The following is a 57,290-nucleotide window of genomic DNA, read 5'->3' as shown; positions in this document are numbered from 1 at the left end:
GGGAATACGGATTGGTCGAATACGAGATGGACCCCTTTTGTATGCTGGAGATGTTTTCCGCTTTTGCTGTGGTCTTTTTCTCTCAGCTCGTCGACCCACGGACCTGTCGCATTGACGATTTTTTTGGCGTACACTTTGTATTCCTTGCCTGACAGCAGATCTTCAATTAAAACGCCGACAACTTTTCCTTTTTCATAAAGCAGTTCTTTCACTTTAGAATAGTTGACAGGCTCCGCACCGAATTTAACGGCTTCTTTCATGACTTCAATCGTCAGTCTCGCGTCGTCCGTCCGGTACTCTACATAGTAGCCTCCGCCTTTTAAGCCGTCTTTTTTGACGAGCGGTTCTTTTTGCAGCGTTTCTTTTGCAGACAGCATGCTTCTGCGCTCTGATTTTTTTACCCCTGCTAAATAGTCATATACACGCAGACCGATGGACGTAGAGAATGAACCGAATGTGCCTCCTTTATGGAACGGAAGCAGCATCCATTCCGGCGTCGTGACGTGCGGGCCGTTTTCGTATACAATGGCACGTTCTTTACCGACTTCAGCCACCATTTTGACTTCGAATTGTTTCAGATAACGCAAACCGCCGTGGACAAGCTTTGTGGATCGGCTTGATGTGCCGGCCGCGAAATCCTGCATTTCGCTCAAAGCGACTTTCATTCCCCTTGAAGCAGCGTCAAGCGCCGTACCGGCACCCGTAATGCCTCCGCCTATAATAAACAGATCGTATGTTTTTTTAGTCATGTCTTCCAGCATATGATCCCGTTCCAAACTCGAAAATTGGTGATTCATCATTACGTTTCCTCCTTGTTGTCACGGTATAGAAAAAGAGACCACAACAGCCAAAGCGCATGTTATCACTTTGGTGCTGTGGTCTCTCCTCATCTCAGGACCGTTCCTATTAACTTGTGTTCAGTATATCATAATTTTATCTTATTTAAAAGCCATAGCTGCATTTACTGCTTTTTTCCATCCGCCGTACAATTCATCGCGTTTTTCATCTTCCATTTCCGGTTTGAATTGCTTATCCAGATTCCACTGATCGGCGATTTCAGTGCTGTCTTTCCAGTAGCCGACAGCGATTCCGGCCAAATACGCGGCACCGAGCGCCGTCGTTTCATTAATTTCCGGACGTTCGACCGGCACATCAAGCAAGTCGCTTTGGAACTGCATAAGGAAATTATTTTTAACCGCTCCGCCGTCTACACGCAAAGTTTTTAAAGAGATGCCTGAATCAGCTTCCATGGCATCAAGCACATCTTTCGCCTGATAAGCGAGAGATTCAAGCGTAGCCCGGATAAAATGCTCCTTCGTCGTTCCGCGTGTCAGGCCGAAAACTGAGCCGCGCACGTCACTGTCCCAGTACGGTGTGCCCAGTCCGACGAAAGCGGGCACGACATAAACACCATCTGCGGAATCCACACGCTCTGCGTATGTCTCGCTTTCTTTCGAATCATGGAACATCCGCATGCCGTCTCTCAGCCATTGGATGGCAGAACCTGCGACAAAGATGCTTCCTTCCAGCGCATACTCGACTTTTCCGTCTAATCCCCAGGCGATCGTCGTCAGAAGGCCGTGCTCTGAAGTAATGGCTTTTTCTCCGGTATTCATGAGCATAAAACAGCCTGTGCCGTATGTGTTTTTCCCCATGCCTTCTTCAAAGCACGCCTGACCGAACAGCGCTGACTGCTGGTCTCCGGCCGCACCCGCAATCGGAATATTTTTGCCGAAGAAATGATAATCAACCGTTTTCGCGTACACATGAGAAGACGGTTTCACTTCCGGCAGCATTGATTTCGGCACGCCTAAAATGTCAAGCAGCTCGTCATCCCATTTTAATTCATGGATATTAAACATCAGCGTTCTTGAAGCGTTGGAATAATCCGTTACGTGAGCCGCGCCTCCGGACATTTTCCAGATGAGCCATGAATCAATCGTTCCGAAAAGCAGATTTCCGTTTTCCGCTTTTTCCCGCGCGCCTTCTACATTGTCAAGAATCCATTTGACTTTCGTTCCTGAGAAATAAGGGTCGATCAGAAGTCCCGTTTTTTCTCTGAATGTATCATTATATCCTTTTTCAAGAAGCTCTTCGCAAATGCCGGATGTTTGTCTCGATTGCCACACAATCGCATTGTATACCGGCTTTCCGGTATCTTTATCCCATACGACCGTCGTTTCCCTTTGGTTCGTGATGCCGATGCCGGAAATTTGGTCCGCGCTGATTCCGGACTCAGAGATCACAGTCGCGATAACGGCGAGCACCGATCCCCAGATTTCGTTCGCATTATGCTCCACCCAGCCCGGCTGAGGGAAGTGCTGTGTGAATTCCTTTTGAGCGGAATGCACGATTTTTCCTTCTTTATTAAAAAGAATCGCTCTTGAACTTGTTGTGCCTTGGTCAATTGATAAAATATAGGTCTCCATGATGCCGCTCTCCTTTTTAAATATATTCAGAATTTGATAATGTTTTTCGTGATTGAGATTTCTTGGTATAAACATAGAGTATAAAAAGCAATACAACCATTATAACGCTTACAAACCAAAAGCTAGATGTCACATTTCCTTTAAACGCGGCATTGTAAAATACGCCGCCGAACGCACCGCCCATGATCGGACCGATAACGGGAATCCAGGCATATTTCCAATTTGACGGCCCTTTTTTCGGAATCGGCAGAAAGGCGTGTGCGATTCTCGGCCCCAAATCCCGCGCAGGGTTGATCGCATACCCGGTTGTTCCTCCGAGAGAAATTCCGATGGCCACGATGAGGAATCCGACAATCAGCGGGTTCAGCCCTTTTGTAAATTCATTCGCTCCGATCGCCAAAATGCCGAGCACAAGCACAAACGTCCCAATGACTTCACTTATCATATTCCCAAATGTATGAGGAATACTCGGGCCGGTCGAGAAAACGCCCAGCTTAGCCGCCGGATCATCCGTCGCCTTCCAATGCGGCAGATAATGAAGATACACAATAACCGCACCGATCATTGCTCCGATCATCTGTCCAGCAATATAGACAGGGACTTCTTTCCAAGGAAAACTGCCTTCAAGCGCAAGGCCTATCGTTAAAGCCGGATTCAAGTGAGCGCCGCTGATTCCGCCGACAGCATATGCCGCCATGGCTACTCCAAGCCCCCAGCCGAATACAACAACAATCCATCCGGATTGGTATGAAAGCGATTTCTTTAAATTGACTCCCGCACAAACGCCGCCCCCGAAAATAATAAGCAGCATTGTACCGATTACTTCTCCCCAAAATGCTGTCATCATCATTCCTCCTAAATGACATAATAGCAGGTTTGACAGAGTTATAGAGAATAAAAAACCCACAACAGACCGCTTTACGCTTTATTGCTGCCGTAAAGAGCTGTTGTGGGTCTCCGGGTCTCCATCACATAGTATTAACCTAGGTCTATTGTAACAATGGGTGTAAGCGGTGTCAATCTTTTTTTGTCATAGAATGTTCATATTTAGCCCACAGCTCGGTGTCTGAAGTCGTCACCGCCGTGGCCCCCGCCTGCAAAGCGTTTTCAACATCCTGCTCCGTGCGGATAAAGCCGCCGGCAAAAATCGGAATGCCCGTCATCTCTTTAATTTCCCGGATTAAAGTCGGAACGATGCCCGGGAGGACCTCGATAAAGTCAGGCTTATGCTTCCCGACGAATTCCATGCTCTTTTCCATCGCGCTCGTATCCAAGAGAAACAGACGCTGGATCGCATATATTTTCTTTTGTTTCGCTTTGACGATGACGGCCGATCTCGTTGAAATGATGCCGGCGGGCCGGATGTCCTGACAAATGAATTCCGCACCGTATTCATCATGCTTAATGCCGTGAATTAAATCGACGTGAACCATCAGGTGTTTTCCGTTTTTTTTCGCTTCATTCACGACACCTTTTAATTGACCAAGGTGAATATCTAAAATAACGCCGTATAAGAACGGACTTTCTAAAAATGCATCGAATTGCTTCATATTCCGGATAGCCGGTAAAATCTGCTGGTTGTGAAAACTCATGTTTTACTCCTTTACATTAAAAATCAATGCTCAGCACGCTTTCTTTGACCGTCGAAATGATGAAAGAAAGCTCCTCGTCAGAAAGACAGAAAGGCGGTGATAGCTGAATGACATTATTATATCCCGCTGCGGTATCGCCATTTTTCCCGACGAGCAGGCCTTTTTTCTTACAGGCGGTGATGACGTGCTGGACAGCGGCGGCATCAGCGGGTTCTTTCGTGATTTTGTCCTTTACGAGCTCGATGCCGGCAAGAAGGCCCTTTCCCCGTACATCTCCGACCGCGGGATGTTCTCTGAGCGGCTGAAGCTCCCGGAGCAGCCTTTCGCCAAGCTCACGGGAACGGGCGATCAGATTTTCGTCCTCCATCAATTGCAAGTTCTTCAAAGCAAGGGCGCAGGCTGCCGGATTGCCTCCGAATGTATTCACGTGCCGGAAACGGCCGTACGGCTCACCGTCCGAATACGCTTCAAAAATCTCCCGTTTCACCGCCGTCGCCGACAGCGGCAGGTAAGCGCTCGTGATGCCTTTTGCCATTGTGACGATGTCCGGTGAAACGCCGTAATGCTGAAATCCGAACGGCTCTCCCGTGCGGCCGAAACCGCAGATGACTTCATCACTGATAAGCAGCGCGCCGTGGCGGCGGCAAATGTCCTCTACCTTTGCCATATACCCGTCTGGGGGCATCAGTATACCTCCGCCTGTAATAATCGGTTCCATAATAACGCCGGCAATCGTTTCGCTTAATTCCCACGTCATGATCCGGTCGATTTCATGTGCGCTTTCCAATGTGTCAGCATCGGCGGGATTCCGATAGAGATCAGGCGGCGCCGCATGCAAAAATCCTTGGGAGAGCGGCTCGTATTTGTATTTTCTCTGCGCCTGGCCGGTAGCGGCGAGCGCCCCCATCGTATTGCCGTGATAGCCCCTGTACCGGGAGATGAATTTGAAGCGGCTGTGATCGCCGTTTTCAATGTGGTATTGGCGGGCAATTTTGAACGCGGTTTCATTTGCTTCCGATCCGCTGTTGGAAAAGAAGATTACATAATCGCCGCCGAGCCATTCATTCAGTTTTTCCGCAAGCTCAATCGCAGGTTGATGGCTTTGGGTCAGCGGATAATAAGGAAGCTCCTTCAATTGGCTGTAAGCCGCATCGGCAAGCTCCTTTCTCCCGTATCCGATATTGACGCACCATAGTCCTGACATGCCGTCCAAATACCGCCTGCCATCAATGTCCGTAACCCAGGCGCCTTCCCCTTTTTGGACGATTATGCTGTCATCCGGCTCCGCCCCTTTCATCGCGTGCCAAATCAGCTCTTTATCCTTTTGTTTGAGTGACTGATTTTTTTGTACATGTTCCACACCGCTCATCTCCCTTTCAATATCATTGCACTGTATCGAAAGCTGCCCGGCTTCTGACGCCGATTCTCTTGGTGAAGTTTTCCTCTTAATAAGAATATAAAGGCGCGGCATGGGCGAGTCAATAAAGCGGCGGCAATTAAAAAAACGCTTTCTCCCAGAAAGCGAAAGGGCTACAAGAGCATATCCCGAAACCGGGGACGGTGCAAGTATTTTTATAAAAAAAACCCGCTCCTTAAACCGAAGCGGGCTTTCTTCATTTAAGATGCGTAATCCGGTAGATGTCTTTGCGCCGGTCTTTCAGCTGGCGCACGGTTCCGTTTTCACGCTGCCTTCTTAAGATTTCAAGATCAACGTCCCCGATCACAACCATTTCGATATTCGGGTTCGTTTCACCGACGATTCCGTCTCTGGCAAATTCAAAATCAGACGGAGCAAAAATGGCTGACTGTGCGTATTGAATGTCCATATTTTCTGTTTGCGGCAGATTCCCGACCGTACCTGAGATGACAGTGTAAATTTGGTTTTCAACCGCTCTTGCCTGAGAGCAGTATCTTACGCGCAAGTAGCCTTGGCGGTCTTCAGTGCAGAACGGCGTAAAGATAATTTTCGCCCCTTGATCCGCGGCAATTCTCGCAAGCTCCGGAAATTCGATATCGTAGCAGATCTGAATGGCGATCTTTCCGCAGTCCGTATCAAATACGCGCACTCTGTCTCCGGCGCTGATGCCCCACCATTTCCGCTCATTCGGCGTAATGTGAAGCTTATACTGTTTTTCAATCGTGCCGTCACGTCTGAATAAGTAAGCGATGTTATAAATTTTCCCCTCTTCTTCAACGAAGTGGGAGCCGCCGATGATGTTGACATTATATTTCACCGCGAGATCTGTAAAGAGGCTGATATAGTCCTCTGTATATTCGGTAATCCTCTGAATGGCAAGACTCGGAGAACGCTCCTCGAGGAATGACATGAGCTGCGTCGTGAAAATCTCCGGAAATACCGCGAAATCAGATCTTGCATCGGAAGCCACATCCACATAATATTCAACCTGATTGGCAAATTCCTCGAAGGAATAAATCTTTTTCATTTCATACTGGATGACGCAAATACGCACCGGAAATGCCGATTTGTAATAGCGCTTCGACTGCGGCAGGTAATCGACATTGTTCCACTCCATTAATGTCGCATATTTAATGGACGCGGTGTCATCCGGGAGATAATTCGGATTGATCCGCATGAGCGTAAATCCGTTCATCAGCTGGAAGGAAAGCACCGGATCATAAATCTGATGGCGCGTCACCTGTTCGACATAGGCTCTCGCCGTCATTTCTTCCGCATATTTATGGTAATTCGGAATCCGTCCGCCGATAATGATGCTTTTCAGGTTTAATCGTCTCGCCAGGTCTTTTCTCGCTTCATACAGCCGATGTCCGATCTTCATCCGTCTGTATGCCGGATGCACCATCACTTCAATTCCGTACAGGTTCATTCCGTCCGGATTGTGGTTCGTGATGTAACCGTCGTCTGTAATGTCCTGCCATGTGTGGCGGTCATCGTATTCATCGAAATTGATGATCAGGCTGGAGCATGATCCGATAATTTCCCCTTCATACTCGGCGCAAAACTGACCTTCCGGAAAATGCGCGAGATGGCTGATTAAATGCTCAGGCTCCCAAGGCTCCATCCCCGGGAAACAATCCTTTTGCAGCTCAATAATTTTATTGATATCTTTCTCTTCCATGTTCCGTATGACCATTTTCTTTTCAAAACGGGTCAGATCAAGTTTCTCAGACAATGCCGCTTCCCCCTGCCGATTCGTTTTGATTGTTCAAGCGCTGTAAAAGTAATTCAAGTTCCATTTCCGCCATCGATTCGAGTCTGTGATCGTATTCTTCAAACAACAGGGTGCTTGTTACCTTATTCGGTACGATCACACATTTCATGCCGGCGCGTTTGGCTGCGATTGAGCCATTGACGGAATCCTCAAAGGCAAGACATTCGGAAGGTTCGACGCCTAAATGTTCCGCCGCTTTCAAATAGAGTTCCGGATTCGGCTTCACTTCTTCTACGTCATCCGCCGTCTGAATCACTTCAAATTCATCAAACAGGCCTAACTCCTTCAGGTGGCCCGATACCCATTTGAAATCTGAGCTTGAAGCAAGCCCCACCTTCAATCCTAATTCTTTCGCCGCGGCTAAATAAGCCTCCACTCCGGGACGCGCCGTTTCCGTTTTCATCCGCTGTTGGAAGCGAGCGCGCCTGATCGCCGTCAGTTCGTCATGATCGAGCTTTCTTCCCAGCTGCTCCTCTAAATACGCGAACGGCTTAAATCCCGCGGCCGTTCCGATCACCTTTCCCCAGACAGATAAAGGCAATGTCGATCCGTGTTCTTCAAACATTTCTTGCAGCACTTCATATTCATGGGTTTCTGTATCTAAAATTAACCCGTCAAAATCAAAGATTAATGCTTTTATCACTGCTTACAGCTCCTTTAGTTAACGTACTGTGACCTATGTATACACTATACCGTGAATTTCTTCCGCGTTCAAAATGTAACATTCGGACGGAAAGAAGAGCCTGCATGAATGCAAGCTCTCTTGATCCGTTACTGTGAGTTTTGGCTGGAAATATTAGAAAGAGCTGCTCCCGCAGACTCGTTTGAACGCTGATCGACCGCTAAGTCTCCAAGCGCAACGATCCCGACCAAATGATTTTGATCAACAATGGGAAGGCGGCGGATTTGGTGTTGGGCCATCAGGTGTGACGCCTCTTCAAGACTCATCTCCGGGTTTCCGGATACTACTTTAGAAGACATCACGTGCGAAACAGGTGTTTGGCCGTCGCGGCCTTGAGCCGTTGTTCTCAATGCGATATCACGGTCTGTCAGCATTCCTTTTAATTCCCCTCCGTCAACGACGGGAATCGCTCCGACATTATGCTGATGCATCAGCGCGGCCGCTTCCTGAATCGTTTGATTGGGAGAAACGGTAGCCACGTGGGTAGTCATTGATTGTTTGATTGAACTCATTGTAAAGCACCCCTTTCGCCATTTATTATGCTCGGGGATTTGTCTCATTATAAAGGGAGTTAGAGGAAAGAAATTGTGGTATCATGTCAAAGAAGCAAAAAAGAGCCTGTAAAAAGGCTCTTTACATCCATCAGATCAGCCTTCTGTAACCGCAGGCTTCTGATTCGGCTCCCGTCTCGAAATCATCATAGGTAAACGGAAAATTCATTCCGCAATCATTCAGCAAAGCGCAATTTTTATCAAACAGCGCACGCTCTTTGGCATCATATACCGCGTGCGGCTTTGACAGCATGATATGTACCGTTTGCAGACAAGCCATAATTTGAAATGCTTCTTTTAACGTTCCTTGGTAAAGTTGGTTTTGTAAAGACAATACGCCCCTTTTTTTAAAGCGCTGAATTTCCAGTTCGGAGAAATAAAGAGGAAAGACATTTTGGAACAATTCAGAGGAAAGCTCTTGTATCGCGCTTTCTTGTCCGTCAGTCGCTGCGTTGACAATTCTCACATCAATCACCTTTCTTGCCATGTGAATATCCTTAATCTTTATCAAGAATAGCACAGAAAAAAACGCGAAAGCTAAGGTAAGTGTTTCCTATTGAAACAGCCGCTTTCCGTTTGAAAAAGGAGCTTTATGATATGAAACAAAATGACCGCGGGCTGGAACTTCTGATAACGGAAAAGCACGCCGGACAATGGCTGTTTTCAGTCCTGAAATCAGAATTTCAGGCATCTAAACCCGTGATAACCGAATGGATGAACCAAGAAAGCATTCAGGTCAATCGCACATCTCCCAAAAACAACATCATCCTGAAAACCGGAGACCGCCTGTTCATTGATCTTCAGGAAAAAACGGAGTCATCGGTGATCCCGGAATACGGGGAAGCGGAAATCTTATTTGAGGACAATCATATGCTGATTGCAAATAAGCCGGCGGGAATGCCGACTCATCCGAATGAAGAGGGTCAGACCGGAACCCTCAGCAATCTGATCGCTTACCATTTTCAAATCAACGGCGAACAAGCGAAAGTCCGCCACGTTCACCGGCTTGACCGGGACACGTCAGGTGCAGTCGTTTTCGCCAAACACCGCCTGGCTCATGCCATCCTCGACCGGCAGCTTGAAACCAAAACATTAAAACGCACCTATATCGCTGCAGCGGAAGGAAAGGTGACGCCGAAAAAAGGCACGGTTGATTCGCCGATCGGCCGTGACAGGTCACATTCCGTCAGACGGCGCGTCTCACCCGGCGGCCAAGCCGCCGTTACCCATTACAAGGTACAAGGCTATCATTCCGGCGCGCGGCTTTCTCTGATCGAGCTTGAATTGGAAACCGGAAGAACACATCAAATCAGAGTGCATATGGCAAGCATCGGCCATCCGTTAGCGGGAGATGATCTGTACGGCGGAAGCCGGGCGCTGTTTCACAGACAGGCGCTTCACGCCAAAAAGGTAAGTGTCATTCATCCGATCTCCGGAGAAGAAATCATTGCCGAAGCGCCGATGCCCGTTGATCTGGCACACTTTGCCGACACGTATTTTTCTTAAACCGGGTAAGCATATATAATATATCGTTTCGGTGCATTTCCGATGTAAGAAAACGGATAGCAAGTGGTCAGGATCAGTTCCTCCCGCTCATGCTGAAGGGTGATGACGGACGTATCACCCCGGCTGACGATTTTTGTATGGCTGATTTTATAAGAAAACGCGCCGTAAGACAGCATCACGTTCAGCCTGTCTCCTTTTTTCAGTTCGCCGGTCCGTCGGAACACCGTGTCCCTGTGGCCGGATAATACGATTTGGCCGTGTTCATCCGGATAAAAGCTGTCTTTGTAATGGCCGACGCCTTTTGCTAAATCGTCTGCGTCAGTCCCTTCCACGATCGGGAGCTCAGCATCGATTTTAGGGATTTCTAAAATACCGCTTGCTTCACCTGTTTTAGGATGAAATTCTTTTTTGCGCTGCGCCAAAGCCGCTCTATTCGTTTCTTTCTTTGCCAGAACGGGTTCAGCCGCTTTTTTTGCTTCTTCAAGCGATTGGTTTGTCTTCATATGTGAATCGACGATCTTCCAGCTTCCATAGCATGTGACGATGACACCGATAATGATGACAAGAAGCGGAATGTGTTTCAGTTTATTCATGGTGTACGGGTTCTCCTTTTCCTTCTGAAAAGCCAGTATACGCCGGCGCCTGTGATCACCAGTCCGGCCAGTGCCGTCTGATAGCTGCCCGCTGAAGTATCAGGCAACGGGCGGCCTTTTTGTGAGCCGCTTTCAGTCTGTTTTGTGCTTTTTTCCGGATTTGCAGCCGATGACGGACAGGTTTCGGAAGCTGTTTCTTTTATAACGGGACGCTCTGGCTTTTTGGCTTTATCAGGCTGTTTTGCAGCATCCGGGTTTTTAGCGGGTTTTTCCGCTTGGGGTTTTTCTGTTTTATCGGGTCTGGTGCCGCCCGGTGTTTCCCCGTTTCCCGGCTGACTGCCGGTGTCATCAGGTGTTTCGGTTGCTGATGCCGTGCGGATGCGGCCGTCGGTTTGATAAGAAATCGGAGCGGAAAAGCTTTTGACATAGTCTACTGTCGCTTCCAAATCCTCAGGCCCCGTCACCGGATTCTTGCCGAGTTTCCCGATCGGGCCGTATTTTGCCCCCGCTGCCGTTGCCATAAATTGATTGACTGTTAATGTATATCCTTTCTCGGGCTGTATGTCTGTCCCGTCCGCCATTTTCATATCAATCGCTTTTCCGGTTTCCGGGTTCCATGTATAGGAAAATCCGCTGATGCTGTAATCCGGTCCGTAAACCGGAGAAATTTGTGCATTGATGATCTCCCGCAAATCTTTTCCTTTGATTTCAAGCTTTGTCAGCACATTGCCGAACGGCTGAACATTATAAAGGTCTCCCCATGTAATCGGCCCTTTTTTTATGCCGTCCCGGATGCCGCCGCCATTCATTAGCGCAAAATCGGATTTCATCTTCGTTTTCATACCGTCGGCAATCAGATTTCCAAGCGCCGTGTCGCCGTCATTTGAATAGCCGCCCGTTATATCATGGGCCGCTTCCCCGACCGTTTCGCTGATAATCGGTTTCACTTTCTCTTCATATTTGCTTAATATGCCTGCCGCATCCGGGTCCGGCTTGATTTTACTTTGGTCGATATATTGGATTTCCGCTGATTTTTTCACGATATCCTTCGACTCTTTATCAAGTTCAAGATCGGCGATTCCGATTGCTTTTCCGTATTCAAATGCCTGCACGATCAGCTTGCCGTTGACTTCTCCGTTTACGACTTTATGATTGTGCGCGGCGAAAATCACGTCAATCTCTGAGTCTGTCCCGCCGGCAAACTTTGCGGCTTCTCCCGTGATCGCACTGCCGTTTTGTTCAGCAGACATATGGGCGAGCACGGCGATGGCTTTAATTCCTTTTTTCTTCAGGTCAGCGGCGGCGTCATTGACGGCTTTTACCTCATCCGTAAACGTGATGTTTTTAATTCCGTCCGGAATGACCATTCCTGCTGCCGATCTGGTTACAACTCCTATAAATGCAACCGGAATTCCGGAAACGTATTTGATTTCATACGGCGGAAGAAAGGACTCACCTGATTTCAGTTTACAGTTGGCGCAGACGAGCGGGAAATTTTGGCCGTCATAACCGCTTGTCCCCTTCCCGTCCGGATGATCTCCTCCATTGATGATCCGTTTAAGCTCATTTGTTCCTTCATCGAATTCATGATTGCCGACAGTCCCCACGTCAAACCCGATGTCTTCCATCAGTTCTACTGTCGGTTCATCTTGAAAAAGGGCTGACACGGGAGAACTGCCCCCGATCATATCGCCCGCATGCACCACGAAGGCGTGTTCTTTTTCGGCTTTTGCTTTTTTAATGTACGCCGCAGCGTAATCCATTCGGCCGAACGTGCCATCCGGTTTACCATCTCCGTTAAGATCAAGCTCATATTGCTGATCAATTTTTCCGTGCAGATCATTCATGCTGATGATTCTGAGCGGGACACGGCCGGTGTCTTCAGTCTGCTGCTCTTCATACGCCTTATCCGTTCTACTCTCATTCAGCGGTCCGGCTTCTCCGATTGCTGCCGCATCTTTCAGGCCGGAGACCATAAAACAAACCATCAGCACACAGCACGAAAGACGCATCCCCCTTTTTTTCTTCATTCATTTCCCCCCTTGTCTTCTAAGAAATACGTTAGCTTATTTTCTTAAAAATCACACCACTTTTTTGTAAAGATTGTCTTCATTGGCGCAAAATAGTAAATAGTCCCCATGTAACGAAATCGGTCTCATGTATAACGGATCAGCTTTTTTCACATCTTAATGATGATTTGACATGAAGGAGGAAAACAATCAGTGGAACAGCAGCAGAATCAGCAGCAGCCGCCAGTAAATCAGGGGATGCCGGGTTCACCGCAAGTGAATCATGGAGGACATGAGCTTTTCGATATGCATGAAGTCCTGGCCGGAACAGTCGGCGTCCTGGATCAATTTATGATGCTCAGACAATTTATACAGGATCAGCAGCTGGCGGATATTCTTGACCGCCAATACCAATTCATTCTCGGACTTTATAATCTGACGGCAGAATGCTTTAAGACCGGCCAAAAGCCTTCTCAGGAAACTTCGACATATATGATGAAGGAACAGAACCAAGCCGTGTACGGCATAAAACCGACACAGCCGAAAAAACCGAATCAATCATTAAATGATGTCAAAGATCTCGGGATAAGCGGTCATATGCTCGGCCTGATTAAAGCTCAAGCTTCTCTTTTGACGATGAGCTCGCTTGAAATGACCAATCCCGTGACAAGAAGAGTGCTCTCCGCCCAAATTCAGCAATATGTTGAAATGGCATTTGAAATCTTCTTGTACCAAAACAAACACGGTTATTATCAGGTTCCTCAGCTTAATGCACAAGATATGCAGACGATGCTGAATTCATTCGGGCCGGCTCAGGGACAGCCGCAAATGCCTCCGATTAAAGGACAAACGGGACAGCAGCAAAACCTGCATTGATTAAGAAACGGCGTTGGATACCCGACTCTCCAATGCCGTTTTCTTTTTTTCATATGTTTTTGTGAAATCACGTTCAAACTGTTTCAGGGTTTCTTTGGTGGCTGCTTCAAAGCCTTTTTCAAAATCCTGTGTTTCGGCGGTTTTGTTGATAATGGTTAAGATAATGCCTTCTCCGAATGTATCGGTTAAATCCTTTATCATATAGAAGCTTTGCAAATATACATCCGTCTCATATTCCATCCGCGATTTCTGCCATTTTCGGTCGGTCGTTAATTGATCAAACGGCACGACGGAAAATGCAATCGGATCAATGACTACATCATAATGCGCAACCCATTCGCTCAGCCCCTCATGAAACCAAAGCGGAAATTCAGACGTAGACGTTCCCATTTGCCGCGTTTTTTGATGAAACGCATAGTGCGTATATTCATGTATAATCAATTGTTTATACATAAAAACGGCCAGCTCATCTTTTTTCAAAAGCTGTTTTTTCTCTTCAGGCAAAAGCCCCATCATCTGCTCCTGCTCTGAATAAAAACCGACTACGTTTTTCAAGCCGGAATATTGCTCAATTTCAGCTTCATCCGCAAAGAAAATAAGTTCAAGAGGCGCTGTTCCTTTATAGCCGACAATGATTTGATTGATACGCTTTGCGTAGTCTAACGTAAGCTTGGTCAGATCCAAGAGCGGTTTTTCATCCGCCGTATAGTAAATCGCTGTATGTTTGTAAATTTCTTTATTCATGTGTTCAGTCACTTGTTCCTTCGTCGGAACAGAGCGGCTGTTTTGGCCTGACAGGACGTACATCAAACTTACTGAAACGGCTGAACTGACAGCCAATATGACAAGGACTCCGCACAGGATCAGAGTGAATGCCGCCCGTTTCCCCATGCCGTCACGCAAACAAGCTCCCTCCCCGATCCTTCAATTTTTCATCTCATTCTTTACTTTATGCGCCGGAAGGTTTGGCCGTGACGGCAGATAAAATAAAAAAGCCGCAGCAAATGCGGCTTTTCTATTCATTCATTTATTTATTGGGGTTTGGGAATACACGCTGCACCATTTGGCCGAATTCATCAAACAGACCGGATACCGGGTGACCGTTTTTGATTCGTTTTCCGTAGCCTTGCATACGTTCCACGAAATCCGGATTCGCTGATACATATACTGTCCGGACATGTTTATCGGCTGATTTCACCTTATCGGTTATCTTATTTTTCAAATGGTTGGCAATGGCGCCTTTTTGCCCGTTTGTCAAAACAACGGCAACATAAGCGCTGTTTCCGGCAACGATTACAGTTGCATTTTTAACTTCTTTCAGATCAGTCACCTTGTCTGCGGCTTTATCAGCAACCCTCAGGTTACGGTTGTTATTGTGATCTGCGGTGTTTTGGTTATGACGGTTCCCTGTATTCATATTTGTCGCACCGTCGTTAGGCGTGTTGCGGTAATTTACATTTTGGGTGCGGTTGTCATTTCGTTTTCCTTCTCCCTGGTTTCCCATGCTGCACCCTGCGGTAATCAGCATCGGCAGAAGAAGGGCAGAGATAACTGCTTGTTTTTTTATCATGTGAATTCCTCCTTTCTCACTTTACGTATAGGTTTTTCTATTCGGCTGGATTTATGCATGCCGTTTGCATTCTGAGCGGTTTGGATAAATATCAGAAGGAAAGGAAAAGATAAATGTAATCAATAGAATGAGGAGGGATTTAACTTGTTCAGACAAAAAAGAGGCATCAGCCCGACAGCGCTGCTGATCGGCTCATCACTTTTGATTGCAGCTTTATCACCGGAAATCCGCCGCAAAATCACCGGAATGGTTTCAGGCCGAACGCAGCATAAAGATGACGCACACTCCATGCAGCCCGCCGAAATGATTAAGCAGGCTTTCGGCGGAGAATCCGGCGGACAGCAGCACACGGACAAAGCACGGCATTCACAAAGCGGGTCCATGCAGCCCGCCGAGATGATCAAACAGGCTTTCGGCGGGGAATCCGGCGGACAGCGGCACACTGACAAAGCCCGGCACTCACAAGACGGCTCCATGCAGCCTGCCGAGATGATTAAGCAGGCTTTCGGCGGAGAATCCGGCGGACAGCGGCATGAGCAGACTTCCCGCCAACACTCCGGCTCATCTTCATCGTCTCATGAACACAGCCGGAGCCATACGGACGGACAGGCAGACCGCAGAAAAGAGACTCCGGCAAAGCCTCACTATACGGAGCCGATTCACTTTGAAGAAAGCGCGGTAAATGTTTTAAATGACAGCACCGTAATGAATATGCTGGAAGATCTGGAACCCGGAAATCATTAAAAATACGCGAATTCGTTTTTTAACGATTTGAAGAAGTTCCCTTAATCACAATGCCGGGGAGCGGATAATGTTGCTTCCCGCTAAAAAAGCCTTAACTTCAGGTGAAGTTAAGGCTTTTCAGATTGAGGAAAGATCTTGCTAACCATGCAGTGCGGCTCACAGCAAAGTGATCGCCATGGCTGGTTTTTGCTGATGATCCTCTTTTTATTAAGCTTCTTCAGCTTCAATGACGATTGAGGAATCATTGTAAACCGAGGTATCGGTTTCCTTCGTCATTTTACTTGTTAACAGTCCCGCGGTCATGCTGCCGCTGACATTTAAGGCAGTGCGCCCCATGTCAATTAACGGCTCAATTGAGATGAGCAGCCCGGCAAGCGCGACAGGCATGTTTAAAGCGGATAAGACGAGAAGAGCCGCAAATGTCGCGCCGCCTCCTACGCCTGCTACACCGAACGAACTGATTGCCACTATCGCGATGACCGAAATAATAAATCCGGGTTCAAACGGATTTTGCCCCACTGTCGGCGCAATCATCATCGCGAGCATTGCCGGATAAATGCCGGCACAGCCGTTTTGACCGATCGATAAGCCGAATGAACCGGCGAAGTTCGCAATTCCTTCCGGTACGCCCATGCTTTTTTGTGTTTTAATATTGAGCGGCAAAGCCCCTGCGCTTGAACGGGACGTAAACGCAAACACCATGACCGGAAATGCTTTTTTCACGTATGTGATCGGATTTAAACCGCTGAACGTAATCAGCAGCAAGTGAATGATAAACATGACGATGAGCGCGGCGTATGATGCGATCACAAACATCCCCAGTTTCACAATGCTGTCGATGTCGCTTGTCGCGATCGTTTTCGTCATAATCGCCAACACCCCGTAAGGCGTCAGTCTTAAAATTAATGTCACGACGCGCATAATAATCGCGTAAACCGCATCGACAATTCCGCTGAATGTCGCGGCGTGCTCCGGCTGCTTCCGTTTCACGCCAAGGAAAGCGATGCCGAGAACAGCGGCGAAAATAACGACTCCGATGGTGGAAGTCGGTCTGGCCCCGGTGAAATCAAGAAACGGATTTCCCGGCAGAAGCTCAACGATTTGCTGAGGAAGCGTTTTAGCCGTCATATCCTCCGATTTTTGCTGAAGCTCCTGGCCTCTTGATAGCTCAGTGCTTCCCTGGTCGATATGAACGGCCTTCAGATCAAAAGAAAGCGCCGAAACAATTCCGACTGCCGCGGCAATTGCTGTCGTGGCGATCAAAATTCCGATGATCAGGCCGCTGATTTTTCCGATGTTATGGGTCAGTTTCAGCTTCGTAAATGCGCCCAGAATGGAAATAAAGACAAGCGGCATGACGATCATCTGAAGCAACTTGACATAACCGCCGCCGGCGATATTAAACCAATCAGCTGTTTGTGTCACGATATGTGAAGCCGGCCCGTAAATCAATTGCAGTGCAAAACCGAATACAATGCCTAATCCGAGCGCGGTAAAGACACGTTTAGAAAAGGAAACGTGTTTTTTTTGCATCACAAACAGACCTGCTATAAGCAAAAGCATAATGAAAACATGTAAGACTACAAATAAATTCTCCAAAACAGGTAAACACTCCCTTGCTCATTATCCTTAAACACTATATTATATGAATTCCGATCGGTCAAGTATGATTTTACAATATATGTATTTTTATAGACTTTTCTCTTTTCTTTCCACCCTTTCTTTAGTAACTTATATAAGGGTGATTGTTATGCTGAAGGAACTGTTTCTTAATTTGACGATTTTAATCACATTTAATTATCTCTTCACCCTTCTTTTTAAAGAGTCGCTGTCGTATAAAGAAGACCGTCCGATGTTTCAATTACTGAAGGGGGCGGCTTGCGGGCTTTTAGGGGTTTTTCTGATTGCTTTCGGCTTTTCTTACTCTGATTCTATCATTGACCTCAGAAATATCCCGATTATCATCGCCGCTCTTTACGGAGGCTGGGTGTCTACGGCAGTTGCCTTTGCGATTATCGTGGCAGGCCGTATCCTGATCAATTTCAATGCCAGCGCCATTTTTTCCATTGCAGCAGTCGGGATTATTGCCATACTTTCTGTGGCCGTCCTCAGAGGAAAAAAGCCGGATCGCAAAAAGGCGTTCGTTATGCTGCTTTTCTCAAACGTTATTTTCACCCTGACGCTGCTGTTGCTTGTGCCTGAACAGCCTGCCGGGACCCTCGTTTATTATTGGCTCATTTCCACTTTGGGCGGAATGCTGTCACTGTATATCATCAAACACGAAGCCGATGCCCGCCTTTTATTCAAGAAATACAAGTTTCAAGCGAATTATGATTTTCTGACTGGGATTTTTAATAAGAGAAAGTTCGAGGAGATCTCGCGCCTCCTGTACGACCGGGCATCTCAATCAGCCTCATCTCAGCTTGCGCTTATTTATTTAGATATTGATCACTTTAAACAGATCAATGATCAATACGGCCATTATGAAGGTGATCAAGTGCTGAAAGAACTAGGGACGCGGCTGAGATTCTTAATCAGCAGTTCTGATCCGTCAGCCCGTATCGGCGGCGAAGAATTTGCGGTGCTTATACCGAATTGCACGTATACAAAAGGGCTTCACCTCGCAGAAGAAATCAGGCAGACGATGGACGGGAACCCGATTCTGCTGACGAGCGGAGATACAATTTTCGTGACCGTTTCTATCGGCATCGCGCACTATCCGACAAATACGGCGGATCCGCAGACCCTGCCTCTGATCGCAGACCGGATGCTGTACAAAGCGAAAACCTCAGGACGCAATCAAGTGTGCAGCACTGAAAAAAAAGAATGATCGCCGCAGAGGGGGAATCATTCTTTCTTTTCAGTGACAACGGCGCCCGCCTGGAAAACGGGAATCAGGCTGCCCTGATATTCGATACAAAGACAGGAGTTTTTGCATCCGCTTATCAACTTTATCTTCTGCGCCGACCAGATCAGCGCGTCCTTTTCCGCATGAAATCCTGCTTTTTTTGGTGAAAACTGCTGCTTCACGCCTTTTCTACGTAATCAGCCCGCCGTTTCATCAGACACGATCATCACCGCTCCGTCCGGTATATCCTTCAGCCGTTTATACTGCTTGGAATAAATGCCGAATACACGCCGCATACGTCGTTCCTAAAGGGGCAGCTTCTTTTTTCCAATAGTCGGCAAACTTTTAAAATAAGCAACGGTTTGAAATGTATCTGCATCAAAATCCCCGCCGACAATGTGCCAAATCAGCCTGGGCATAATCCGAAATGTTACCAATGAAAGTTTCAATCCTTCCTCTCCGACTTTTTTGCAACAAATCCCCAGATAAATGGATGACATACATTGATTCTGATAGTAATGGCTCGATTTCAAGCGGGAGCATGGCATGAAGTAAGCGGCATGGTCAAAATGAAGAGAAGCAGACTATTTTATAATCCGCAGCTTCAAGATGACCTACTCCCTCCCTATTTTTATTTGCAGTGCAGCACTGCACCATGCATTCGGGCTCATGATTAAGTTAAGGTTGTAGAGAGCGGCTTTTATGAGCTGCAAAATGTGCTGTTCAATCTCAGATCAGCCTTCCGTATCCGCGCGATTTCGACTTAAAAAATGTTATTTCAAAAAAAGTTACATTTAGCAGTTGTTTTTTCTCCGGATTACTGGTAGAGTAAAGGTAATTATTTTTGTTCGAACTATCTTTAAGAAGAAAGTTTTGCAAGAGTTTTCGTCTTGGAAGTTTGTTTTAGAGCAAGAATAGTGAATTTAAGCGTTATGTCGCTTTAGGAGGAAATTTCATGTTAGAAGGTAAAGTAAAATGGTTCAACTCTGAAAAAGGATTCGGATTCATCGAAGTAGAAGGTCAAGACGATGTATTCGTTCACTTCTCTGCTATTCAAGGCGAAGGCTTCAAAACTTTAGAAGAAGGCCAATCTGTTTCTTTCGAAATCGTTGAAGGAAACCGCGGACCACAAGCTGCTAACGTAACAAAAGCATAAATGTCTTAAAAAAACCTGCCGGTGCAAGCCGGCGGTTTTTTTATACCTAAAAGCTGTTTTGCCTAGGCAAAACAGCTTTTTTACATCAGGTAGCAATATCCCGTTTTAAGAAGACGCCGAATGCGAGCGCCATAAAAATAATGAAGTAAATCACAAGCATCACAACCGAAAATGTCATCGTCATCCCCTCTACTAAAGGAGTACCGTTCATATATTGCGACAAATCCGTGTTCGCAAATAAAATATATTTCGTCCATTCAAATTTCGTGGCAAGAAATACAGTCGCCGTGTTGCCCATAACCAATAGAAAAATAGAAAATCCGACCGCTAATGAGCTGTTTCGGAATACTGCAGACAGCATAAACGCCATCGTCGCAAGCATAAAAGCGGAGACTGATTCATAGATATATGTTTTAGCGAGAAAGGCGATGATATTTTGTTCAAAAACACGGCCGTCTTTGTATACGAGATGAACATTGGCCGCAGTATCTCCGCCTGTACCGAAAAAGAGCAATCCCAACAGAGCGGAACCGGCAAATAAAATCACAAGCATCAGCAGTCCGAACAGCAGCACCGTCATATATTTAGAAAGCAAAATTTGAAAACGGCTGAGCGGACGGATGGCCAGCAGTTTGATGGTTCCCCAGTTGAATTCATTCGCCACGATGCCTGCTGCGATGATAATCGTGAACAGGCCGGTCAAAACTGTCATCATCGAAGAATCGGCTACGTATGACCACACTGTGTACCCTGTATCCTCGGGGAGGTTATGATCCATACGGTATTCATTTATCGCGACATTCTGTTTCAGGTTATCAATGAGCGTCTGATTTCCGGTTTCCTTCATCTGCTGTTTCATTTCTTTGTTTTCAGCCTGGAGCTCCTGTTTCCAATTTGGATTGGCGTCGCTAGAGGTGAAATGGTTTGACAGAAGTGCAAATCCGGTCATCGCAAGGCCTAAAATCACAATCATAGCCCATGTCCCGACACGGCTGAAGATTTTAATCCATTCATTATAGATCAGTTTAAGCATATTGAGCCTCCTCTTTCGTCCCGCCGGTAATTTCCAGGAAACGGTCTTCTAAAGATCTTGTTATGATTTTCACTTCATATAAGCGGATATTTTCACGGACGAGAAGTGAAATCACATCAGGCACTTCCTGTTTTGACAGCTTGATCTCAAAGCCGCTTGTCTTCTTCACACAGTCAAACTGACTCAGGACGGCAAGCGCCTCTTCCCTTTGTTCAATATGGAAAAAGTATGTATCTTTTTCTTCTGTTCCTTCATCTCTTACCTTTTGAATATCAACAAGCTCTCCTTTTTGCAAAATGCCGATTCGATCGCACATCAATTCCATTTCGGACAGCAGATGGCTCGAGACGATAACCGCCATTCCTTTTTCCCGTGTCAGCTTTTTCAGATGGTCTCTGATTTCCCTGATACCGGCGGGGTCAAGGCCGTTTGTCGGTTCATCCAGAATCAGCACCTTCGGGTTATGCAGCAGACTCTGAGCAAGGCCGAGGCGCTGTCTCATCCCGAGAGAATAGGTCTTTACTTTGTCATGAATTCTGTCCTGTAATCCGACGAGCTCGATGACCTCATCTATTTTTTCTTTCGTAACGCCTTTTACCATTCTTGCGTACTGCTGTAAATTTTTATAGCCGCTCAGGAATTTGTACAGCTCCGGGTTTTCCACGATGGCTCCGACGTGCCTGACCGCTTTTGCATAGTTTTTCGTAATGGATTCCCCGCAGATTACGATGTCTCCCTGAGACAGTTTCATTAATCCGACCATCATTCTGATCGTAGTCGTTTTCCCCGCTCCGTTCGGTCCCAGAAACCCAAACACTTCGCCTGCCCGGACGGAGAAACTCAGATCATGAATAATCGTTCGTCCTTTAATCGTTTTCTTTACCTGTTGCAATTCCAATACTGTTTCCAATTAGAATCCCCCTTCTTTTTCGTACGCCTGCATAATGCTTTTATACCATTGCAGTACGGACATTCCTTCCTGCTCCCTGAGCTCTTCGACTTCACGCCGTTCAGCGATTTTCCCTTTTCTGAACACCATCACTTCGTCCAAAAGCGTCTCAATCTCATCGATCTCATGTGTGGCGATGACGACGATCTGACTGTCAAAATCAATATACGATACGAGACTGTTGACGATTGACTCCCGGACCGCCGGATCCAGACCGGAAAACGGCTCGTCCAGCAAAATGACGGATGCTTTTCTCGACAGGGCCAGGACGATTTTCAGCCTGCCCCGGCTGCCTTTAGACAGCTCTTTTATTTTCTGCTCCGCTGAGAGATTCATTTCCAATAATAGATTCCGTGCTTTTTCCAGCTGAAAATCCGGGAATTGTGAATGATAAAATGTGAGCATATCACCGACAGTCGTCCGGGCGAAAAACGTATCATGTTCGGTTAAATAAGCCGTACGAAAAAGCATGTTTCGGCTTACGGCACGTCCGCCGATCCGAACAGCACCCGAGGTGGGAAATGCAAGCCCGGCAAGCATTTTCAGCGTTGTTGATTTACCGCTTCCGTTCGGTCCTAATATTCCGTAGATCTTACCCGAAGACAATGAAAATGATACATCGCTGACCGCGAGCCTGCGGCCGTATTTTTTTGTAACGTGTTCAAAATCAAGATTCATCGTCTGCTTCCTCCGCATATTGTTTGATCCCGTCGAGCATTTCTTCAGGAGATAACCCAAGCTCCGCCATTTCCTGAATAAAGCGTTTGAATACGTCTTTTGTCAGCCTGTCTTTCAGCTCTTCTTTCAGATCGGGTCTTTCAGCTATAAAGGTTCCCTGTCCTCTTCTCGTTTCCACGATCCCCAGCCTTTCCATTTCACTGTACGTTCTTTGTATCGTATTCGGATTCACTTTCATCTGCACGGCCATCTCTCTTACGGACGGCAGTTTGTCACCCGGCGAAAGCTCGTTTCGTATCAGCCGGTAATATACACGGTCGGCAATTTGCAGATAAATCGGCTTTGATGATTGAAATTCACGCTTCATCATTACACCTCAACCTTGCGATTCAGCAGCATTGAGGCCAGCGCGAGACAGAGCGCCGCAAGCACAATCACAGCCAGGAAGCTGAAAAGCGAGATGTGGACGGCCTTCAGCTCCATCGTCCAGCCGGCCAATTTTGTATAATGGATTTCAAAATTCGCATACACTTTTACCGGCCATAAATCATGTTGAGATGAAGTGAAAGGCGTAATGAGTTTATCGTCAATATAGGCCCAGACAAACGCAAGCACGATGCAGATCACCCAGCGGAGAACGGGGAAATGTTTTAACGAGTGAAAAACAGTCCAAAATACGGCCACGATCACAGATAAGTACGCTGAGCTGATCAGCAGGTAAGCATTCAGTCCTGTTAATGTGCCGGCCAGGGGAATGGTGTGTTCCAGCGCTCCTTTTGCAGCAAGCATCCGGTACATCCAAATACCGTAGCCGGTCAGCGCCAGCTGCCCGATAAACTGATACAGCAGTGAGGCCGTCAGCTTGGAAGCCAGCAGATAAAACCCGCCATTCGGATTGTAAAGCCACAGCTGATTTTTCCCTTCTTTGTGGAGGTGATAGTACATAAAAAGCGGCGCCGCAAGAAATTGAAAAAACCCCATTGCCGCAAAAAAGCCGAAAATGACGAGCGGTTCTTTCTGACGGACAGCAATAACGTGGGCTGCCGCCGCCCAGAAGAGCATGCCGCAAACCCAAACCGCCAGCCAGACCCATGAAACCTTCGCATCTTTTTTCAGCAGACCTAAAAACGATGTCATTCTTTCTCTCTCCATTCGGGACCAGTGTATGAGTCACATAGTACACTAGATCATCACAAATTACAATATCTTCAATAAAAAAAAGACAAATCCGCTCTTACGCAGATTTGCCTTTTCCGTTACTTCTTTTTGTTTTTTAAGGAGAGCAGCGCATCACGATAGCTGCTATCCTGCATTTTGCCGCCGCTTTCGGGATCTGTTGTTTCCTGATCCGTCTCAGAAGTCTTGAACTTCTGAAGCGCCTGACGGTACACATCATCGCCCATTGTATTCTTTTTCTCGCGGGGAGATTCAGATTTTACAACGACGGGAACATGCTCGGCTGAGCGTTCCTCGGCCGGATCATGCTTTTCCGGCTGTTCGGCTGTAGTGCCGATCGCTTCTCTCTTTTCTTCTTTGACATCCTGTCCTGCAGAAGTGCTGCGGACATTGAATGTGATAAGAAGTGCAATCACAATGACAGCAGCAATAACCGCTATAATAATGGCCATATAACCCTCTCCTTACTGTCGTCCGGCAGTTAGATTACCTGTGACCTGGCTGACACGTCTGCCAAGCGCTCGGCCTAATTGAAGGCCTTCTTCCGTCATCAGCACATCGCTGTCAACCGGGCATGTGACGCCCGCGCCGTAGTAAGAACCGTACAGCGCATTTTCAGGAACGTTGCCGGGAAGACCGACAACAATCATGCCTTGGTGAAACATAGGAGTGATCAGATTGTGCATTGTCATTTCTAATCCGCCATGGGTTGTCGCAGTCGTACAGAATACGGCGCCGACTTTATCAATCAGTTCGCCCTCAGCCCACAAATAGCCGAGTCTGTCGATCCACGCTTTTAAGCCTGAACTGATGGTGCCGAAGTGTCCAGGGCATCCCCAGATAATCGCATCCATGTCTTTCAGCTTGCGGATGTCGGCTTGATCAACATGGTCAATCAAGACTTCAGCATCAGCGTTTTCTCTTGCTCCTTCCGCAATGGCTTCGGCAAGGTATTTTGTGTGTTCGCCTTCACTATCGTACACTACGTAAATTTTCATTCAGGAAACCTCCCATTCAGATGATTAAGATTCCTTCACTTCTTTAGGGGCCGGAAGCAATGACAGCTCCTCTTTTTTCTTCGCCCGCTGTTTGTCTTTCCGTACGTCACGCAAGAACAGGCTCAAGACTACACCGATAACCGCAAAGATCGTCGCCCACATAAACGCGTCATTAATTCCCATAACGTTGGAATTAAGTGAAGCCGTTTTGTAGAGATAGGCATAAACGGTTTGTTTCGCGGCATCAAGCGACATGTTCATGTTGACCATTAAATTCGAAACCGCGCTTTGGAACGACTGCATGAAGCTTGGATCTGCCGTGCTTGTTTTATCCGCAATCTGCGAATAATGCATCGTCGTGCGGTTCGTATAGATCGTTGTGATCAAACTTGTTCCGATCGAACCGCTGATCTGGCGGAGCGTGTTGCTCATCGCCGTGCCGTGGCTGTTCAACCGTGCCGGAAGCTGGTTCATTCCGGCTGTCATTACAGGCATCATTAACAGTGACATACCGAATGCGCGGATGGCATAGACAAGCATGATATGCGTATAAGGTGTGTCAATTGTCAATTTTGTATACTGGAATGTCGTTGCGACCGTAATGACCAGCCCGACGATCGCAAGCGGTCTCGGACCGATTTTGTCAAACAGAATACCGGAAATCGGCGACATGATCAGCATGACAATCGCGCCCGGCAATAGCAAGAGGCCTGATTGCAGCGCCGTAAAGCCGACTAAGTTCTGCAGATAAATCGGAAGCAGGAACATTCCTGTGTAAAGCGCAACGGTAATAATGATGTTAATCACACTGGAAAGTGAGAAAATATCATATTTAAATACCCGGAAGTCAAGCATCGGTTTTTCAGAGCGCAATTGCTGAATGACAAACGCGGCAATCGCGATGATACCGACAATAACGGTAGACAGAACGATCGGGTCTCCCCAGCCGTCGCTTCCCGCTTCACTGACTCCGTAAAGCAATGAGGCGAATCCGACAATGGACAGAATCGCACCCAAGCTGTCGAGTTTGATTTTTTGCGGTTCCACCAAGTTCTTAAAGAGGAAAAACGCTATGACAATAACGATCGCCCCGATCGGAACAAGGCCGTAGAACATAATGCGCCATGTGTAATGCTCGATGATCCAGCCGGAAAGAGTCGGTCCGACCGCCGGAGCAAACATCATCGCAAGACCGAAAATCCCCATTCCTTTCCCCCTGCTTTCAGGCGGGAAGATAAGCAGAATGGTTGTCATGACCAGCGGCTGCAAGATACCGCCGCCGACCGCCTGAATTAACCGGCCGATCAGCATGGTTGAGAAGTTAGGCGCGATTCCGCAGACTAACGTTCCCGCTGTAAAACAGAACATGGCTACGAGAAAGAGGCTTCTTTGCCCGAACCGGGTAATTAAGAAGGCCGATAACGGAATCAAAACACCGTTGACCAGCATGTATCCGGTCGTCAGCCACTGAATCGTCGTCGCACTCACACCGAACTCGGTCATTAAGTGCGGCATCGCCACGTTAAGAAGCGTTTGGTTCAAGATCGCCAGGAATAACCCGGCCATAAGCACAATAAGCAATGTTTTAGGACTTTTTACTTGATTATCTGATTTAGCCACCTAAGACAACCTCCCTTCATGGTTTGATGACTGATCTGTATTATTCAGAGATTTTTACAGATGCGTTCATACCAGGAAGCACCTTGTCAGATGGGTTGCTGAGTGAAATTTTAACAGGAACTTTTTGCGTTACTTTTGTGTAGTTGCCGCTTGAGTTTGAAGAAGGCAGCATATCAAAAGTTGAATTTGTCGCATAGCCGATTTCTTCTACAGTTCCGTCAAATGTTGTATTAGGGTCACCGTCAACAATGACGTCTACTTTGTTTCCTACTTCAATGTCTCTGATGTCAGTTTCTTTAATGTTTGCAGTGATGTAAAGGTGTTTCATGTCAATTTCTTGGGCAATTGTCGTACCGGCTTGCACCATTTGGCCGTTTTTCACTTCGTTTTTCACGATTGTTCCATCCATGATGGCTTTAACGTCAGCATTTTGCTGTCCTTTGATTTTTGCAACAACGTCGTTTTTACTTACTTCTTTCCCCTCATCAAGGTTCCAGTCAGTTACTTTACCCGCAGCAGGAGCTGTGATAGCAGCCATGTCGCCGGCAACTTTTGCTTCATCGGTTTTTACATAGTGCGTGCTTTGATAATAGTAGTAAGCACCTCCGCCTATAATTGCAAGAACAACAATCAAACCGATAATGTTGGTCAGAATTAAACGTCCTCTGTTCATTTTGTTTTCTCCTTTCGTTTCTTCCTCTATCATTTTGTGGAATGATGATAAAAATATGTGGGGATTTTTTTATTTTCCGTTTTTCACTGCACAGCCGTTTGCAAGCTTCGTTAAACTTTCCGCCAGCTTGCGCAGGTACTGCAGTTCAGCGGTATTGAGCTGCCGGTATAAGACCGCCGCTTTTTCGGCGTATTGAACAGCAGCTGTCTTTAGAAGTTCTTCCCCCTCTTCGGTTAACTGAATCATAACAACACGCCGGTCGTCGTGATAGTCGCTCCGAACCATTAAGCGGCGCTTATACAGAATATCGGTCATTCTCGTGACAGACGCCGGTTTCAGATCAAGCGACAAAGCCAGCCTTGAAAGCTGCGTGCTTTTGCTCTTATGTATTTTGAACATCAGCAGATACTGCAGGACTGTAATATCAAAAGGTTCAAGTACTGTCTCCAAGATCATTTTCTGCTTTTTGTAAATTGATCTGGAAGTATCAAACAGTTGTTCAAAACTGAGCAAAGCGAGCTCTGATTCAATCACCGTATTTTCACCTCATTCCCTTAATAATAGTTCACAAGATAAAATATTAATAAATGAAAGAAGATTTGTAAAGAGAAAAGTTCTATTTTTTAAGGATTTTTTTTATGCCTTTTTTTCTCTTTATTTTTAATTTAAAAAAGCCGGATGAAGAACCGCGGCCGCACGATTCTTCACTCGGCTTTATGTTTAATACTTATGCTTTGCTTACCCCCGCTTCCTCTTTTTTGAAGAAGTTTTTCAGCGCTTGAAAAACGTCTGATTTCTGCTTTAAGATGTAATATTTAAATTTATCATCTTTGACGTTTTTATAGGCGGACATGAGTGTTGAATGCCTGTTATATTGATTAACCTCACCGTAGCAGAACAGATTCGATTTTTTCATGATGTCATTGACGAGCTTTACGCATCGGGCGTTATCCGATGTTAAATTATCCCCGTCTGAGAAATGGAACGGATAGATGTTGTAGCGGGCGGGGTCATATTTTTCATCAATTAATTCAAGAGACTTCCGGTAGACGGAGGAGCAGATGGTTCCCCCGCTCTCGCCTTTCGAGAAGAAATCTTCTTCCGACACCACCTTCGCTTCCGTGTGGTGGGCGATAAATTCGATATCTACCGTTTCATACTTTGTCCGTAAAAATCGTGTCATCCAAAAAAAGAAGCTCCTCGCCATATACTTTTCCCATACGCCCATCGAACCGCTTGTATCCATCATGGCTAAAACGACAGCTTTCGATTCCGGCTTCGTCACATCATTCCATGTTTTGTATTTCAGATCTTCCGGATAAATCGGATAAAACGACGGCTTGCCTGACATGGCGTTTCGTTTATAGGCAGACAGCATCGTTCTTTTCTTATCAATATTCCCTGTCAGCCCGGTTTTCCGGATATCATTGAATTCAATATCGGTATGAACGATATTGTCCCTTTCCTTTTGCTGCAGATTCGGCAGTTCTAATTCCTGAAACAGCGCTTCTTCCAGGTCCATCAATGAGACCTCGGCTTCATAATAATCCTCGCCTGCCTGATCGCCGGCTCCCTGGCCTTTTCCGGCCCCCTGCTTTTTATCTGCGCCGTCTCTGGCGACGACATCGCCGATTTCGCTGTCGCCGTCACCTTGGCCGACATGTTTGTTTTTATCATAGTTATAACGGATTTTATATTCATCAAGCGAACGAATCGGGATTTTCACGACATCTTTTCCGTTGGACATAATAATGCTTTCCTCAGTGACAAGGTCCGGAAGGTTGTTTTTTATCGCTTCCTGTACTTTCTTTTGGTGGCGCTGCTGGTCGTCAAAGCCTTTGCGATGGAGGGACCAGTCTTCCTCTGAAATCAAAAAATTTCCGCTGTCATTACGGGACATGAATTCCCCTCCTTAACCGTTATGGTCGTTTTACATGTGTATTCCGGCTTGGTCCTGTTTATGAAACAAGTCCGGCGAAAAGATTTATTCTTATCTTATGCCGGACGGACTTTTCAATTGACAAACAATTTTGAAATATAGACAAAAGAACCCGTCCTTGTACGGACGGGCCTATCATGAATCAAGCATCAGCGGTTGAGCAGGCTTCCGACATACTTCAGCAGTTCATTTGCGCTTGTCGAATTATAGCCGTGTTCATCTATTAAGCGAGCCACTACCTCATTAACCTTTTTAAGCTGCTGCTCATCCGGCGTTTTGGTTGAGGTCGTAATTTTAACCACATCTTTTAAGTCTGCGAAAAGCTTTTTCTGAATCGCTTCGCGGAGTCTTTCGTGTGAGTTATAGTCGAAGCGTTTTCCTTTTCTTGCATAAGCGGATATGCGGATTAAAATTTCTTCGCGGAATGCTTTTTTGGCGTTTTCCGAAATGCCGATCTGCTCTTCAATGGATCTCATCAGCTTTTCGTCAGGGTTCATTTCTTCACCCGTCAGCGGATCGCGGAGCTTATTTTTGTTGCAGTACGCTTCCACATTATCTAAATAATTATCCATGAGTGTTTTCGCGGATTCTTCATATGAATAAACAAACGCCTTCTGCACCTCTTTTTTGGCGATGTCATCGTACTCTTTCCTGGCGGCGGAAATAAAATTCATATACCGCTCTTTGTCCTCAGCGGAAATGGACGGATGCTGATCGAGTCCTTCCTTTAAGGAACGCAGCACGTCAAGCGAATTGATGGATTCCATATTTTTTCTGATAATCGTTGAGGAAATACGGTTGATGACATAACGCGGGTCAATTCCGCTCATTCCTTCATCCTGGAATTCCTTCTTCATATCCTCCAGATCAACGGAATTGTAACCTTCAACGCTTTCTCCGTCATAAAGCCTCATTTTTTTAACGAGATCAATATCAGACCGGTTCGGTTCCTTCAGCCGGGTCAAAATAGAAAACATCGCGGCCACTTTTAATGTATGGGGGGCGATGTGTACGTCAGAAACATCACTTTCCGAAATCATTTTTTCATAAATCCGTTCTTCCTCGGACACCTTTAAATTATAAGGAACAGGCATCACGATGATTCTGGAGTGAAGGGCTTCATTTTTTTTATTGGCAATAAACGAGCGGTACTCCGTTTCGTTCGTATGCGCAACAATCAATTCGTCGGCTGAGATGAGCGCAAACCGTCCGGCTTTAAAATTCCCTTCCTGCGTGAGTGACAGAAGGTGCCAGAGAAATTTTTCATCGCATTTCAGCATTTCCTGAAACTCCATCATTCCGCGGTTCGCTTTATTTAATTCACCGTCAAACCGATAAGCGCGCGGATCTGATTCCGAGCCGTATTCGGCAATCGTTGAAAAATCAATGCTCCCCGTCAAATCGGCGATATCCTGTGATTTCGGATCAGACGGGCTGAAGGTTCCGATTCCGGTACGCTTATCCTCCGAGAAGAAAATGCGTTCAACCTTTACATCCTCAATTCTGCCGCCGTATTCTTCTTCAAGCCGCATGACATTAAGCGGAGACAGGCTTCCCTCAATTCTGATCCCGTATTCTCTGTAGAAGTCTTCGCGCAGATGATGGGGAATAAGATGGAGAGGATCTTCATGCATCGGGCAGCCTTTGATAGCGTAAACGGCCCCGTTGTCTGTCAACGAGTAGGCTTCAAGCCCTTTTTTCAGCATGGTGACAAGGGTCGATTTCCCGCCGCTGACGGGCCCCATTAATAGTAAGATCCGTTTTCTTACATCGAGCCGCTTGGCAGCCGGGTGAAAGTATTCCTCCACGAGCCGTTCCAGAGATTCTTCAAGGCCGAATAGTTCCCGCGAGAAAAAACTGTACGTCTTTTTCCCGTCGTCCTCCTCGATTCCGCTGTCTTTTATCATATTAAAAACGCGAGAATGAGCAGACTGCGCGACCAATGGATTTTCTTTTATGATCTCCAAATAATCAGCGAACGTCCCTTCCCATTTGAGACGCTGCTCTTCCTCTCTGTACTTTTCAATTTTCTTTAATATATCCATAAGAACCTCCTCTATCATGGTTAATGCACTAGAAATAAGGTACTTTGTTACAATCTATGCGGTGACGTGATAATACATGCTTTTCGTTTCTAAAAATAAAGGCGGCTCAAGGGCGGTCATTGACAAGGGTCTGGTGCACCGTTCATAATGAAAGAAATACAGTTTCATCCAGACTCGGACATCAAATGGAAAAGCAAAGAGGAGGAGAAATGATGAAAACGATCATCTTACTGGGGGTCATTCTCACTTTTTTAGTATCCATTTTTACGGCGGGTTACGACAGCAAACCTGAAAACGAATAACGGCAAAAAGGGTGCTCCTTATGAAGAGCACCCTTCCCTGTACAACATAACATTGTTTCATATTTGAATATGTTCTTGGACAGTTGATTTTTCATGGGCTTTGCAGCTTGTTTGATACTCGATTTTTCCGATTTTGCAGCCCGGGCCGATTTCCACACGCTTTCCTCTGACGATGTCCGCTTCCGTGTATTCGAGGTAAATCGTATCTCCCTCGATCAATTCAGCCGAAAGCATGCCGGCTTTCCGTTTCAGAAAACCGGGTTTCCGCCTGACTGTGATCGATGTACCGCCGATTTCCTTCACGTTGCTTCGGTCATAACGCAAATGGATATTGACGTCTCCCGCGTTTAACAATCCCGCCACATTGATACAGCCTGTTACATGAAGCTGCTCTGTCTCGCAATCGCCGCCGACGGTGAGGCTTCCTTTAATATGACACTGCTCTCCCGCGGCCCCGCCGGAAATGTCGGCAAGTCCTTTCAGCCTCAGCGTGGTGAAACGCATGGAGCCGCCGATTTTCAGCGTGCCGAGCACATTTGCGGAACGCGCCGATAAATCTCCATCAGTTTCATGTTCCCCGAAAATTTTCAGCCGATTGATCTCGGCATCTCCGAGAAAACGCCCCGTACCGAATATCCGGCAGCGCTCGCTTTGAAGCCCTTCGCCGATAATGCCTTCTCCTTTAATGCTTACATTCTGGTAGGAGCCCCCAGCGGCGTGTCCGGCTCCGTACATTTTTAAATGACTCAATCTTTTTGTTGGTTCCACTGAAGCTCCTCCTATATTTTTACGGCTTTGTTTACTAAAGCTGAAGGATCACATGTAAAATCTCCGCTGTATTCCACCGTCTCAATGATACAGCCTGCGCCGATCTGCACAGAATTTCCGCGGACTGTCTTTGCGTGTGTGTCCGCCAATTCAATGATGTCACCTTCGATCAGCTCTGCGGTCAGCACCGGAGCCGGCATCAGCTTAAACCGCGCAAGCACGCTTTTTCTGCTCATCACCTTTAAATGACGGCAGCCGATTTCTTTCACATGGCTCTCGCCCGCCGCCAGCTTCATATTGACGTCATCGGCGTTCAGCAGGCCGCCGATCTTGCATTTTCCTTCCGAACGGAATGTTTCTGTCTCGCAATCCCCTTCAATCCCAACTTTCCCGGATATGAAAATATCATCAGCTTTCACATCGCCGCTGAAAGATGAAAATCCCGCGACGTTCAGCCGCTCCGTTTTGACATCACCTTTAATGACACCTGTTCCGTTGATTCGGATGGATTCGGCTTCGGCACTGCCGGAAATTTTCCCCGAACCGCTGATCGTCAGTGTTTGCGTTTTGACATTTCCGTCTGTTTTACCGCTGCCGTTAAACAAAAGGCTCGTGCACTCTACGTCACCTGACACCGTGCCGCTTCCGTTGATCTCCACCGTATGAAAACGGCCTCCTTTTGAACTTCCTGAACCGTTAATGACTAATTTATCTGTTACATCCATTGATGGTCCTCCTGCATCCATTTTGTTTTTAATTCTTCTGATGCCGCAGCAAGCGCCACCCGTTCAGCCACTTTGACAGACGGTTCAAACAGAATATGTTCCGCATCTGCGATGAAGCACGTCGTTACGCCGAGTTTTCGGAGCACGACAAGCTCTGTATTTGCCTTCAGCTCAGAAGCCTCATACGTTTTCAGCACCTCTGCCGCCATTTTTCCTTCTTCAAGACTGATATTTCCCGATTGCAAAAGCCTTTCAAGCACATATAAAGACAGCAGCGCCCGGGACGTGAATGTCACGCCGTCTTCTCCGTAAACTTGCAGCGCAGCCTTTGAAATCAATCCTTTTTGAAGCAGCTCCGCAGACGATATATCGACATCTGCCATTTGCGGAGACAGCATTTCCCTCATTTCATCCAGAGACAGATTTTCTTTCATTTTCTGTATTTTTGAGATGCGTTTTAAGATTTCCGCTCTCGGAAAAAATGTTTCCTGGCCTGTAAACGTTGATTTTCGGATAAACCATTCCTCAGGAATTAAATTTTTCCGCTTCCAGCGGTACAGCTGTCCGTATGAGATTGATGTTTCTTCAAGCAATTCTTTTTTAGAAATCAGTTGTTCCTCCATAAATCCAGCTCCTTCGATGAACACATTGTAACATAACACTGTTACGTTTGTTAAGCCTATAAATATAACATTGTATGAACCCCGGCTGCATTCAATAAAAAACCGCCCGAATCCGGGCGGTTTTTTCTCATGTCAAATCTCTGTAATTTTGCTGGCGCAGCGCTTCATATACAAGAATCGCGGCAGTGTTGGACAGGTTTAATGATCTCACATGCTCGGTCATCGGAAGACGCAGGCAGCGGTCCATATTGTTTTCGATCAATTCTTTCGGAAGTCCGCTCGTTTCTCTGCCGAATACGAAGAAAAAGTCTTCCTCCGTATTTGAGTAGTCAAACGATGTATGCGGCTTTTGCCCGAATTTTGTAATGAAGAAAAACTTTCCGTTCGCATATGCCTCAAATAATTCATCCAATGAATCATGATAAACGACGTTGACGAACTCCCAATAATCGAGTCCGGCGCGCTTCAGCATTTTATCATCGGTTGAGAATCCGAGCGGGCGGATCAAATGAAGCGTTGTGTCTGTTGCCGCACAAGTACGTGCGATATTTCCCGTATTGGCCGGGATTTCGGGTTGATATAAAACGACATGTAATGCCACGATGTTCACCTCTGTTTTTTATTCCGCCCACCATTATATCATTAATTACTCTTTTGTCGTATCATCCGTAATATGAAAAAACGCATATCTGATGGAAGGAGTATATGCCGTTGAATCCTCATATGACCAATATCTCATTCTGCTGTCATATGTTTGGGCATTGACGAGCGGCATATTGCTTTTATCTTTTGCGACCACGATCGTCGTATGGTTAAAACGGCCGTCACCTTCAAAATCATAGCAAATCACATCTCCGGGCATAAGCTCCTCGGCGCTTGACACCTGCACCGCGCGAAGCCCGGCCTTGGATTGGGCTAGATACATCTTCATGGAATGCGCGACCGTCCAGCTGTAGCTCCATGAGCTTTCCTTCATCCACCAGCCTGAGCCTCTGTTCGGATGCCCCCGCATCGGCGCTTTTCCGGCATGTAAACATTGGGAAATAAAATTTGTGCAGTTGTCCCCGAAATTTTTATAAGCAGGATTTCGTTTATTCCAAAACTTTTCCGCGTACTGAACGGCAGCCAGACGGTCGTATTGAAATGCCCGCCCGAAATCTTCCCGTTCACTCCGCTCATATTCGATTACGCTGTTTCCGTCAGAAAATCCGGCCGGTTTTTTCTTTATTTCCCGATCTTTAATCAGCAGCTGGTCATAGAGAAAAGCATTCCGTTCCTCAATCTGCTCTTCTAAATAAAGATGCCCGTCCTGCTCCTTGCACAAATATTCGAAATGAATGGTGTACATGACGCATAACGTGCCGTCATCCTCAAGACTGCTTTTGACAATGACGGCTTTCGCTTTCGCTTTAACGATGTCAACTTTCCGTTTTTCAAACAGCTCTTTTTTTCTCGTCAGGACCTCAAGATCGCCGGCCTGCCCATTGTGCCTCATCTCGGTTCCGTTGACTAAATAATGAAGCCGGGCCTCCGCTAAGTCTTCAATAATATGCTTCAAGCGCTCCACCCACCATACTGTTTTATAAAGAAAAAACACTTGAACTCACGCCAAGTGCTTTTTCTCTATACATATGTCAGGACCGGCCGGTTTTAGTCTTATCAGAAACCGAAAGCAGCTCCAGCCCCTTTTCTATTTCCTGTATGGCTTCCTCATCCTGCTCCTTGTGAAGCGCTTTTTCTAATTCCTTCGCATATTCCGGATCACCGATTTTTCCGATGGCCCAGGCGGCCGTCCCCCTGATGACGGGGCGCGGGTCTTGGTGCATCAAAGCCGTCAATTCGGGAAGAGAAGAAGCATCTTTGAAATGAGCCAATGCTAAAATGGCATTTCGCTGAATCGGCTTCTTGCCGCGCCATGAACCGGATACATGTCCGAATTTTTCTTTGAATTCCCGGTTGCTTATGGTCAGAAGCGGCTTTAACAGCGGCTTGGCGATTTCCGGATCGGGCTCCATCTGCGGATGAAGATGAAAATCTTTCCCCTTATTAATCGGGCAGACCGTCTGGCACGTATCGCAGCCGTACAGACGGTTTCCGATTTTCGTGCGGAATTCATCCGGCAAAAACCCCTTTGTCTGGGTCAGGAATGAAATACAGCGCTGAGCATTAAGCTGTCCGGGATTAACGAGCGCGCCGGTCGGGCACGCGTCTAAACATTTTGTGCACGATCCGCACATATCTTCAATCGGCACATCCGGTTCAAAGGGCAGATTGGTGATCATTTCAGCCAGATAGACGTAAGAACCGTATTCAGGTGTGGTGATCATGCAGTTTTTGGCGCTGAAACCGATTCCCGCCCGTTCCGCCACGGCCCTGTCGGACAATTCTCCCGTATCCACCATTGACTTCGTGCGGATATCCTCATGTTTGCTTTGGAGAAAATTCTCCAGCAGATCAAGCTTTTCGCGCAGCACGTCATGATAATCCTTCCCCCAGGAAGCTCTGCAAAAAATGCCGCGCCGGCCGTCCCTCGTGCTCCTCGGCGCATCTTTCATTTTGGAAGGATAGGCAAGGGCGATGGCGACGATCGATTTGGCTTTCGGCAGAAGCAAAGACGGAGTGACCCGTTTTTCAATATCCGGCTCTTCAAACCCGGATAAATAGCCGAGTGATTCCTGAAGAATCAGCCGGTCCCGCAGACTGTCGAACGTATCAGCCGTCGTAAACCCGATTTTGTCGACTCCGATGCTTTTGGCGTATTCGATTAATTCCTCTTTCAGTTTATGAATATTCATTTTTTGCACAGCCTCCTTTCTTTGTGATCAGCCTCCCGCACGGGTATAATAGAGTTTTAGCATCCCGAAATGGAGTGAACACAGTTGAACATCAGTTTAGATCCTCTTATTGCTGAACGGGTGCCGGGGATCAAAGCGGCAGCCGTATTATATGAACAGATTGAAGTCGGGCCTGCCCCGCAAATGCTGAAAGGCCGCCTCCGTTTATTTCAAGAATCGCTTTACTTTGATTATGCTGACGGCGGCATAGATGAACAGCCTTTTGTGAAAGAATGGGCGCGTATGATGGAACAGCTCAGTCCCTCCTTTTCAGGACAAAAAACACCGATGGAGCTTATGCTCGGCGATATTTCCCGGGAGCGATTCATCGAAAGTGTTAATTCAGCCCATGATACCATACTTTTTTTCTCCTTGAAATATTCATTGCCCATCATGGCGTATGACGCTGCACAGATGGATGAACCGATTTCAATCACAATCGGAGAAAAAGAACACGTACTGGCTTTCTCCGACTCTGGCGGCATTTTTGGCGGCCTCACCGGACAAATCAACACCCGCCCTGTAACAACCGGCACAAAGAACATGCTGCAGCTGATCTTTTTCCCGCCTTCAATTCATGCCGACGAGGCAGATGAGCTGTTAACATCCTTAACCAAAATGTTTGAACAAATTCACGGAGGCACACATACCGTCACTTGGCTTTCATAAAAAGACACGCCTTTCGTGTCTTTTTTCACATAAAAAAACGCAATACTTCGTTTATCAGAGAAACGAAACACTGCGTTAATAACGTATGTATGGAGCGGGTGATGAGAATCGAACTCACGACATCAGCTTGGAAGGCTGAGGTTTTACCACTAAACTACACCCGCATCAAAATGCTTTTTTGTCAGCACCGATTTGATGTTTCTAATATTACATGCATATTTTTTTTTCGTCAAGGGAATGTTAAAAAATTTGTCGAAAAAAATTCTTTTTTTGTCCATATGTTAAGTCTAGTTTACATTTTGTTAAGAATACCATACAATATAAAAAAGAAGAAAACTTGAGGTACGCCTGATGATGAAAAATAAAGTAAAAGAGCTGAGAGCCAGATTCGGCTATTCTCAGGAAACGCTCGGAAAAGAAGCCGGAGCCACCAGACAGACGATTGCGGCGATTGAAAAAGGAGATTATGTGCCATCACTCTTATTGGCGCTTAATATCTGCCGGGCTTTCTCCCTGCCGATGGAGGAAGTATTCTGGCTGGAGGAAGTATTCTGGCTGGAGGAGGAGAAAAAATGAGTTTAAAAAGAAAAGCGTGTTTTCACCTTGCACTCTACGGATTGGCCTGCTGGACGCTTATTTCCATTATGGAAGCAGTGCCGCGTATCGCTCAGTTTTTCCAGACGGAGGGGAGCGGTTCATTTGAGCTGAACATCACGCCGTTTCTGCTGTTTACCGTTTGTGCCGTATTATATATCTATACTGAAAAGAAAAAACGGAACGGCAAAAAGCACAGGCTTGTGCCCGATGAATTTGAGGAACAGGATGAAAGAGAACGGATGATGACGGCTAAAGCCTGCCGTTCCTCGTATATTGCCGTTTACTTCTCATTGCCGGCCGCAGCCGTACTGCTTTTGTTTTATCCGCTGATTCAGCCGCATCTTCCCTTTTTTCCGATTCTTTTGATTTTCATTCTGATGATGATTCAGCATTTGGCTTATGTTTTCACGTTCCATAAGCACGGCAAAAACTCCGGTTCATGACAGATCCGGAGTTTTTTATGTTACCAGCTCGCTTTTTTCACTCCGGGAACCCGGCCTTTATGGGCCAGCTCCCTGAACGCGATTCTGGACAGTTTAAATTTTCTCATATATCCGCGGGGCCGTCCCGTCACCGTACAGCGGTTATGAAGTCTGGCCGGAGCAGAATCACGCGGCAGTTTGCTCAGCGCTTCCCAGTCTCCTTTTGCCTTTAATTCTCTTCTGATGTCCGCATATTGTTCAACAAGCTTCTGCCGCTTGAGCTCTTTGATCACTTTTGATTTTTTAGCCATTCCAGCACTCCTTTTAAATCGTAATAATTACGTTTTATATCGTATCATCCATATGTTTATAAAGCAAGCTTCCGGCATAAAGAAAACGGGCCCCCGCTAAGCCCGCTTATTCAGCTTTACATAATAGAGTAATACGTCAGAATGGCTGATCAGCATCTTTTTATCTCGTGACATATGGACATGCTTTCCTGAATCTTTCACACTCGCGCCGATCAAAACTGGTTTTCCATAAGTCACTGACTCGGCAGAGGAGATAAACACGGATGATGCTCTGTCATCTCCCTGATTTCGGGTAAAAACAGCGTCTGCAGAGACTTTCCCGCCGTCATCGACGATACCGAAACGAACTTTGTCTTTTTCCTTCTTCCCTTTGTCTTCTCGGTCCGTGTAAAAGATGAATTGCAATTCTTTTGGTTTAGTTGCATCGCCGCTATAATCTGATTCAAGCGGCCCTGCTTTATCCGTCAGTTTTCCGTTTTGATAATGCTCAATATACATCTGTGCGGCCGCCAAGTCTTTTGTGACACCGGTCACTGCTGCCGCTCCGCTTTCTGACGAGGCAATTTCCATTCTGTATTTCTCTGTCTTTGATAAATCAGCTTCTTTTATCTGCATGCCGCTGGAATGTCCGCATGCCGTTAATCCAGCCAGCAGACAGCACGCTGCCGCCCATTTGAATACCTTCAGAAAAAACACCTCTTTTTGATGATTGTATCATTATCAGAAAAAAGAGGCATTTGTTTATTCAGACTGTCGCTTTGTTCCCTCTTGCAAAATGGTCGTTGCCCATTGCTTCGCCCAGTCTGCGCTCAAGCTTTTTCGTCCGCTCGTTTTGAAACGGCAAAAGCGGAAACACGAGTTCAGCCAGATAATAAGCTTCTTCAAGATGCGGGTAGCCTGAAAAGATAAACGACTCAATGCCGAGTGCCCGGTACTCTAAAATTCGATCGGCGACGGTCTGGGGATCACCGACAAGCGCCGTGCCCGCTCCGCCTCTGACCAGCCCGATGCCGGCCCAGAGATTCGGGCTGATCTCAAGCTTCGTCCGGTCGCCGTTATGAAGATCGGCCATCCGTTTTTGTCCTGAAGAATCAGCACGCCGGAGTGCAGCCTGCGCTTTCGCAATCGTCTCTTCGTCTAAATGGCTGATTAATCGTTCTGCCGCTTTCCATGCCTCTTCCTCAGTCTCCCGGACAATCACGTGAAGCCTGATGCCAAAGCGCATTGTCCTTCCTTCTTGGGCAGCCTGTTTTTTGACGGTTTCAATCTTTTCTTTTACCTGTTCCGGCGGCTCCCCCCATGTTAAATACACATCTGTATGTTTCGCCGCAGCCTCAATTCCCGCCTGTGATGAACCGCCGAAATATAATGGCGGATGCGGAGCCTGTTTTGGCGGAAACAGCAAATTGCTGTTTTCCACTTTGACATGATCCCCTTCATATGTCACCGTTTCTCCCCGCATGAGTCCGCGCCATACGGTCAAAAATTCTTCAGTCGCCTTATAGCGCTCATCGTGGCTGATAAACATCCCGTCTCCCGCCAGCTCATAAGGATCTCCGCCCGCTACGACATTTACGAGCAGACGGCCGTCTGACAGCCGATCCATTGTCGATGCCATTCTCGCGGCGACAGATGGCTGCATCAGTCCCGGACGGACCGCCACTAAAAATTTTAAATCTTTCGTTTCACCCACTAAAGCCGCAGCCGTCAGCCATGGGTCTTCACATGATCTCCCCGTCGGCAGCAGAACCCCCGTATACCCGAGTCTGTCTGCCGCCTGTGCCACTTGCTTAAAATAAAGATGATCGGCGGTTCTTCCTCCCGTTTGCGTCCCTAGATACCGTCCGTCTCCGTGCGTCGGAATAAACCATAGAATCTCCATATGAATCCCTCCTTTTTTAAATAGGCTACCCTTCATAACTGTTCCGCCATTTTAATAGTTTCCGTTCGAGCATTCTGACCAATGCATCTGTCAGCTTGCCGACAGCCGCAAAAATGATAATGCCGACAAACACCTTATTTGTCTGTGAAAATTGTCTCGCATCCATAATCATATAGCCGACGCCCGCGCTCGATCCCATCAGTTCCGCCACCACAAGGCCGAGCCACGCAATACCGAGAGAGAGCCGGATGCCGAGCAGGATATTCGGCAGAGACGCCGGAAGAATCAATTTCGCCATCTGCTGATACCAGTTAAATTCCAGCACCCGGGCGACATCAAACAGCTTTGCGTCCACGCTGCGGATTCCGAGAAACGTATTAATGTATACAGGGAAAAAAGCCCCCAATGCGATCAGCAGAATTTTTGATGTCTCATCAAATCCGAACCACAAAATAAACAGCGGGGTCACCGCTAAGTGCGGAACCGTCCTGAGCATTTGCAGAGACGGATCGAGATACGCTTCCGTCCGTTTTGAGAACCCGACCAGCAGCCCGAAAACAAGCCCGAGGCCCGCACCCAGCAGAAATCCGGCGGCCGCCCGATATAAGCTGATCTCTAAATGGCCCCAAAGCTCGCCTGACAGAAGAAGTTCCTGAAAAGTCTGTAAAATGACGACAGGTGACGGGAGCACCGTTGCCGAGACGATGCCCAGACTTGCGATAAACTGCCATACCGCGATAACCGCAGCCGGGAGTACAACCCCTTTCATCCATTGGTATGAATACCGCCGGGACTTTGCCGCATTTTTCTTTTCTGATTGGCTCAATGTGCCGGGAGCCGTTGATGCTTCTGCTTTCATTATTTGCCGCCCTCCGTTTCAAGCGCCTTTTTGATAAATGAATTGTCGACAACGTCTTTTACATTGATTTTCTTATGAATCGCTTTTGTTTGATATTGAAAATCAGCGGTTTTCTGCTGGGCTTTGACAATATCATCATCAATCGGTTGATTAAGAGGCTCTGTATTGTTGAGCACGTTTCTGACGACTGAGGGATCAAGATTTTTGATTTTCGCATATAAAGAGACAGCTTCCTCTTTGTGTTCCTTTTGCCATGTGACTGCTTTATTGAACACTTTCAGAAAACGGACGACCTCATCCGGGTGCTCCTTGGAAAATCCGGTCCTGACTAACGTGAAACCTGGAGAATATAAATCCGTGCTCTCTCCGTTCGCTAATATTTCCGCCCCGTGCTGCAGCGTTTCAATCGACAAATACGGCTCCCAAATCGACCATGCATCAACTGATTTGTTTTCAAAAGCGGAAACCGCCTCATCAGGCTGAAGCTGAATGATGGTGACGTCATCGGCGGAAAGGCCGGCTTTATCCAAAGCTTTATAAAGAAAATCAAAGCCGCTGCTGCCTTTGGCTACGGCGATTTTTTTCCCTTTCAACTCTTTCAGACTCTTAATTCCGCTGTCCTTGTTTACGAGAATGCCGTTTGCTTTTAACCCGTCTTGGGACAGCCCGATCTCTTTAAAATCAATTCCTGCCGCCTGGCCGGAAATGACCGGTGAATTGCCGACCTGGGAAAAATCAAGCTTATCGGCGGCAAGACCTTCGAATTGCGGGGGACCGCTTTGGAATTCGACCCATTTTACCTTTATTCCGTCTTTTTTGAAGGCTTCTTCAAACCAGCCTTTTTCCTTGGCAATGAGAAGCGGGCTTAAACTCTGCTGGATGCCGATCCGGATTTCTTTCACCGTTTTCCCGCTCCCGCCTGCTCCGTCGGCACTGCATCCGGCTAACATCATGACTGCTGCGACTAAAAGAATGATGGTTTTTTTCACTTTGCTTCGTCCTTTCTATATCCCTGATCCATCCGCAAACCGGAGATCTTCCGTTTTCTCAAATTCAGCAAGCACCTTCTGCCGGACGGCCTGAAAATCAGCTGACGTCCGATTGCGCGGATGCGGAAGCTGAATCGGCACCAGACTGTGCAGCCGGCCGGGCTTTGCCCTGAGAATTGCCAGCTTATCGCCTAAATAGACAGATTCGTCAATATCATGCGTAACCAGAATCATCGTCGTTTTTTTCTCGCGCCATATATCAAGCAGCACATCCTGCAAGTGTTTTCTCGTAAAAGCGTCAAGCGCTCCGAACGGTTCATCCAAAAGCAGCACCTCGGGCTCACGCAACAGGGCTCTGGCGATGGCGACCCGTTGCGACATGCCGCCAGATAATTCGCGCGGATAAGCGTCTTCCGCTCCCTGCAGCCTGACAACCTCAATCAGATCTTCCACTTTTTGGCGAACGGCCGGGTCGTTTATATTGAGATCGGCAGCGATGTTTTGTTTCACCGTCAGCCAGGGAAACAGCCGGTGCTCCTGAAAGATAAATCCCTGCCGGATGCCCGGTCCCGACACATTGCGGCCGTTTATTTCGACAGAGCCTTTATAATCGGTATCAAGCCCGGCAATCAATTTTAAAAGCGTGCTTTTTCCGCAGCCGCTCGGCCCGATGACAGTCAAAAATTCTCCTGATGCAATTGACAGTTCAATATCATTCAGCACCGGTGTTTTCCGTCCTTCATGCTCAAACGCTTTTTCTTGTATGCTGATGGTTACAGCCATCTGTCTTTTCCCCTCTCTTCCTGCCGCATGCGATCGAAAAACAAAAAGGCCCCCATCTCCGTTGCTTGTAGAGATGAGAGCCTTCGGCGGTCCGATCAGCTGCCCGTTTGTTTTTAAATTTGAATATCATGTTAATTCAAATTATTCCGACTTGTCAACTGTTTTTTGTAAGAATTAAAAATGCGCCCTCCGGCATAAACCTGCCAAAGAGCGCATCAGCTGTATCACGTATTTATTTCCTTTTGCGGCTGGTCGATTTTCAGCAATGTCCGCGCATTGTTTCCGAAAATCTTCTCTATGTCTTCTTCCCGCATGTTAATTTCCCGGCAGGTCCGGACCTGCTCCTGAAGATATCTGTATACGTATCCTCTCGGAAATCCGTTCGAATCCGTCCCAAAGATGATTCGTTCAGCACCGATTAATTCGGATGTCTTCCGAAACAGAATTTCCAAATCAAGCGGGTACGGCATCCACCTCATCCACTGGTTTGATCCGGACGTGTCAATATACACATTCGGGCAGCTCCAGCACAGCTGCAGCAGTTCCTGATAATATCCGGCGCCGAAATGCGGAATGATGAATGGTATATCAGCATACTCTCTCGCGACGCGATAGATGGAGAGGGGATTGATGTTGCGGTGGCTGACAATGCCCCCCGCTCTCCCTAAAAGCCCGAAGTGGATTAATACAGGGAGCCTTTTGTCAGCTAAATACGTCCAAAGCTTTTTCAGCGACGGATCATGAAACTCGATGTCTGTCAGCGGCCCGAATAGTTTATACCCTTTCAGACCGAGCTCTTCTACGGCTCTTTTCAGCTCTTCATATGCATCCTTTTGTTCCAAAGGATGATATGCAAATCCGGTAAACTTCGCAGGATTGGCTTGAATAAACGCCGCCATCCGGTCATTGCTCTCCGCTGTTAAAAAATTCAGTACGCCGATGCCGTATTTATCTAACTCATTCTCCCATTTTGTCATCAAAGGGATTTCCCCGTCATCAGCCTCATGCGGATCAGGAAAATCCCAAGTCAGATTCATTCTTTCTGACCGCTCCCGATTATAATCGGAAAATGTCTTATCATGTTTGCCGAAATAAAGGCTGTACGGCAGATGACCGTGAATATCAACAGGTTTAAAATGCTGCCGGAAAAGCATACAATCGCCGCCTCCCTTACCGCCGACAATGAAAAAAGGCCCTTATCCCATGAAGAATAAGAGCCTCTTGTGTTCAAGTCAGCGGTTTCTATTTTTTCTCATCTTAAACCCATTATTCCCGTCAGTCAAGTAAGCTTTCAAACCCGACTTCTCTTTCCGATAATAAAAATAATTATTTTATAATCATTATAAAATAATATTGACTTTTTACTGATAGGTGATATTATGTTTTTATAAATCTAAAGAGGTGATCACATGAGTTCAAATAAATTGACAACCAGCTGGGGCGCTCCTGTCGGAGATAACCAAAACTCAATGACGGCCGGAGATCGCGGCCCTGCTTTAATACAAGACGTCCATCTGCTTGAGAAATTGGCGCACTTTAACAGAGAACGCGTTCCCGAGCGTGTCGTTCACGCAAAAGGCGCGGGCGCACACGGTTATTTTGAAGTCACAAATGACGTTACAAAATATACGAAAGCCGCATTTCTGTCAGAAGTCGGTAAACGCACACCGCTCTTTGTCCGTTTCTCAACCGTTGCAGGCGAACTGGGCTCTAGTGACACAGTGCGCGACCCGCGCGGATTTGCCGTTAAGTTTTATACAGAAGACGGAAACTACGACATCGTCGGAAACAATACACCCGTGTTCTTCATACGCGATGCCATTAAGTTCCCTGACTTCATCCATACACAAAAAAGAGATCCGAGAACACATCTGAAAAACCCGACGGCCGTTTGGGATTTCTGGTCTCTTTCACCGGAATCACTGCACCAGGTAACCATACTGATGTCAGACCGGGGCATTCCGGCAACCCTTCGCCATATGCACGGATTCGGAAGCCATACATTTAAATGGACAAATGATAAAGGCGAAGGTGTCTGGATTAAATATCACTTTAAAACAGAACAAGGCGTAAAAAACCTTGATGTCAATACAGCCGCAAAACTCGCGGGCGAAAATCCTGATTACCATACGGAAGATTTATTCAACGCGATTGAAAACGGCGATTTCCCCGCATGGAAATTATATGTTCAAATCATGCCGTTAGAAGACGCAAACACATACCGCTTTGATCCGTTTGACGTCACAAAAGTATGGTCACAAAAAGACTATCCGCTCATTGAAGTCGGCCGCATGGTTCTGGACCGCAATCCTGAAAATTACTTTGCGGAAGTAGAACAGGCGACGTTCTCTCCCGGAACATTAGTCCCTGGCGTCGACGTCTCACCTGACAAAATGCTTCAAGGCCGGTTGTTCGCATACCATGACGCCCATCGCTACCGTGTCGGCGCGAACCATCAGGCGCTGCCGATCAACCGTTCCCGCAATGAAGTGAAAAACTATCAGCGTGACGGACAAATGCGTTTTGATGATAACGGAGGCCGCTCCGTCTATTACGAGCCTAATAGCTTCGGAGGCCCGAAAGAGTCACCTGAAGATAAACAGGCGACATATCCTGTATCAGGTTTCGCTGACAGTGTAAGCTATAATCATCATGATCATTACACACAAGCCGGCGATCTGTACCGCCTGATGAGCGAGGAAGAGCGCGCACGCCTTGTCGCCAATATCGTCGGTGCGATGAAACCTGTGGAAAAAGAAGAAATTAAGCTGCGCCAGATCGGCCACTTCTACAAAGCTGACCCTGAATACGGCAGACGCGTTGCCGAAGGACTCGGATTGCCGTTACCAAAATAACATCAAAAAACCTGCCGGTCTGTCCGGCAGGTTTTTCCTGTGTATTATCAATAAAGCTTTCTTTTTCTCAATTATACAAAATGGCATGCTGCAAAATGCTGAGACCCCTTCTCCGACAGCGGCGGACTTTTCTCAGCACATATCTTCTCCGCTGCCGGACATCTCGTTCGGAATTTACAGCCTGAGGGCGGATCAGAGGGACTTGGAATATCACCCTTTAACATCACCCGCTCCCTTTTGACTCTTGGATCAGGAACGGGCACGGCTGATAACAGCGCTTTTGTATAAGGATGAAGCGGCCGTGAAAAAAGCTCCTCCTTTGACGCGTATTCGACAATCGTCCCTAAATACATAATCGCGACCTTTGTACATAAGTGCTCCACCACGCTTAAATCATGAGAAATGAACAAATATGACAGCCCGTGCCGTTGCTGAAGGCTCCTGAACAAATTGATCATCTGCGCCTGAATGGAGACATCCAATGCCGCCACGGGTTCATCCATAATGATAAATTGCGGCTTAAGCGCCATCGCTCTTGCAATCACGATCCGCTGCCGCTGCCCTCCGGAAAATTCATGCGGATAACGGTCGATAAAGTTTGTGGAAAGACCGCAGGCTTCAAGGACCTCCGCCGCTTTATCACGCGCGTTCCGCTTCACCGCCAATTGGTGCTCGATCATCGCTTCACCGATGGCTTCTCCGATCCGTCGTCTGGGATTTAAAGAGCTGAACGGATCTTGAAAGATGAGCTGCGCTTCCGATCTGAATGTTTTCAGCTCACGCCGGTTCATCCGGAACACATCTCGCCCCTGAAAAAATACCTCTCCCTCTGTTTTTTCATGAAGTCTTAAAATGGTTTTTCCGATTGATGACTTGCCGCTGCCCGATTCACCCGCTAAACCGAACACTTCTCCCTTTCCTATCGTAAAACTGACGCCGTCCACCGCTTTTACGGGATTGTTGCGGGTCTTTCTCATCCCCCCCTGCCCCTCATAATATTTTTTCAGCCCTTTGACCTCCAGCAACACATCACTCATCTGCTTTCTCCTCTCCGTAAAGCCAGCACGCCGCCTGATGCCCTTTCCCGAATTCAGTAAAATGCGGGCTCGATCTCCGGCATATCTCCGTGCTGTGTTCACACCGCTCTGCAAAATAACAAGACGATCCGGACAGATCTGCAAGCGCGGGAACCTGCCCTGGGATGGTATACAGCGTCTCTCTCCTTTGACCGATAACCGGTTTTGCCGCGAGCAGCCCTTTCGTATACGGATGCTTCGGATCGGAAAACAGCTCCGCAACCGGTCCTTCCTCCACAATTTTTCCCGCATACATGACAATCACATAATCAGCCATTTCGGCAACCACGCCAAGGTCATGGGTAATGAATAAAATAGACGTGTGAAATTGCTTTTTCACATCCCGCAATAAATCCAATATCTGCGCCTGAATGGTTACGTCAAGCGCCGTCGTCGGCTCATCGGCAATGATCAGTTTCGGATCGCAGCTGAGCGCGACAGCCGTCATAACGCGCTGCAGCATGCCGCCGCTCAGCTCATGAGGATATCGGTGCATCATCTGCCCGGCATGGGGGATCTCCACTAACGTGAGAAGGTCAACCGCCTTCCTCCATGCCTCTTTCTTACTCAGCAATAAATGCTCGCGAATCGGTTCAGTCAGCTGCTCACCGATTGTAAACACCGGATTTAAAGAGGTCATCGGCTCCTGAAAAATCATCCCGATTTCGCAGCCGCGGATTTTCTGCATTTCTTTTTGTTTCAGTTTCAATAGGTTCCTTCCTGAAAAATGCACCGCTCCCTGTTCGATTCTTCCCGCCTTGGGAATGAGCTGCATAATGGACAATGACGCCATGCTTTTCCCGCAGCCGGATTCCCCTACAATGCAAACCGTTTCCTCCTCATGAATTGTAAAGCTGACATCGTCCACGGCCTTTACCGCACCTTCCTCCGTATAAAAAACCGTTTCCAAGTGCCTCACTTCTAAAAGCGGTTTTTTCATTTCACTTTCACCTGCCGTTTTACCTTAGGATCAAAAGCGTCCCTTAAACCGTCTCCAAGCAGATGAATCGCCACAACGGTCAGAAAAATGGCCGTACCCGGCGGTATCCACAGCCACGGGCGGAGTGTAAAATCCATATAATGATTCGCCGCTTCCATCATGTTTCCCCAAGAAGGAGTCGGCGGAGCAACGCCGAGTCCGAGAAAACTCAGCGCCGATTCACTCAGCATCGCCCCCGCCACATGCAAAGTCGCCGCTACCATGAGTAACGGCAATGTATTGGGAAGCAAATGATAGAGGATTTTCCGTTTATCACTGAGCCCCAGAACTTCCGCAGCCATCATAAACGGCTGCTCCTTCAGCGACAAAATCTGTCCGCGTACAAGCCGCGCCAAACCGGGCCATCCGATCAGGCTTAACATCATCATAATCAGGTACATCCTGTATTCAGAAGGCACTTTCCACTCCGACATCACTGCAGCCAAAATCAAAAGCAGCGGCAGGCCTGGGATGGACATGAGCATATCAGCGATGCGCATAATGATCATATCAGCGGCGCCCCGATAAAATCCCGCCGCAGCCCCAAGCAATGAACCGATGACAAGTGACAGCACCATCGAAGCAAGCCCCACGGTCAGAGAAATCTGCCCCGCCAGCATCAGCCTCGTCAGCACATCTCTCCCGTACTGGTCGGTGCCAAGCCAATGATGAACCCCCGGATGCTGATTGGCATTTGAAATATCCGTCCGATCCGTTATGTACGGAGAAAAAGACGGCCCGATAAAACACAATAAAAACATAAAACATAAGAATAGAAAACTGATGACCGTCAGCTTATGATGCAGCAGGCGGCGGTACGTCTGCTTCCAAAGAGAAGGCGGCGCCCCTTTTTGTTTTTTCACCCAAAACACTCCCTATTTCAGCCTGACTCGCGGATCAACCGCGGCATAAGCGATATCCGCCAAAAAATTCCCCACAATCGTTAAACAAGACAAAAACAAGGTAAACGCCATCAAAACCGGATAGTCCCGATAATGCACAGATTCCAGCTGAATACGGCCGACACCCGGCCATCCGAAAATCTGTTCAATAATAATAGCCCCGGAAAACAGACCCGGCAGTTCAAAAGCAAGCAGGGTGATCGCCGGAAGGAGCGCATTTTTCAGCGCATGTTTCCAAATGACAGTGCGCTCTTTCAACCCCTTCGCTCTCGCTGTTCTGATATAATCCTGCCTGATCACATCAAGCATCCCGGAGCGGAAATATCTTGTCAGTGAGCCGATGCCGAGCATAGATAAAATCACGACCGGAAGAATCATATGTCTGGCGGCTTCCAGCACGTACGAAAAACCAGAACTCGTGCTTCCGGTATCAACCATCCCTCCGACGGGCAATATTTTTAAATCCACTCCAAACCATTTAATAAACAGAAGGCTGATAAAAAAAGACGGGAACGCCATGGAAGCAAACACAAAAAATGTTACGATCCCGTCAAACCACGAGTATTTCCTGACAGCGGATATGACACCCGTTATCATCGCGGCAGACCATGTGACAAGCAAAGCCAAAAACGCGACAAAAAACGAATTCCAGACATATTTTTGAAGCAGTGACAGGACGTTTTCCTGATACTTCAAAGAGAATCCCAAATCTCCGCTGAGCACATTGCCGAGCCACGTCACATAACGCTGCCAAATCGGCTGATCCAGGCCGTAAAGCGCTTTTAGCTCCTTCGCCCTTTCCGGGGTCAGGTTGACATTGGAATCAATATAATCGCCCGGCAGTATCGCGAATAAGAAAAAAATAATAAAGGACGTACCGAATAAGATCACAAGCATTTGAATGAACCGTTCTGCGGCATACCGTTTCACAAAAAGCCTCTCCCTTCCGCTGAGGGCAAAATACCCTGGACACCGGGTATTTTGCGCCATTGTTCTACTGAATTGACACGTTTGAGAGACTCGAACTGATTCCCGAATAATTGTCAGGCTCAAGCCCTTTTATTTTTCCGCTGACCGCCCTTGCGCTCTGACGGTAATGAATCAGAATGTAAGGCGGGTTTTCCCCGAGCTCCCGGTACAGCTGGTGATAAATCTCTTTTCTTTTGCTGATATCAAGCGTGCCGGCTCCTTTCTCGATCAGCCGGTCCGCTTTCGGATTGGAATACCCCGTCACATTATTGGGATGGCCTGAAGCCAGCTTTTCCACCGTGTCATTCGGATCAAGAATCTGCGAGGTGGAAACGGCGGCAAGATCGTACTGTTTATCATTTATTTTCGCTACCTCTGTATTAAAATCCATCACTTCCGGTTTTAATGAGATTCCGATGTCCGCGTAATTTTCTTTCGCGATCGGGATGAAATCATCATCCGCTTTAGAAGTGTAATAGCTGATTTCAAGCTTTTTGCCGTTTTTTTCACGCACGCCGTCTTTCCCCGTTTTCCAGCCTGCTTCATCAAGAAGCTTCTTGGCTTTTTCCGGATTAAACGTGTACGGATTGACTCCTTTGTCATCATAAGCCCACGAAACCGGAGACACCGGCACATTTGCGACTTCTCCGTAGTGTTTAAAGCGGACATCGACGATTTTCTGCCGGTCCAGCCCGTAAATAAGCGCTTGGGACACTTTCTTATCTTGAAAAGGCGGACGCTTATGATTCACGTACACAAGCCCGTAATCATTCACGACCGAGACGCTTATATTCGCAAAACCGAGGCTTTTTAAATGCTCAACCGTATCATCATCAGGAGAAAATGAAGCGTAATCAAGATCACCCGTTTCAAACAGCTGAAGAGAAGTTGACGGATCAATAATTTTATAGATCAGCTTTTCTGTTTTCGGTTTTCCGGAATAATAGTGTTTATTAGCCTGATAGCGTATTTCCTGTCCCGGGAGGTATTCTGTAAATTGATAAGGCCCTGCTCCGAGCGGTTTGGCATAAAGCTCTTTTAAATAATCCAGTTTGCCGAATCGATAATTCTTTCCGTAGTAAGCTTCCGACAGCACCTGCCCGCCTAAAAGAAGCAGCGACTTCGCACTGACTTTCTCAGTGGTGATTTTAATGGTTCTGTCATCAAGGACGCGAATGCCCTCTATCGTCTTTGCTTTTCCTTCTTTATAAGCCTTGCCGCCTTTAATATAGGCCGTGGTGATATCTTCATAGCCTGCGTAAGCGGGATCATGCAGCAGTTTTAAAGTGAATGCAGCATCCTTTGCGGTGAGCGGCGAACCGTCACTGAAAACGAGATTTTTTCTTAAGCGGAACGTGTAGGTAAGCTGATCTTTGGAAACAGTCCAGCTTTCAGCAAGAGCCGGTGCGGGCTTACCCGTTTTATCCAGCTTGACTAACGGTTCAAAAATAGGATCTGTCGCATTTCCATCCCAGCCGTTTTCATAAAAGTACGGCAGAAACACTCCCCCCGGCGCGGAAATCCCCGCAACAAAAGTGTCCGTTCTGGCTTTCGACTTAACGGGAAGCGCCTCCGGATGAGAAGCTTTAAATTTCTTTGTTTTGACATGGGCGATACGTGTTTCCTGTTTTTTATCCGCCGCAGAAGACGGTTCTTCTCCGGCACTCCCTAGCGCGCACCCTGATAATATGAATGATACCGACAGCGCGAGTATGATGCCCATTGTTTTCATCCTCAAAGTGTTCCCCTTCATTTTGATCGAACCCCCGCATGCTTTTCATCTATCTTTATATAAATCTGCTCCATCTGTTCCTCACTTCTCATAATCTCCCATTTGTTTTTCTCCACAAGCAGTTCGAAATTCAATGTGTGTTTTCTGTACTTTTTTCGCTTTTTACTTTTTTTGCGCACATGTGATGCCTTTTTTAACGCCACTTTTCATCCCTCCGCTTTTCATCCAATGGCTTTCACGCAAAAAAAGGCCCTTATCTGTTTACAAGATAAGAGCCTTCGGTGATCCGATCAGCCAACGTTTGGAAATATGTACTGACTATGTTAATTCATACAATCCCTACCTGTCAACTATAATTTAAAATATCGTTTCATTCCGGGGGTTTTCCTCATACACTCTCTTATTTTTCCGCATATGTTAGAAGAAATAACAGATCCCGATGAAAGAGAGTGATAGTGTGGAAAAGACAACATTGACCGGGCGCATCGTCAGAAAAGATGACCCGGACTATAATGAAGCAAGAACCAATATCAACTTAAGCCTGCAAAGATATCCGGACATCATTGTGTTTTGCCAAAACAAACATGATGCCGTCAATGCACTGAGATGGGCGCGTGAGAATAACGTGCCTTTCCGCATCAGAGGCGGAAGACACAGCTACGAGAATTTTTCCCTGTTAAATGACGGGCTTGTCATTGATCTCAGTGAAATGAAGAAAATAAGAGTGAATAAAGATAAGCGGCTGGTCTCGATTGAAGCGGGTGCCGATTTGGGAGAAGTGTACCGGACACTCTGGCGGTACGGCTTGACTCTTCCCGCGGGAACCATTGCAAATGTGGGAATCACGGGGCTGGCGCTCGGAGGAGGAATCGGATATTTAACAAGGGCTGCCGGCCTGACTTGCGATCGTCTCCTCCAACTCGAGATGATCACAGCAGACGAAAAAGCGGGTGCTGAATTGATAACAGTCAACCGCTCAAAGCATCCTGATTTATTTTGGGCGTCTCAGGGCGGAGGCGGCGGCAACTTCGGCATTGTCACATCGATGGTGTTTAAAGCCTTGCCGATCTCGTACGTAACTATTTTTTCTGTCACTTGGGGCTGGGATGATTTCGAGGAGGTATTTAATACGTGGCAGAACTGGGCTCCATTTACAGATAACCGTCTTACTTCATCCATTCAGTTTTGGCCTAAAGAAGTCAACCGCATAGAAGCGCTCGGCCAATTTATCGGAACAAAAAATGAGCTGAAAGAACTGCTGGCTCCGTTAATGAAAGCGGGAAACCCGACAAGCGGCATGGTCAAGACAGTTCCGTTTATCAGAGCGGCAGCCTTTTTTAACAGCCCGGGAGGCAATGAGCCGCAAAAGATGAAGCGGTCAGGATCCTTTATTGAAAAACCATTGTCAACACGCGCAATTTCTGCTTTAAAATACTACTTGGAGCACGCTCCGAATAAAAACGCCAGTGTCTGGCAGCAATCTCTCGGCGGGGCGGCCGGACGGATCGCTCCGGATCAAACGGCATTCTACTATCGCGACGCAATCATTGCCCAGGAATATATAACAAACTGGACATCTCCTGAAGAGGAAAGACAAAACGTCCGCTGGATCGAAGAGCTGAGAACGTCTCTTTCAAGAGAAACGATGGGGGATTACGTAAATTGGCCTGATATAGACATCAGAAACTGGCTGCGGACATATTACGGAGGAAATGTTGACCGCCTCCGTCAAGTCAAAACGAAGTATGACCCGGAAAACGTATTCCGCTTTGAGCAGAGCATTCCGCCGTTTCGCCGGTCACCGTTTTTCTAAAAAAAGATGAAGATGGACACACTCCATCCTCATCTTTTCTTTTTTATTGATATAAATGGCTTCCCTTCTCGACAAACTCTTTTGCTTTTTCTTTTAATCCTTCATTGAGGGCCTCGTCTTCAGTCAGACCGTTTTCTTTCGCATAATCGCGAATATCCTGAGAAATTCTCATGCTGCAAAACTTCGGGCCGCACATCGAACAGAAGTGAGCCGTTTTTGCGCCTTCAGCCGGCAGCGTTTCATCATGATATTCCATTGCTCTTTCAGGATCAAGCGACAAATGAAATTGATCGCGCCACCGGAATTCAAACCGCGCCTTAGACAGAGCATCATCACGGATCTGAGCACCCGGATGCCCTTTGGCAAGGTCTGCCGCATGGGCCGCGATTTTATACGTAATGACTCCCTCTCTTACATCATCACGATTCGGCAGGCCCAAATGCTCCTTCGGCGTGACATAACAAAGCATCGCCGTCCCGTACCAGCCGATCATCGCCGCGCCGATCGCCGAAGTGATATGGTCATAGCCCGGAGCGATATCAGTCGTTAATGGTCCGAGTGTATAAAAAGGCGCCTCTTTACAGATTTCCAGCTGTTTGTCCATGTTCTCTTTAATTTTATGCATCGGCACATGCCCCGGTCCTTCAATCATCACTTGCACATCGTGCTTCCACGCGATTTCCGTCAATTCTCCGAGAGTCTCCAATTCCGCAAACTGCGCTTCATCATTAGCATCCGCAATCGAGCCGGGACGCAGCCCATCTCCAAGAGAAAATGCAATATCATACGTCTTCATAATTTCACAAATTTCTTCAAAGTGCGTGTACAGAAAGCTTTCCTGATGGTGAGCCAGGCACCATTGCGCCATAATCGCCCCGCCGCGGGATACGATTCCCGTCGTGCGTTTGGCCGTTAACGGGACGTAACGAAGCAATACGCCGGCATGGATGGTGAAATAATCCACGCCCTGCTCCGCCTGCTCAATCAATGTGTCTCGATAAATGTCCCACGTTAAATCCTCGGCGATGCCGTTTACTTTTTCAAGCGCCTGATAAATCGGCACCGTCCCCACAGGTACTGGGCAATTGCGGATGATCCATTCACGTGTCGTATGAATATCTTTCCCGGTGGATAAGTCCATCATCGTATCGGCGCCCCAGCGAATCGCCCACGTCATTTTTTCAACTTCTTCTTCAATAGAAGATGTAACAGCCGAGTTGCCGATATTTGCATTGATCTTCACATGAAAATTCCGGCCGATAATCATCGGTTCACTTTCAGGATGATTAATATTTGAAGGAATGATCGCCCGGCCGCTGGCTACCTCGTCTCTGACAAATTCGGGAGACACATGCTCGCGAATTGCGATAAACTCCATTTCCGGCGTAATGATGCCTTTTCTCGCATAATGCAATTGTGTAACGTTTTTCCCTGCCTTGGCCCGCAGCGGTTTCCGCTGTAAACCGGGATATTCGGCGGCACGGCCTTCTTTTCTATAGCCGTTGTCCTCAGGTTTCACGGCCCGTCCGTTATATTCCTCCACATTGCCGCGCTTTGTAATCCACTTTGTGCGGAGGGGTTTCAGACCTTCATGAATTTGAATTTGTACATCTGGGTCTGTATACGGTCCGCTCGTATCATAAACACGGACCGGCGGATTCTCCTCTTCCCCGAACGCCCCCGTTGTCGGACTGAGGCTGATTTCCCGCATCGGCACTCGTATGTCAGGCGAAGAACCCTTTACATAAACCTTTTTACTGCCTGAAAAACTCGACATAATAGAAATGTTCGCTTGCTGTACTGATTGATTTTGCATACAAATCTCTCCCTTATCCATTTGAATAACAGAACCAAGCTCAGCACCAGCACAAAAAAACCGGATTCATTGGAGAACCCGGTTTTGCAGTCAGAAAGAAACTATTATTGTTTTCCACAACAATAATAAAACCTTTACTTCCCCACGCTGGTACGAACCAGATCAGGTCCAAAGGGTTAAGAAGCCGCCGCTTCTCTCTCAGCCCGCTCAGACGGGCACCCCCAGTAACTATTCATTTCGGTTTCATCGTAACATAATTTGCATAGAAAAAAAAGTATATTATCAAGATTCAGATAATAGAATGACTGGAAGCTCTGTTTCCCTTACGCCTTCTTCAGTATCAAAAACCCTGTAACCCTTTGCCGTTTCCCGGGAAGAGACAGACCGGAACAGCTGATCGTTTTTATAATGAAGCGCAGCGCCGTCATCAGCGGCATAGCCCTCCTGAAGTTTGTTTTCTGAAATCAGACGGTGATACACCGGCCGGCGCTCCGCTTCTCCGTCATAGTGAGGACAAAAGCTTCCAGGCAAAAACCCTAAAGCTTGCAACTCTCTCAACTCTCCTGACGAATCTGTCACTCCTTCTTCAAACCAGCAAATCGCCCCGGCGCTGAGACCAGCCAAGATTACACCGTTCTCCCAAGCCTCACGCAGAATAAGGTCGAGCCCCCATTCTTTCCATAAGACAAGCATATTGCGCGTATTGCCGCCGCCGACATATATGATATCTTTCTTCATGAGAAAGGACCTGAGATCAGAACACGGCGGTTTAAACAGCGACAAGTGATCTGGCTTACACTCCAGCCTTTGAAAGGCCTGATAAAACCTGCCGATATAATTCTCCGAATCTCCGCTTGCCGTCGGCAAAAAACAAACTTTCGGCTTTGACCGCACCGATTGCTCTAAAATATATTGATCCAGCACAAGATGATCCGGCTCCATGGAAAATCCCCCGCCACCCATTGCAATAATCTGCTTCAACGTCATCACCTCTTTTTTCTCAAGTATAACAGAGGCGGTATTCCGTTTTGGATGCCGCCGTTTTAATATTTTTCGCATTGCTATCTGAAAAATGAAAAGACACCGCATAAAATAACAGAGATCCCCGCAACAGTACCGGAACAAGCTTCGAACGGGCATATTTCACCACATCAATCCCCAACACCGTATTACCACTGGCAAACACAGCCCCGATCGCTAATAATAAACTGGTATGGGATCTGAACCGCCCGCAGGCTTATCATTTTTCACAAGCCTTGGAGGGTATTTTCATACAACAAAAAAAGCTTCTACATATGTAGAAGCTTTCTTATACCGGTGGCCGGGGTCGAACCGGCACTCCAGAAGGAACACGATTTTGAGTCGTGCGCGTCTGCCAATTCCGCCACACCGGCATGTAATACGTCGTGTTCAACCGACGTATATAAATATAACATGCATTTTATAAAGTGTCAACGGTTTTAGTAAAGTTTTTTTAATGGTAATGCAGTATACACGATACAAGCAAGACACTTATATTCATAGTCTTCACACTCTTATTATATAAAAAAAGTGATCTGCAATATGCAAATCACTCTCATATATGTTTTGTAATGTGAAAATTAATAACCAATCTAACATGTTGCGTCCAAAGTTAAATTGGTGCCGAGGGCCGGACTTGAACCGGCACGGTAGTCACCTACCGCAGGATTTTAAGTCCTGTGTGTCTGCCAATTCCACCACCCCGGCAAAAGAAAGGCGACACCCGGATTCGAACCGGGGATAAAGGTTTTGCAGACCTCTGCCTTACCACTTGGCTATGCCGCCGTAATTTGGAGCGGAAGACGGGATTCGAACCCGCGACCCCCACCTTGGCAAGGTGGTGTTCTACCACTGAACTACTTCCGCAGCATGTAAAGAACTTAATACATCTTATGCAGTTATTTTTAAAAAATGCAACTGGGCTAGCTGGATTCGAACCAACGCATGACGGAGTCAAAGTCCGTTGCCTTACCGCTTGGCTATAGCCCAATGATAATATGGGGCGATTGATGGGAATCGAACCCACGAGTGCCAGAGCCACAATCTGGTGCGTTAACCACTTCGCCACAACCGCCATAATCTAAAGATGAATAAATAATATAGTGGCAGGGGCAGTAGGAATCGAACCCACACCGGAGGTTTTGGAGACCTCTGTTCTACCGTTAAACTATGCCCCTATTTATAAAATGGTGGAGGGGGGCAGATTCGAACTGCCGAACCCTGAGGGAGCGGATTTACAGTCCGCCGCGTTTAGCCACTTCGCTACCCCTCCATCATTTAGAGTGCCGGCCAGAGGACTTGAACCCCCAACCTACTGATTACAAGTCAGTTGCTCTACCAATTGAGCTAGGCCGGCAAATGGTGGCTCGGGACGGAATCGAACCGCCGACACACGGATTTTCAGTCCGTTGCTCTACCAACTGAGCTACCGAGCCTTTTTATATAAATGGCGGTCCGGACGGGACTCGAACCCGCGACCTCCTGCGTGACAGGCAGGCATTCTAA

General features: G+C 47.1%; 57 protein-coding genes, 11 tRNA genes and 1 riboswitch (1 of these 69 running past the window's edge). Of the genes, 10 read left to right on the top strand and 58 right to left on the bottom strand.

Annotated features, from left to right (window positions below; all coding sequences use genetic code 11):
- The 9 genes from glpD to AC1DN5_RS12485 form a co-directional block, all read right to left on the bottom strand.
- Window positions 1-800, bottom strand: partial view of a glycerol-3-phosphate dehydrogenase gene (gene glpD, locus AC1DN5_RS12525; RefSeq protein WP_366969625.1) — the 5' end (the start) only. Its footprint begins 868 nt before the window's first position; the window shows 800 of its 1,668 coding nt (coding positions 1-800); the start codon lies at window positions 798-800; the stop codon falls past the left edge of the window.
- Window positions 801-938: 138 nt separating this feature from the next.
- Window positions 939-2,429, bottom strand: a complete 1,491-nt coding sequence (gene glpK / locus AC1DN5_RS12520) for a glycerol kinase GlpK (protein WP_366969626.1) — start codon at window positions 2,427-2,429, stop codon at window positions 939-941.
- 16 nt (window positions 2,430-2,445) lie between these two features.
- On the bottom strand, window positions 2,446-3,273 hold the full coding sequence (locus tag AC1DN5_RS12515; protein ID WP_016938409.1) for an MIP/aquaporin family protein: 828 nt from the start codon (window positions 3,271-3,273) through the stop codon (window positions 2,446-2,448).
- Between the two features lie 172 nt (window positions 3,274-3,445).
- Entirely contained in the window at window positions 3,446-4,021 is a 576-nt protein-coding gene (locus AC1DN5_RS12510) for a glycerol-3-phosphate responsive antiterminator (RefSeq protein ID WP_366969627.1), read from the bottom strand.
- 16 nt (window positions 4,022-4,037) lie between these two features.
- Window positions 4,038-5,390, bottom strand: coding sequence for an aspartate aminotransferase family protein (locus AC1DN5_RS12505; protein ID WP_095241035.1), 1,353 nt, complete (start codon window positions 5,388-5,390; stop codon window positions 4,038-4,040).
- Window positions 5,391-5,634: 244 nt separating this feature from the next.
- Window positions 5,635-7,173, bottom strand: coding sequence for a bifunctional GNAT family N-acetyltransferase/carbon-nitrogen hydrolase family protein (locus tag AC1DN5_RS12500; RefSeq protein WP_016938412.1), 1,539 nt, complete (start codon window positions 7,171-7,173; stop codon window positions 5,635-5,637).
- The gene (locus AC1DN5_RS12495; protein WP_016938413.1) at window positions 7,166-7,855 is read right to left on the bottom strand and encodes an HAD family hydrolase; all 690 of its coding nucleotides are present in this window, start codon (window positions 7,853-7,855) and stop codon (window positions 7,166-7,168) included. Before AC1DN5_RS12495 ends, AC1DN5_RS12500 begins: the two co-directional genes overlap by 8 nt.
- 128 nt (window positions 7,856-7,983) lie before the next feature.
- Complete coding sequence (locus tag AC1DN5_RS12490) at window positions 7,984-8,406, bottom strand: CBS domain-containing protein (RefSeq protein ID WP_016938414.1); 423 nt, start codon at window positions 8,404-8,406, stop codon at window positions 7,984-7,986.
- 130 nt (window positions 8,407-8,536) lie between these two features.
- On the bottom strand, window positions 8,537-8,932 hold the full coding sequence (locus tag AC1DN5_RS12485; RefSeq protein WP_366969628.1) for a DUF5365 family protein: 396 nt from the start codon (window positions 8,930-8,932) through the stop codon (window positions 8,537-8,539).
- 110 nt (window positions 8,933-9,042) lie between these two features.
- On the opposite strand from AC1DN5_RS12485, the gene AC1DN5_RS12480 reads away from it, so the two are divergent.
- Window positions 9,043-9,951 (top strand): RluA family pseudouridine synthase, encoded by a 909-nt coding sequence (locus tag AC1DN5_RS12480; RefSeq protein WP_366969629.1) that lies wholly within the window; start codon window positions 9,043-9,045, stop codon window positions 9,949-9,951.
- On the opposite strand, the gene AC1DN5_RS12475 is transcribed toward AC1DN5_RS12480, so the two are convergent.
- Together AC1DN5_RS12475 and AC1DN5_RS12470 are read right to left on the bottom strand one after the other, a co-directional pair.
- Window positions 9,948-10,544 carry a class D sortase gene (locus AC1DN5_RS12475; RefSeq protein ID WP_366969630.1) on the bottom strand — a complete coding sequence of 199 codons (597 nt, stop codon included), beginning with the start codon at window positions 10,542-10,544 and terminating at the stop codon, window positions 9,948-9,950. The genes AC1DN5_RS12480 and AC1DN5_RS12475 overlap by 4 nt on opposite strands.
- Window positions 10,541-12,574: a 5'-nucleotidase C-terminal domain-containing protein gene (locus AC1DN5_RS12470; RefSeq protein WP_366969631.1), complete on the bottom strand. Its 2,034-nt coding sequence runs from the start codon at window positions 12,572-12,574 to the stop codon at window positions 10,541-10,543. Before AC1DN5_RS12470 ends, AC1DN5_RS12475 begins: the two co-directional genes overlap by 4 nt.
- Window positions 12,575-12,766: 192 nt before the next feature.
- On the opposite strand from AC1DN5_RS12470, the gene AC1DN5_RS12465 reads away from it, so the two are divergent.
- The gene (locus AC1DN5_RS12465) at window positions 12,767-13,429 is read left to right on the top strand and encodes a spore coat protein (RefSeq protein ID WP_045927061.1); all 663 of its coding nucleotides are present in this window, start codon (window positions 12,767-12,769) and stop codon (window positions 13,427-13,429) included.
- Here the strand turns inward: AC1DN5_RS12465 and AC1DN5_RS12460 are convergent, their stop codons facing one another.
- Both AC1DN5_RS12460 and AC1DN5_RS12455 read right to left on the bottom strand, forming a co-directional pair.
- Complete coding sequence (locus AC1DN5_RS12460) at window positions 13,430-14,332, bottom strand: hypothetical protein (RefSeq protein ID WP_188153843.1); 903 nt, start codon at window positions 14,330-14,332, stop codon at window positions 13,430-13,432. It abuts the gene before it with no gap.
- Between the two features lie 124 nt (window positions 14,333-14,456).
- Window positions 14,457-14,999 carry a YhcN/YlaJ family sporulation lipoprotein gene (locus tag AC1DN5_RS12455; protein ID WP_016938420.1) on the bottom strand — a complete coding sequence of 181 codons (543 nt, stop codon included), beginning with the start codon at window positions 14,997-14,999 and terminating at the stop codon, window positions 14,457-14,459.
- 144 nt (window positions 15,000-15,143) lie between these two features.
- Between AC1DN5_RS12455 and AC1DN5_RS12450 the strand changes: the two genes are divergently transcribed.
- Window positions 15,144-15,743 carry a hypothetical protein gene (locus AC1DN5_RS12450; RefSeq protein WP_366969632.1) on the top strand — a complete coding sequence of 200 codons (600 nt, stop codon included), beginning with the start codon at window positions 15,144-15,146 and terminating at the stop codon, window positions 15,741-15,743.
- Between the two features lie 207 nt (window positions 15,744-15,950).
- Here the strand turns inward: AC1DN5_RS12450 and AC1DN5_RS12445 are convergent, their stop codons facing one another.
- The gene (locus tag AC1DN5_RS12445) at window positions 15,951-17,342 is read right to left on the bottom strand and encodes an L-cystine transporter (RefSeq protein ID WP_366969633.1); all 1,392 of its coding nucleotides are present in this window, start codon (window positions 17,340-17,342) and stop codon (window positions 15,951-15,953) included.
- Between the two features lie 151 nt (window positions 17,343-17,493).
- Here AC1DN5_RS12445 and AC1DN5_RS12440 point away from each other — a divergent pair, with 151 nt between their 5' ends.
- Both AC1DN5_RS12440 and cspB read left to right on the top strand, forming a co-directional pair.
- Window positions 17,494-18,573, top strand: a complete 1,080-nt coding sequence (locus AC1DN5_RS12440) for a GGDEF domain-containing protein (protein ID WP_366969634.1) — start codon at window positions 17,494-17,496, stop codon at window positions 18,571-18,573.
- Between the two features lie 973 nt (window positions 18,574-19,546).
- On the top strand, window positions 19,547-19,747 hold the full coding sequence (gene cspB, locus AC1DN5_RS12435; RefSeq protein ID WP_003155376.1) for a cold shock-like protein CspB: 201 nt from the start codon (window positions 19,547-19,549) through the stop codon (window positions 19,745-19,747).
- Between the two features lie 85 nt (window positions 19,748-19,832).
- On the opposite strand, the gene AC1DN5_RS12430 is transcribed toward cspB, so the two are convergent.
- The 18 genes from AC1DN5_RS12430 to queG form a co-directional block, all read right to left on the bottom strand.
- Window positions 19,833-20,780: an ABC transporter permease gene (locus tag AC1DN5_RS12430; protein ID WP_188153841.1), complete on the bottom strand. Its 948-nt coding sequence runs from the start codon at window positions 20,778-20,780 to the stop codon at window positions 19,833-19,835.
- Window positions 20,773-21,690 (bottom strand): ABC transporter ATP-binding protein, encoded by a 918-nt coding sequence (locus AC1DN5_RS12425; protein WP_188153840.1) that lies wholly within the window; start codon window positions 21,688-21,690, stop codon window positions 20,773-20,775. The genes AC1DN5_RS12430 and AC1DN5_RS12425 overlap by 8 nt, the downstream gene beginning before the upstream one ends.
- Window positions 21,691-22,407, bottom strand: a complete 717-nt coding sequence (locus tag AC1DN5_RS12420) for an ABC transporter ATP-binding protein (RefSeq protein ID WP_366969635.1) — start codon at window positions 22,405-22,407, stop codon at window positions 21,691-21,693. It abuts the gene before it with no gap.
- A complete protein-coding gene (locus AC1DN5_RS12415; RefSeq protein ID WP_049628808.1) occupies window positions 22,397-22,774 on the bottom strand; it encodes a GntR family transcriptional regulator in 378 nt (125 codons plus the stop codon). Before AC1DN5_RS12415 ends, AC1DN5_RS12420 begins: the two co-directional genes overlap by 11 nt.
- A 2-nt stretch (window positions 22,775-22,776) precedes the next feature.
- On the bottom strand, window positions 22,777-23,544 hold the full coding sequence (locus AC1DN5_RS12410) for a hypothetical protein (protein ID WP_366969636.1): 768 nt from the start codon (window positions 23,542-23,544) through the stop codon (window positions 22,777-22,779).
- Between the two features lie 119 nt (window positions 23,545-23,663).
- Window positions 23,664-24,035, bottom strand: coding sequence for a hypothetical protein (locus AC1DN5_RS12405; RefSeq protein WP_016938429.1), 372 nt, complete (start codon window positions 24,033-24,035; stop codon window positions 23,664-23,666).
- Window positions 24,036-24,047: 12 nt separating this feature from the next.
- Window positions 24,048-24,581, bottom strand: a complete 534-nt coding sequence (locus AC1DN5_RS12400) for an NAD(P)H-dependent oxidoreductase (protein WP_064778284.1) — start codon at window positions 24,579-24,581, stop codon at window positions 24,048-24,050.
- Window positions 24,582-24,605: 24 nt separating this feature from the next.
- Window positions 24,606-26,201 carry an MFS transporter gene (locus AC1DN5_RS12395; RefSeq protein WP_016938431.1) on the bottom strand — a complete coding sequence of 532 codons (1,596 nt, stop codon included), beginning with the start codon at window positions 26,199-26,201 and terminating at the stop codon, window positions 24,606-24,608.
- Window positions 26,202-26,241: 40 nt separating this feature from the next.
- Window positions 26,242-26,907 carry an HlyD family secretion protein gene (locus AC1DN5_RS12390; RefSeq protein ID WP_007610259.1) on the bottom strand — a complete coding sequence of 222 codons (666 nt, stop codon included), beginning with the start codon at window positions 26,905-26,907 and terminating at the stop codon, window positions 26,242-26,244.
- Between the two features lie 36 nt (window positions 26,908-26,943).
- Window positions 26,944-27,408, bottom strand: a complete 465-nt coding sequence (locus AC1DN5_RS12385; RefSeq protein WP_016938432.1) for a MarR family transcriptional regulator — start codon at window positions 27,406-27,408, stop codon at window positions 26,944-26,946.
- Window positions 27,409-27,601: 193 nt separating this feature from the next.
- Window positions 27,602-28,774: a sporulation protein YhbH gene (yhbH, locus tag AC1DN5_RS12380; RefSeq protein WP_016938433.1), complete on the bottom strand. Its 1,173-nt coding sequence runs from the start codon at window positions 28,772-28,774 to the stop codon at window positions 27,602-27,604.
- Between the two features lie 188 nt (window positions 28,775-28,962).
- Window positions 28,963-30,858: a serine/threonine protein kinase PrkA gene (prkA, locus tag AC1DN5_RS12375; protein WP_049628163.1), complete on the bottom strand. Its 1,896-nt coding sequence runs from the start codon at window positions 30,856-30,858 to the stop codon at window positions 28,963-28,965.
- Window positions 30,859-31,217: 359 nt separating this feature from the next.
- Window positions 31,218-31,928, bottom strand: a complete 711-nt coding sequence (locus AC1DN5_RS12370) for a hypothetical protein (RefSeq protein WP_366969638.1) — start codon at window positions 31,926-31,928, stop codon at window positions 31,218-31,220.
- A gap of 11 nt (window positions 31,929-31,939) precedes the next feature.
- Window positions 31,940-32,653 (bottom strand): polymer-forming cytoskeletal protein, encoded by a 714-nt coding sequence (locus AC1DN5_RS12365; protein WP_366969639.1) that lies wholly within the window; start codon window positions 32,651-32,653, stop codon window positions 31,940-31,942.
- Window positions 32,644-33,276, bottom strand: coding sequence for a YhbD family protein (locus AC1DN5_RS12360; protein WP_029575339.1), 633 nt, complete (start codon window positions 33,274-33,276; stop codon window positions 32,644-32,646). The genes AC1DN5_RS12365 and AC1DN5_RS12360 overlap by 10 nt, the downstream gene beginning before the upstream one ends.
- A 127-nt stretch (window positions 33,277-33,403) precedes the next feature.
- The gene (gene trmL, locus AC1DN5_RS12355) at window positions 33,404-33,886 is read right to left on the bottom strand and encodes a tRNA (uridine(34)/cytosine(34)/5-carboxymethylaminomethyluridine(34)-2'-O)-methyltransferase TrmL (protein WP_095241028.1); all 483 of its coding nucleotides are present in this window, start codon (window positions 33,884-33,886) and stop codon (window positions 33,404-33,406) included.
- Between the two features lie 36 nt (window positions 33,887-33,922).
- Window positions 33,923-34,834 carry an amidase domain-containing protein gene (locus AC1DN5_RS12350; RefSeq protein WP_045925646.1) on the bottom strand — a complete coding sequence of 304 codons (912 nt, stop codon included), beginning with the start codon at window positions 34,832-34,834 and terminating at the stop codon, window positions 33,923-33,925.
- A 76-nt stretch (window positions 34,835-34,910) separates the two neighbouring features.
- Complete coding sequence (gene queG, locus AC1DN5_RS12345) at window positions 34,911-36,071, bottom strand: tRNA epoxyqueuosine(34) reductase QueG (RefSeq protein ID WP_016938440.1); 1,161 nt, start codon at window positions 36,069-36,071, stop codon at window positions 34,911-34,913.
- A gap of 84 nt (window positions 36,072-36,155) precedes the next feature.
- Between queG and AC1DN5_RS12340 the strand changes: the two genes are divergently transcribed.
- Entirely contained in the window at window positions 36,156-36,779 is a 624-nt protein-coding gene (locus AC1DN5_RS12340) for a hypothetical protein (protein ID WP_366969641.1), read from the top strand.
- 90 nt (window positions 36,780-36,869) lie between these two features.
- On the opposite strand, the gene AC1DN5_RS12335 is transcribed toward AC1DN5_RS12340, so the two are convergent.
- Window positions 36,870-36,943: transfer RNA gene (locus tag AC1DN5_RS12335), tRNA-Gly, on the bottom strand.
- A gap of 190 nt (window positions 36,944-37,133) precedes the next feature.
- On the opposite strand from AC1DN5_RS12335, the gene AC1DN5_RS12330 reads away from it, so the two are divergent.
- Both AC1DN5_RS12330 and AC1DN5_RS12325 read left to right on the top strand, forming a co-directional pair.
- A complete protein-coding gene (locus AC1DN5_RS12330) occupies window positions 37,134-37,355 on the top strand; it encodes a helix-turn-helix transcriptional regulator (RefSeq protein ID WP_032864857.1) in 222 nt (73 codons plus the stop codon).
- Window positions 37,352-37,819: a hypothetical protein gene (locus tag AC1DN5_RS12325; RefSeq protein ID WP_016938443.1), complete on the top strand. Its 468-nt coding sequence runs from the start codon at window positions 37,352-37,354 to the stop codon at window positions 37,817-37,819. The genes AC1DN5_RS12330 and AC1DN5_RS12325 overlap by 4 nt, the downstream gene beginning before the upstream one ends.
- Before the next feature lie 20 nt (window positions 37,820-37,839).
- Here AC1DN5_RS12325 and rpsN read toward each other — a convergent pair whose 3' ends face one another.
- From rpsN to AC1DN5_RS12290, 7 genes are all read right to left on the bottom strand, one after another.
- Window positions 37,840-38,109: a 30S ribosomal protein S14 gene (rpsN, locus tag AC1DN5_RS12320; protein ID WP_014417259.1), complete on the bottom strand. Its 270-nt coding sequence runs from the start codon at window positions 38,107-38,109 to the stop codon at window positions 37,840-37,842.
- A 96-nt stretch (window positions 38,110-38,205) separates the two neighbouring features.
- Window positions 38,206-38,805 (bottom strand): hypothetical protein, encoded by a 600-nt coding sequence (locus tag AC1DN5_RS12315; protein ID WP_016938444.1) that lies wholly within the window; start codon window positions 38,803-38,805, stop codon window positions 38,206-38,208.
- 49 nt (window positions 38,806-38,854) lie between these two features.
- Complete coding sequence (ssuD, locus tag AC1DN5_RS12310) at window positions 38,855-39,991, bottom strand: FMNH2-dependent alkanesulfonate monooxygenase (protein ID WP_016938445.1); 1,137 nt, start codon at window positions 39,989-39,991, stop codon at window positions 38,855-38,857.
- A gap of 25 nt (window positions 39,992-40,016) precedes the next feature.
- Complete coding sequence (locus tag AC1DN5_RS12305; protein WP_366969684.1) at window positions 40,017-40,853, bottom strand: ABC transporter permease; 837 nt, start codon at window positions 40,851-40,853, stop codon at window positions 40,017-40,019.
- Complete coding sequence (locus AC1DN5_RS12300; RefSeq protein ID WP_366969643.1) at window positions 40,850-41,839, bottom strand: aliphatic sulfonate ABC transporter substrate-binding protein; 990 nt, start codon at window positions 41,837-41,839, stop codon at window positions 40,850-40,852. Before AC1DN5_RS12300 ends, AC1DN5_RS12305 begins: the two co-directional genes overlap by 4 nt.
- Window positions 41,840-41,854: 15 nt before the next feature.
- Window positions 41,855-42,622: an ABC transporter ATP-binding protein gene (locus AC1DN5_RS12295; protein ID WP_016938448.1), complete on the bottom strand. Its 768-nt coding sequence runs from the start codon at window positions 42,620-42,622 to the stop codon at window positions 41,855-41,857.
- A 224-nt stretch (window positions 42,623-42,846) separates the two neighbouring features.
- Window positions 42,847-43,776 (bottom strand): amidohydrolase family protein, encoded by a 930-nt coding sequence (locus tag AC1DN5_RS12290; RefSeq protein WP_049628153.1) that lies wholly within the window; start codon window positions 43,774-43,776, stop codon window positions 42,847-42,849.
- 255 nt (window positions 43,777-44,031) lie between these two features.
- Here AC1DN5_RS12290 and katA point away from each other — a divergent pair, with 255 nt between their 5' ends.
- Window positions 44,032-45,477: a catalase KatA gene (katA, locus tag AC1DN5_RS12285; RefSeq protein ID WP_366969645.1), complete on the top strand. Its 1,446-nt coding sequence runs from the start codon at window positions 44,032-44,034 to the stop codon at window positions 45,475-45,477.
- A 71-nt stretch (window positions 45,478-45,548) separates the two neighbouring features.
- Here the strand turns inward: katA and AC1DN5_RS12280 are convergent, their stop codons facing one another.
- The 6 genes from AC1DN5_RS12280 to AC1DN5_RS12255 form a co-directional block, all read right to left on the bottom strand.
- Window positions 45,549-46,514 (bottom strand): ABC transporter ATP-binding protein, encoded by a 966-nt coding sequence (locus AC1DN5_RS12280; protein ID WP_366969646.1) that lies wholly within the window; start codon window positions 46,512-46,514, stop codon window positions 45,549-45,551.
- Window positions 46,507-47,493: an ABC transporter ATP-binding protein gene (locus AC1DN5_RS12275; protein WP_366969647.1), complete on the bottom strand. Its 987-nt coding sequence runs from the start codon at window positions 47,491-47,493 to the stop codon at window positions 46,507-46,509. The genes AC1DN5_RS12280 and AC1DN5_RS12275 overlap by 8 nt, the downstream gene beginning before the upstream one ends.
- Window positions 47,490-48,395: an oligopeptide ABC transporter permease gene (gene opp4C / locus AC1DN5_RS12270; protein WP_047478404.1), complete on the bottom strand. Its 906-nt coding sequence runs from the start codon at window positions 48,393-48,395 to the stop codon at window positions 47,490-47,492. Before opp4C ends, AC1DN5_RS12275 begins: the two co-directional genes overlap by 4 nt.
- Before the next feature lie 12 nt (window positions 48,396-48,407).
- Window positions 48,408-49,364 (bottom strand): ABC transporter permease, encoded by a 957-nt coding sequence (locus AC1DN5_RS12265; protein ID WP_016938454.1) that lies wholly within the window; start codon window positions 49,362-49,364, stop codon window positions 48,408-48,410.
- 64 nt (window positions 49,365-49,428) lie between these two features.
- Entirely contained in the window at window positions 49,429-51,156 is a 1,728-nt protein-coding gene (locus tag AC1DN5_RS12260) for an ABC transporter substrate-binding protein (protein WP_366969648.1), read from the bottom strand.
- Entirely contained in the window at window positions 51,153-51,338 is a 186-nt protein-coding gene (locus AC1DN5_RS12255; protein ID WP_016938456.1) for an FbpB family small basic protein, read from the bottom strand. Before AC1DN5_RS12255 ends, AC1DN5_RS12260 begins: the two co-directional genes overlap by 4 nt.
- 254 nt (window positions 51,339-51,592) lie before the next feature.
- Here AC1DN5_RS12255 and AC1DN5_RS12250 point away from each other — a divergent pair, with 254 nt between their 5' ends.
- The gene (locus AC1DN5_RS12250) at window positions 51,593-52,948 is read left to right on the top strand and encodes an FAD-binding oxidoreductase (RefSeq protein ID WP_366969649.1); all 1,356 of its coding nucleotides are present in this window, start codon (window positions 51,593-51,595) and stop codon (window positions 52,946-52,948) included.
- 43 nt (window positions 52,949-52,991) lie between these two features.
- On the opposite strand, the gene thiC is transcribed toward AC1DN5_RS12250, so the two are convergent.
- From thiC to AC1DN5_RS12190, 12 genes are all read right to left on the bottom strand, one after another.
- Window positions 52,992-54,764: a phosphomethylpyrimidine synthase ThiC gene (gene thiC / locus AC1DN5_RS12245; protein WP_366969650.1), complete on the bottom strand. Its 1,773-nt coding sequence runs from the start codon at window positions 54,762-54,764 to the stop codon at window positions 52,992-52,994.
- 122 nt (window positions 54,765-54,886) lie between these two features.
- A riboswitch (TPP riboswitch) is annotated at window positions 54,887-54,997 on the bottom strand.
- A gap of 49 nt (window positions 54,998-55,046) precedes the next feature.
- Window positions 55,047-55,745, bottom strand: coding sequence for a Type 1 glutamine amidotransferase-like domain-containing protein (locus AC1DN5_RS12240; RefSeq protein WP_366969651.1), 699 nt, complete (start codon window positions 55,743-55,745; stop codon window positions 55,047-55,049).
- Between the two features lie 331 nt (window positions 55,746-56,076).
- Window positions 56,077-56,158: transfer RNA gene (locus AC1DN5_RS12235), tRNA-Leu, on the bottom strand.
- 245 nt (window positions 56,159-56,403) lie between these two features.
- Window positions 56,404-56,492, bottom strand: a tRNA-Leu gene (locus tag AC1DN5_RS12230).
- 7 nt (window positions 56,493-56,499) lie between these two features.
- Window positions 56,500-56,570: transfer RNA gene (locus AC1DN5_RS12225), tRNA-Cys, on the bottom strand.
- 6 nt (window positions 56,571-56,576) lie between these two features.
- Window positions 56,577-56,651, bottom strand: a tRNA-Gly gene (locus AC1DN5_RS12220).
- Window positions 56,652-56,702: 51 nt separating this feature from the next.
- A tRNA-Gln gene (locus AC1DN5_RS12215) sits at window positions 56,703-56,774 on the bottom strand.
- A gap of 9 nt (window positions 56,775-56,783) precedes the next feature.
- Window positions 56,784-56,859, bottom strand: a tRNA-His gene (locus tag AC1DN5_RS12210).
- A gap of 29 nt (window positions 56,860-56,888) precedes the next feature.
- Window positions 56,889-56,962: transfer RNA gene (locus AC1DN5_RS12205), tRNA-Trp, on the bottom strand.
- A gap of 10 nt (window positions 56,963-56,972) precedes the next feature.
- Window positions 56,973-57,057: transfer RNA gene (locus tag AC1DN5_RS12200), tRNA-Tyr, on the bottom strand.
- Window positions 57,058-57,068: 11 nt separating this feature from the next.
- Window positions 57,069-57,141, bottom strand: a tRNA-Thr gene (locus AC1DN5_RS12195).
- A 3-nt stretch (window positions 57,142-57,144) separates the two neighbouring features.
- Window positions 57,145-57,220, bottom strand: a tRNA-Phe gene (locus AC1DN5_RS12190).
- Between the last annotated feature and the right edge of the window lie 70 nt (window positions 57,221-57,290).

The organism is Bacillus sp. 01N42_2, assembly GCF_056399565.1.
This window is presented reverse-complemented; position numbering and strand designations above follow the sequence as displayed.

Bases quoted from the DNA above. Each gene is read 5' to 3' on its own strand.
- glpK (WP_366969626.1), bottom strand. From the start codon at position 2,429: ATGGAGACCTATATTTTATCAATTGACCAAGGCACAACAAGTTCAAGA.
- AC1DN5_RS12515 (WP_016938409.1), bottom strand. From the start codon at position 3,273: ATGACAGCATTTTGGGGAGAAGTAATCGGTACAATGCTGCTTATTATT.
- AC1DN5_RS12510 (WP_366969627.1), bottom strand. From the start codon at position 4,021: ATGAGTTTTCACAACCAGCAGATTTTACCGGCTATCCGGAATATGAAG.
- AC1DN5_RS12505 (WP_095241035.1), bottom strand. From the start codon at position 5,390: ATGAGCGGTGTGGAACATGTACAAAAAAATCAGTCACTCAAACAAAAG.
- AC1DN5_RS12490 (WP_016938414.1), bottom strand. From the start codon at position 8,406: ATGAGTTCAATCAAACAATCAATGACTACCCACGTGGCTACCGTTTCT.
- AC1DN5_RS12485 (WP_366969628.1), bottom strand. From the start codon at position 8,932: ATGGCAAGAAAGGTGATTGATGTGAGAATTGTCAACGCAGCGACTGAC.
- AC1DN5_RS12480 (WP_366969629.1), top strand. From the start codon at position 9,043: ATGAAACAAAATGACCGCGGGCTGGAACTTCTGATAACGGAAAAGCAC.
- AC1DN5_RS12475 (WP_366969630.1), bottom strand. From the start codon at position 10,544: ATGAATAAACTGAAACACATTCCGCTTCTTGTCATCATTATCGGTGTC.
- AC1DN5_RS12470 (WP_366969631.1), bottom strand. From the start codon at position 12,574: ATGAAGAAAAAAAGGGGGATGCGTCTTTCGTGCTGTGTGCTGATGGTT.
- AC1DN5_RS12455 (WP_016938420.1), bottom strand. From the start codon at position 14,999: ATGATAAAAAAACAAGCAGTTATCTCTGCCCTTCTTCTGCCGATGCTG.
- AC1DN5_RS12440 (WP_366969634.1), top strand. From the start codon at position 17,494: ATGCTGAAGGAACTGTTTCTTAATTTGACGATTTTAATCACATTTAAT.
- cspB (WP_003155376.1), top strand. From the start codon at position 19,547: ATGTTAGAAGGTAAAGTAAAATGGTTCAACTCTGAAAAAGGATTCGGA.
- AC1DN5_RS12430 (WP_188153841.1), bottom strand. From the start codon at position 20,780: ATGCTTAAACTGATCTATAATGAATGGATTAAAATCTTCAGCCGTGTC.
- AC1DN5_RS12420 (WP_366969635.1), bottom strand. From the start codon at position 22,407: ATGAATCTTGATTTTGAACACGTTACAAAAAAATACGGCCGCAGGCTC.
- AC1DN5_RS12415 (WP_049628808.1), bottom strand. From the start codon at position 22,774: ATGAAGCGTGAATTTCAATCATCAAAGCCGATTTATCTGCAAATTGCC.
- AC1DN5_RS12410 (WP_366969636.1), bottom strand. From the start codon at position 23,544: ATGACATCGTTTTTAGGTCTGCTGAAAAAAGATGCGAAGGTTTCATGG.
- AC1DN5_RS12405 (WP_016938429.1), bottom strand. From the start codon at position 24,035: ATGGCCATTATTATAGCGGTTATTGCTGCTGTCATTGTGATTGCACTT.
- AC1DN5_RS12400 (WP_064778284.1), bottom strand. From the start codon at position 24,581: ATGAAAATTTACGTAGTGTACGATAGTGAAGGCGAACACACAAAATAC.
- AC1DN5_RS12390 (WP_007610259.1), bottom strand. From the start codon at position 26,907: ATGATAGAGGAAGAAACGAAAGGAGAAAACAAAATGAACAGAGGACGT.
- yhbH (WP_016938433.1), bottom strand. From the start codon at position 28,774: ATGTCCCGTAATGACAGCGGAAATTTTTTGATTTCAGAGGAAGACTGG.
- prkA (WP_049628163.1), bottom strand. From the start codon at position 30,858: ATGGATATATTAAAGAAAATTGAAAAGTACAGAGAGGAAGAGCAGCGT.
- AC1DN5_RS12365 (WP_366969639.1), bottom strand. From the start codon at position 32,653: ATGGATGTAACAGATAAATTAGTCATTAACGGTTCAGGAAGTTCAAAA.
- AC1DN5_RS12360 (WP_029575339.1), bottom strand. From the start codon at position 33,276: ATGGAGGAACAACTGATTTCTAAAAAAGAATTGCTTGAAGAAACATCA.
- queG (WP_016938440.1), bottom strand. From the start codon at position 36,071: ATGAATATTCATAAACTGAAAGAGGAATTAATCGAATACGCCAAAAGC.
- AC1DN5_RS12330 (WP_032864857.1), top strand. From the start codon at position 37,134: ATGAAAAATAAAGTAAAAGAGCTGAGAGCCAGATTCGGCTATTCTCAG.
- AC1DN5_RS12325 (WP_016938443.1), top strand. From the start codon at position 37,352: ATGAGTTTAAAAAGAAAAGCGTGTTTTCACCTTGCACTCTACGGATTG.
- rpsN (WP_014417259.1), bottom strand. From the start codon at position 38,109: ATGGCTAAAAAATCAAAAGTGATCAAAGAGCTCAAGCGGCAGAAGCTT.
- ssuD (WP_016938445.1), bottom strand. From the start codon at position 39,991: ATGGAGATTCTATGGTTTATTCCGACGCACGGAGACGGACGGTATCTA.
- AC1DN5_RS12295 (WP_016938448.1), bottom strand. From the start codon at position 42,622: ATGGCTGTAACCATCAGCATACAAGAAAAAGCGTTTGAGCATGAAGGA.
- AC1DN5_RS12290 (WP_049628153.1), bottom strand. From the start codon at position 43,776: ATGCTTTTCCGGCAGCATTTTAAACCTGTTGATATTCACGGTCATCTG.
- katA (WP_366969645.1), top strand. From the start codon at position 44,032: ATGAGTTCAAATAAATTGACAACCAGCTGGGGCGCTCCTGTCGGAGAT.
- AC1DN5_RS12280 (WP_366969646.1), bottom strand. From the start codon at position 46,514: ATGAGTGATGTGTTGCTGGAGGTCAAAGGGCTGAAAAAATATTATGAG.
- AC1DN5_RS12275 (WP_366969647.1), bottom strand. From the start codon at position 47,493: ATGAAAAAACCGCTTTTAGAAGTGAGGCACTTGGAAACGGTTTTTTAT.
- AC1DN5_RS12260 (WP_366969648.1), bottom strand. From the start codon at position 51,156: ATGAAGGGGAACACTTTGAGGATGAAAACAATGGGCATCATACTCGCG.
- thiC (WP_366969650.1), bottom strand. From the start codon at position 54,764: ATGCAAAATCAATCAGTACAGCAAGCGAACATTTCTATTATGTCGAGT.